Source organism: Nocardia jinanensis, from assembly GCF_014645735.1.
In the GTDB taxonomy this organism is placed as follows: Bacteria; Actinomycetota; Actinomycetes; order Mycobacteriales; family Mycobacteriaceae; genus Nocardia; species Nocardia jinanensis.
Genome location: NZ_BMMH01000006.1, coordinates 1 through 56518 on the forward strand (window position 1 = coordinate 1; position 56518 = coordinate 56518).

57 protein-coding genes and 1 pseudogene (1 of these 58 cut by a window edge) are annotated in these 56518 nt (G+C 66.8%); 23 read left to right on the forward strand and 35 right to left on the reverse strand.

Annotated elements, in window-relative coordinates; all coding sequences use genetic code 11:
- Positions 1 to 100 precede the first annotated feature (100 nt).
- Both IEY68_RS15480 and IEY68_RS15485 read right to left on the reverse strand, forming a co-directional pair.
- Positions 101 to 1399, reverse strand: a complete 1299-nt coding sequence (locus IEY68_RS15480; RefSeq protein ID WP_058856792.1) for a cytochrome P450 — start codon at positions 1397 to 1399, stop codon at positions 101 to 103.
- Positions 1400 to 1404: 5 nt separating this feature from the next.
- The gene (locus IEY68_RS15485; RefSeq protein WP_058856791.1) at positions 1405 to 2223 is read right to left on the reverse strand and encodes an SDR family NAD(P)-dependent oxidoreductase; all 819 of its coding nucleotides are present in this window, start codon (positions 2221 to 2223) and stop codon (positions 1405 to 1407) included.
- A 250-nt stretch (positions 2224 to 2473) separates the two neighbouring features.
- On the opposite strand from IEY68_RS15485, the gene IEY68_RS15490 reads away from it, so the two are divergent.
- Together IEY68_RS15490 and IEY68_RS15495 are read left to right on the forward strand one after the other, a co-directional pair.
- The gene (locus tag IEY68_RS15490; RefSeq protein ID WP_058856790.1) at positions 2474 to 3445 is read left to right on the forward strand and encodes a hypothetical protein; all 972 of its coding nucleotides are present in this window, start codon (positions 2474 to 2476) and stop codon (positions 3443 to 3445) included.
- Complete coding sequence (locus tag IEY68_RS15495; protein ID WP_058856789.1) at positions 3442 to 4092, forward strand: TetR/AcrR family transcriptional regulator; 651 nt, start codon at positions 3442 to 3444, stop codon at positions 4090 to 4092. The genes IEY68_RS15490 and IEY68_RS15495 overlap by 4 nt, the downstream gene beginning before the upstream one ends.
- Positions 4093 to 4172: 80 nt before the next feature.
- Here the strand turns inward: IEY68_RS15495 and IEY68_RS15500 are convergent, their stop codons facing one another.
- Positions 4173 to 5363, reverse strand: a complete 1191-nt coding sequence (locus tag IEY68_RS15500) for an amidohydrolase family protein (protein ID WP_058856788.1) — start codon at positions 5361 to 5363, stop codon at positions 4173 to 4175.
- Between the two features lie 88 nt (positions 5364 to 5451).
- Here IEY68_RS15500 and IEY68_RS15505 point away from each other — a divergent pair, with 88 nt between their 5' ends.
- Together IEY68_RS15505 and IEY68_RS15510 are read left to right on the forward strand one after the other, a co-directional pair.
- Positions 5452 to 5742 carry a hypothetical protein gene (locus IEY68_RS15505; protein WP_082681635.1) on the forward strand — a complete coding sequence of 97 codons (291 nt, stop codon included), beginning with the start codon at positions 5452 to 5454 and terminating at the stop codon, positions 5740 to 5742.
- Positions 5739 to 6536, forward strand: a complete 798-nt coding sequence (locus IEY68_RS15510) for an NAD(P)-dependent oxidoreductase (protein WP_082681634.1) — start codon at positions 5739 to 5741, stop codon at positions 6534 to 6536. Before IEY68_RS15505 ends, IEY68_RS15510 begins: the two co-directional genes overlap by 4 nt.
- Positions 6537 to 6546: 10 nt before the next feature.
- On the opposite strand, the gene IEY68_RS15515 is transcribed toward IEY68_RS15510, so the two are convergent.
- Genes IEY68_RS15515 through IEY68_RS15520 form a run of 3 tightly spaced genes read right to left on the reverse strand, consistent with a single transcriptional unit; the run spans position 6547 to position 8561 of the window.
- Complete coding sequence (locus IEY68_RS15515; RefSeq protein WP_199805003.1) at positions 6547 to 7095, reverse strand: carboxymuconolactone decarboxylase family protein; 549 nt, start codon at positions 7093 to 7095, stop codon at positions 6547 to 6549.
- Between the two features lie 4 nt (positions 7096 to 7099).
- Positions 7100 to 7318, reverse strand: coding sequence for a hypothetical protein (locus tag IEY68_RS36230; protein ID WP_199805002.1), 219 nt, complete (start codon positions 7316 to 7318; stop codon positions 7100 to 7102).
- 7 nt (positions 7319 to 7325) lie between these two features.
- Positions 7326 to 8561 (reverse strand): cytochrome P450, encoded by a 1236-nt coding sequence (locus IEY68_RS15520; protein WP_156426397.1) that lies wholly within the window; start codon positions 8559 to 8561, stop codon positions 7326 to 7328.
- A gap of 377 nt (positions 8562 to 8938) precedes the next feature.
- Here IEY68_RS15520 and IEY68_RS15525 point away from each other — a divergent pair, with 377 nt between their 5' ends.
- The gene (locus tag IEY68_RS15525) at positions 8939 to 9652 is read left to right on the forward strand and encodes an SDR family oxidoreductase (RefSeq protein ID WP_058856785.1); all 714 of its coding nucleotides are present in this window, start codon (positions 8939 to 8941) and stop codon (positions 9650 to 9652) included.
- Positions 9653 to 9659: 7 nt separating this feature from the next.
- Here the strand turns inward: IEY68_RS15525 and IEY68_RS15530 are convergent, their stop codons facing one another.
- From IEY68_RS15530 to IEY68_RS15545, 4 genes are all read right to left on the reverse strand, one after another.
- The gene (locus tag IEY68_RS15530) at positions 9660 to 10364 is read right to left on the reverse strand and encodes an ABC transporter ATP-binding protein (protein WP_058856784.1); all 705 of its coding nucleotides are present in this window, start codon (positions 10362 to 10364) and stop codon (positions 9660 to 9662) included.
- The gene (locus tag IEY68_RS15535) at positions 10357 to 13083 is read right to left on the reverse strand and encodes a branched-chain amino acid ABC transporter permease/ATP-binding protein (protein ID WP_062999535.1); all 2727 of its coding nucleotides are present in this window, start codon (positions 13081 to 13083) and stop codon (positions 10357 to 10359) included. The genes IEY68_RS15530 and IEY68_RS15535 overlap by 8 nt, the downstream gene beginning before the upstream one ends.
- Position 13084: 1 nt before the next feature.
- Positions 13085 to 14293 carry an ABC transporter substrate-binding protein gene (locus IEY68_RS15540; protein ID WP_082681633.1) on the reverse strand — a complete coding sequence of 403 codons (1209 nt, stop codon included), beginning with the start codon at positions 14291 to 14293 and terminating at the stop codon, positions 13085 to 13087.
- 123 nt (positions 14294 to 14416) lie between these two features.
- Entirely contained in the window at positions 14417 to 15649 is a 1233-nt protein-coding gene (locus IEY68_RS15545) for a CaiB/BaiF CoA transferase family protein (protein WP_229718810.1), read from the reverse strand.
- 99 nt (positions 15650 to 15748) lie between these two features.
- On the opposite strand from IEY68_RS15545, the gene IEY68_RS15550 reads away from it, so the two are divergent.
- The 8 genes from IEY68_RS15550 to IEY68_RS15585 all read left to right on the forward strand — a co-directional run bounded on the left by IEY68_RS15550 (position 15749) and on the right by IEY68_RS15585 (position 22978).
- Complete coding sequence (locus tag IEY68_RS15550; RefSeq protein WP_062999298.1) at positions 15749 to 17209, forward strand: aldehyde dehydrogenase family protein; 1461 nt, start codon at positions 15749 to 15751, stop codon at positions 17207 to 17209.
- 18 nt (positions 17210 to 17227) lie between these two features.
- Complete coding sequence (locus IEY68_RS15555; RefSeq protein WP_058856781.1) at positions 17228 to 18001, forward strand: SDR family NAD(P)-dependent oxidoreductase; 774 nt, start codon at positions 17228 to 17230, stop codon at positions 17999 to 18001.
- 61 nt (positions 18002 to 18062) lie between these two features.
- Positions 18063 to 18764 (forward strand): TetR/AcrR family transcriptional regulator, encoded by a 702-nt coding sequence (locus IEY68_RS15560; protein WP_082681632.1) that lies wholly within the window; start codon positions 18063 to 18065, stop codon positions 18762 to 18764.
- Between the two features lie 149 nt (positions 18765 to 18913).
- Positions 18914 to 19966: an acyl-CoA dehydrogenase family protein gene (locus IEY68_RS15565; protein WP_058856779.1), complete on the forward strand. Its 1053-nt coding sequence runs from the start codon at positions 18914 to 18916 to the stop codon at positions 19964 to 19966.
- A 4-nt stretch (positions 19967 to 19970) separates the two neighbouring features.
- A complete protein-coding gene (locus IEY68_RS15570) occupies positions 19971 to 21161 on the forward strand; it encodes an acyl-CoA dehydrogenase family protein (protein WP_058856778.1) in 1191 nt (396 codons plus the stop codon).
- Positions 21162 to 21199: 38 nt separating this feature from the next.
- On the forward strand, positions 21200 to 22030 hold the full coding sequence (locus IEY68_RS15575; RefSeq protein WP_058856777.1) for an enoyl-CoA hydratase/isomerase family protein: 831 nt from the start codon (positions 21200 to 21202) through the stop codon (positions 22028 to 22030).
- A complete protein-coding gene (locus tag IEY68_RS15580; protein WP_229718811.1) occupies positions 22027 to 22554 on the forward strand; it encodes an FAS1-like dehydratase domain-containing protein in 528 nt (175 codons plus the stop codon). The genes IEY68_RS15575 and IEY68_RS15580 overlap by 4 nt, the downstream gene beginning before the upstream one ends.
- A gap of 1 nt (position 22555) precedes the next feature.
- Entirely contained in the window at positions 22556 to 22978 is a 423-nt protein-coding gene (locus IEY68_RS15585) for a MaoC/PaaZ C-terminal domain-containing protein (protein ID WP_058856775.1), read from the forward strand.
- 21 nt (positions 22979 to 22999) lie between these two features.
- On the opposite strand, the gene IEY68_RS15590 is transcribed toward IEY68_RS15585, so the two are convergent.
- Complete coding sequence (locus tag IEY68_RS15590) at positions 23000 to 23794, reverse strand: alpha/beta fold hydrolase (protein WP_058856774.1); 795 nt, start codon at positions 23792 to 23794, stop codon at positions 23000 to 23002.
- A 112-nt stretch (positions 23795 to 23906) separates the two neighbouring features.
- Between IEY68_RS15590 and IEY68_RS15595 the strand changes: the two genes are divergently transcribed.
- Positions 23907 to 24839: an LLM class flavin-dependent oxidoreductase gene (locus IEY68_RS15595; protein ID WP_062999300.1), complete on the forward strand. Its 933-nt coding sequence runs from the start codon at positions 23907 to 23909 to the stop codon at positions 24837 to 24839.
- A gap of 116 nt (positions 24840 to 24955) precedes the next feature.
- Here IEY68_RS15595 and IEY68_RS15600 read toward each other — a convergent pair whose 3' ends face one another.
- The 9 genes and pseudogenes from IEY68_RS15600 to IEY68_RS15635 form a co-directional block, all read right to left on the reverse strand.
- The gene (locus IEY68_RS15600) at positions 24956 to 26269 is read right to left on the reverse strand and encodes an acyl-CoA dehydrogenase family protein (RefSeq protein ID WP_062999302.1); all 1314 of its coding nucleotides are present in this window, start codon (positions 26267 to 26269) and stop codon (positions 24956 to 24958) included.
- Positions 26270 to 26344: 75 nt separating this feature from the next.
- Positions 26345 to 26482, reverse strand: a pseudogene (locus tag IEY68_RS15605) (short-chain dehydrogenase); the annotation flags it as partial.
- Between the two features lies 1 nt (position 26483).
- Positions 26484 to 27509, reverse strand: coding sequence for a phosphotransferase family protein (locus tag IEY68_RS15610; protein ID WP_062999306.1), 1026 nt, complete (start codon positions 27507 to 27509; stop codon positions 26484 to 26486).
- A gap of 70 nt (positions 27510 to 27579) precedes the next feature.
- A complete protein-coding gene (locus IEY68_RS15615; protein ID WP_063916371.1) occupies positions 27580 to 28581 on the reverse strand; it encodes an SDR family NAD(P)-dependent oxidoreductase in 1002 nt (333 codons plus the stop codon).
- 27 nt (positions 28582 to 28608) lie between these two features.
- Positions 28609 to 29829, reverse strand: coding sequence for a cytochrome P450 (locus IEY68_RS15620; RefSeq protein WP_062999308.1), 1221 nt, complete (start codon positions 29827 to 29829; stop codon positions 28609 to 28611).
- A gap of 66 nt (positions 29830 to 29895) precedes the next feature.
- A complete protein-coding gene (locus tag IEY68_RS15625; RefSeq protein ID WP_063916372.1) occupies positions 29896 to 31158 on the reverse strand; it encodes an acyl-CoA dehydrogenase family protein in 1263 nt (420 codons plus the stop codon).
- 45 nt (positions 31159 to 31203) lie between these two features.
- Complete coding sequence (locus tag IEY68_RS15630) at positions 31204 to 32346, reverse strand: thiolase family protein (RefSeq protein ID WP_062999310.1); 1143 nt, start codon at positions 32344 to 32346, stop codon at positions 31204 to 31206.
- A complete protein-coding gene (locus IEY68_RS36235; RefSeq protein WP_062999312.1) occupies positions 32339 to 32761 on the reverse strand; it encodes a Zn-ribbon domain-containing OB-fold protein in 423 nt (140 codons plus the stop codon). Before IEY68_RS36235 ends, IEY68_RS15630 begins: the two co-directional genes overlap by 8 nt.
- A gap of 7 nt (positions 32762 to 32768) precedes the next feature.
- Positions 32769 to 33611: an enoyl-CoA hydratase/isomerase family protein gene (locus tag IEY68_RS15635; protein ID WP_229718812.1), complete on the reverse strand. Its 843-nt coding sequence runs from the start codon at positions 33609 to 33611 to the stop codon at positions 32769 to 32771.
- 47 nt (positions 33612 to 33658) lie between these two features.
- On the opposite strand from IEY68_RS15635, the gene IEY68_RS15640 reads away from it, so the two are divergent.
- Positions 33659 to 34078 carry a Zn-ribbon domain-containing OB-fold protein gene (locus IEY68_RS15640; RefSeq protein WP_062999314.1) on the forward strand — a complete coding sequence of 140 codons (420 nt, stop codon included), beginning with the start codon at positions 33659 to 33661 and terminating at the stop codon, positions 34076 to 34078.
- Between the two features lie 30 nt (positions 34079 to 34108).
- Here the strand turns inward: IEY68_RS15640 and IEY68_RS15645 are convergent, their stop codons facing one another.
- Positions 34109 to 35062 (reverse strand): SDR family NAD(P)-dependent oxidoreductase, encoded by a 954-nt coding sequence (locus tag IEY68_RS15645; RefSeq protein ID WP_063916373.1) that lies wholly within the window; start codon positions 35060 to 35062, stop codon positions 34109 to 34111.
- Between the two features lie 104 nt (positions 35063 to 35166).
- Here IEY68_RS15645 and IEY68_RS15650 point away from each other — a divergent pair, with 104 nt between their 5' ends.
- A complete protein-coding gene (locus IEY68_RS15650) occupies positions 35167 to 36312 on the forward strand; it encodes an acetyl-CoA acetyltransferase (protein WP_062999316.1) in 1146 nt (381 codons plus the stop codon).
- 95 nt (positions 36313 to 36407) lie between these two features.
- On the opposite strand, the gene IEY68_RS15655 is transcribed toward IEY68_RS15650, so the two are convergent.
- Genes IEY68_RS15655 through IEY68_RS15675 form a run of 5 tightly spaced genes read right to left on the reverse strand, consistent with a single transcriptional unit; the run spans position 36408 to position 39475 of the window.
- On the reverse strand, positions 36408 to 37430 hold the full coding sequence (locus IEY68_RS15655) for an LLM class flavin-dependent oxidoreductase (protein WP_062999318.1): 1023 nt from the start codon (positions 37428 to 37430) through the stop codon (positions 36408 to 36410).
- Positions 37430 to 37591, reverse strand: coding sequence for a hypothetical protein (locus tag IEY68_RS15660; protein ID WP_189094323.1), 162 nt, complete (start codon positions 37589 to 37591; stop codon positions 37430 to 37432). The genes IEY68_RS15655 and IEY68_RS15660 overlap by 1 nt, the downstream gene beginning before the upstream one ends.
- 13 nt (positions 37592 to 37604) lie before the next feature.
- On the reverse strand, positions 37605 to 38516 hold the full coding sequence (locus tag IEY68_RS15665; RefSeq protein ID WP_062999320.1) for an LLM class F420-dependent oxidoreductase: 912 nt from the start codon (positions 38514 to 38516) through the stop codon (positions 37605 to 37607).
- Position 38517: 1 nt separating this feature from the next.
- Entirely contained in the window at positions 38518 to 38949 is a 432-nt protein-coding gene (locus IEY68_RS15670) for a hotdog family protein (RefSeq protein ID WP_062999322.1), read from the reverse strand.
- A gap of 16 nt (positions 38950 to 38965) precedes the next feature.
- The gene (locus IEY68_RS15675; RefSeq protein WP_229718813.1) at positions 38966 to 39475 is read right to left on the reverse strand and encodes an FAS1-like dehydratase domain-containing protein; all 510 of its coding nucleotides are present in this window, start codon (positions 39473 to 39475) and stop codon (positions 38966 to 38968) included.
- Between the two features lie 509 nt (positions 39476 to 39984).
- On the opposite strand from IEY68_RS15675, the gene IEY68_RS15680 reads away from it, so the two are divergent.
- Positions 39985 to 40521, forward strand: coding sequence for a nuclear transport factor 2 family protein (locus IEY68_RS15680; RefSeq protein ID WP_062999324.1), 537 nt, complete (start codon positions 39985 to 39987; stop codon positions 40519 to 40521).
- Positions 40522 to 40633: 112 nt separating this feature from the next.
- Here the strand turns inward: IEY68_RS15680 and IEY68_RS15685 are convergent, their stop codons facing one another.
- Positions 40634 to 41596: a TIGR03619 family F420-dependent LLM class oxidoreductase gene (locus tag IEY68_RS15685; protein WP_189094324.1), complete on the reverse strand. Its 963-nt coding sequence runs from the start codon at positions 41594 to 41596 to the stop codon at positions 40634 to 40636.
- A gap of 482 nt (positions 41597 to 42078) precedes the next feature.
- On the opposite strand from IEY68_RS15685, the gene IEY68_RS15690 reads away from it, so the two are divergent.
- The 6 genes from IEY68_RS15690 to IEY68_RS15715 all read left to right on the forward strand — a co-directional run bounded on the left by IEY68_RS15690 (position 42079) and on the right by IEY68_RS15715 (position 48315).
- A complete protein-coding gene (locus IEY68_RS15690; protein WP_062999328.1) occupies positions 42079 to 42270 on the forward strand; it encodes a ferredoxin in 192 nt (63 codons plus the stop codon).
- Positions 42271 to 42373: 103 nt separating this feature from the next.
- Entirely contained in the window at positions 42374 to 43489 is a 1116-nt protein-coding gene (locus IEY68_RS15695) for an acyl-CoA dehydrogenase family protein (protein ID WP_062999330.1), read from the forward strand.
- Between the two features lie 17 nt (positions 43490 to 43506).
- Positions 43507 to 44934, forward strand: a complete 1428-nt coding sequence (locus tag IEY68_RS15700; RefSeq protein WP_062999332.1) for an OB-fold domain-containing protein — start codon at positions 43507 to 43509, stop codon at positions 44932 to 44934.
- 4 nt (positions 44935 to 44938) lie between these two features.
- Positions 44939 to 46138, forward strand: a complete 1200-nt coding sequence (locus tag IEY68_RS15705) for an acetyl-CoA acetyltransferase (protein ID WP_062999334.1) — start codon at positions 44939 to 44941, stop codon at positions 46136 to 46138.
- Positions 46139 to 46140: 2 nt separating this feature from the next.
- Positions 46141 to 46722, forward strand: coding sequence for a carboxymuconolactone decarboxylase family protein (locus tag IEY68_RS15710; RefSeq protein ID WP_062999335.1), 582 nt, complete (start codon positions 46141 to 46143; stop codon positions 46720 to 46722).
- Between the two features lie 3 nt (positions 46723 to 46725).
- On the forward strand, positions 46726 to 48315 hold the full coding sequence (locus IEY68_RS15715) for a class I adenylate-forming enzyme family protein (protein ID WP_062999336.1): 1590 nt from the start codon (positions 46726 to 46728) through the stop codon (positions 48313 to 48315).
- Positions 48316 to 48324: 9 nt separating this feature from the next.
- Here IEY68_RS15715 and IEY68_RS15720 read toward each other — a convergent pair whose 3' ends face one another.
- The 8 genes from IEY68_RS15720 to IEY68_RS15755 form a co-directional block, all read right to left on the reverse strand.
- The gene (locus IEY68_RS15720) at positions 48325 to 49374 is read right to left on the reverse strand and encodes an aldo/keto reductase (RefSeq protein ID WP_229718814.1); all 1050 of its coding nucleotides are present in this window, start codon (positions 49372 to 49374) and stop codon (positions 48325 to 48327) included.
- Positions 49375 to 49413: 39 nt separating this feature from the next.
- Complete coding sequence (locus tag IEY68_RS15725) at positions 49414 to 50313, reverse strand: dioxygenase family protein (RefSeq protein WP_062999340.1); 900 nt, start codon at positions 50311 to 50313, stop codon at positions 49414 to 49416.
- A 141-nt stretch (positions 50314 to 50454) separates the two neighbouring features.
- Positions 50455 to 51603, reverse strand: a complete 1149-nt coding sequence (locus IEY68_RS15730; RefSeq protein ID WP_062999342.1) for an amidohydrolase family protein — start codon at positions 51601 to 51603, stop codon at positions 50455 to 50457.
- Between the two features lie 104 nt (positions 51604 to 51707).
- Entirely contained in the window at positions 51708 to 52553 is an 846-nt protein-coding gene (locus IEY68_RS15735; protein WP_229718844.1) for an SDR family NAD(P)-dependent oxidoreductase, read from the reverse strand.
- Positions 52442 to 53677 (reverse strand): acyl-CoA dehydrogenase family protein, encoded by a 1236-nt coding sequence (locus IEY68_RS15740; RefSeq protein WP_189094325.1) that lies wholly within the window; start codon positions 53675 to 53677, stop codon positions 52442 to 52444. The genes IEY68_RS15735 and IEY68_RS15740 overlap by 112 nt, the downstream gene beginning before the upstream one ends.
- Before the next feature lie 29 nt (positions 53678 to 53706).
- Positions 53707 to 54936, reverse strand: a complete 1230-nt coding sequence (locus tag IEY68_RS15745) for an acyl-CoA dehydrogenase family protein (protein WP_062999346.1) — start codon at positions 54934 to 54936, stop codon at positions 53707 to 53709.
- Positions 54933 to 56132 carry a CaiB/BaiF CoA transferase family protein gene (locus IEY68_RS15750; protein ID WP_062999348.1) on the reverse strand — a complete coding sequence of 400 codons (1200 nt, stop codon included), beginning with the start codon at positions 56130 to 56132 and terminating at the stop codon, positions 54933 to 54935. Before IEY68_RS15750 ends, IEY68_RS15745 begins: the two co-directional genes overlap by 4 nt.
- Positions 56129 to 56518: the final stretch of a hydroxymethylglutaryl-CoA lyase-like TIM-barrel protein gene (locus IEY68_RS15755; RefSeq protein WP_062999350.1), read on the reverse strand. The gene runs 1062 nt beyond the window's last position; only the last 390 of its 1452 coding nucleotides appear in the window; its start codon lies beyond the right edge, outside the window — the gene reads right to left on this strand; the stop codon is at positions 56129 to 56131. Before IEY68_RS15755 ends, IEY68_RS15750 begins: the two co-directional genes overlap by 4 nt.

A 56518-nucleotide genomic window follows, 5' to 3' on the forward strand; every position in this document is an offset into this window, starting at 1 on the left:
GCCGCAGCCTGATCTCATCACCGGGACTCATCTCCCGGGCTTGACATCTTCATTGGGAAGCTCCTCGGGTGATAGGTGAAGCGACGCGGACGGGCCGGGCTCAGTCCCACCGGACATTGATCGACGTCGGCTGGCGGAAGTTGGCGCCCCGGATCGCGAGCGGCTCGGCGTCCTCGTCGGCACGCAGGTTCGGAAGCTCGTCGAGCAGGAGGTTCAGCGCCTTGCTCATCTGCAACTTGGCGAGGTTCATCCCCATGCACGTATGCGGCCCGAAACCGAAGGCGATATTGGGCTTGTTCATCGTGCGGTGGATGTCGAAGGTGTCCGGGTTCGGCCAGGCGTCGGGGTCACGCAGGCCCGAACCTTTGACGATCGTGACACCGGAGCCTTCCGGGATGGTGACGCCGCGGACCTCGACGTCGCGCGTCGTGGTGCGGGCGGCGACCATCGACACCGGCTCGAACCGGGTGCCCTCGGTGATCGCCTTCGGTACCAGATCGCGGTCGGCGCGCACCTGGGCGAGCACCTCGGGGCGATCGAGCAGCAGAACCAGGACATTGCCGAAGGAACGGGTCGTCGTTTCGGCCGCCGCCGGCAGCAGTGAGCGAGTGAACACGACCACCTCGTCGTCGGTGAACGTCTCCCCGTCGACCTCGACCCGCAGCAGGTGCGAGATGAGACTGTTGCCCGGTGCTCCCTCCGCGCGGCGCCGCCGCACGATCGGCAGCAGGTCGTCGTACAGGCCCTTGACCGCTCCGATGGCCCGCTCGCGGTTCGCCGCCGCCTGTTGTTTCTTGGCGGGATCGGTACTTCCGAAGCCGAGCAGGATCATCAGGGCCTTGGTCTGGAAATCGTAGAACTTCTCCTCGTCGTCGGCGGGGAACCCGAGGATCTCGTAGACGATCCGGACCGGGAAGTTGACGACGAACTCGGTGAGGTTCGCGCGACCACCCCGCCCCGCGAGCTCCGCGACCATCCGTCTCAGCACCGGCTCGACGGTGTCGGTGCCCCAGGAGTCGAAGTTCTGTCGGCCCAGACCGGGCATCAGGAGCTTGCGCAGACGCGAATGTTCCTCCCCGTCCACGCCGGTGACCACCTTGCCGAGCAGTGGACGGAACGCGGCGGAAACGGCTTCGCTCGTGAAAGTTTCGGAGTCCTTGAGCAGGGTCAGGCAGTCCTCGAACTTGAAGACCGAGTAGACGTCGCGCTCGCCGTTGAACCCCCCGGCCATCGACGGTGTCCCGAACTCCGCGAGCACGTCACCGTGGTGCACCGGTTCCTTCCGGCGGTACTCCGCGAACACCGGATAGGGATTGTCGACGGATCCGGCGCTGAATGCCTCACTGATCTCGGCCATCAGCTGCGCCGGTGTCGGTGCCTCGTTCACTTCAGCGGTCATTCGGGTCATTCCTTCGTGTTGATCGGGGCGAGCGCCATCGCGCGCGACGGCCCGACGGTCGCGAGTTGCCGGGTGATGCCCCCATCGACCGTGATCACCTGGCCGGTGACATACGACGAGAGGTCGGACCCCAGGTAGAGCACTGCGTTCGAGATGTCACGCGGGCGGCCCAGGCGCTGGATCGAGCAGTTCGGCTCGAACATCTCCTTCACCTGGGCGGGGAACGATGCGAGCCGGTCCTCGCCGACGATCAGGCCCGGTGCGATCGCGTTGCACCGCACGCCCTGGGGGCCGTACTGGACGGCGATGTGCTGGGTGAGCGAGTTCAGCGCGCCCTTGCCCGCGGCGTACGCCGTATTGCGGATATCGCCCCGCAGCGACTGGCCGGACGAGATATTGACGATGGATCCGCCGCCGCCGGCGATCATCGCCGGAACGGCGTGCTTGCACAACAGCATCGGTGCGGTCACATTGATCGAAGTCGAGATCTCCCACAGTTCGCGCGTGGTGCCGAGCAGGTCCCCGTCCTGGGGGGACAGATACGTCGCTCCCGCGTTGTTGTCCAGGATGTCGAGCCGGCCGAACGTGGACATGGTGCGGCCGATGATCGATTCCGCGGTCTCCTCGGCCGTGATGTCCCCGACGACGGATACCGCCTCGTGCCCCGCCTCCGTCAACTCCCCGGCGATCTCGTCCACTCGACTGGTGGCCAGGTCGGTGAGAACGAGCCGGGCCCCCTCCTGCGCCAGGAGGCGCGCGGTGTCCGAGCCGATGACCCCGCCCGCGCCCGTGACGACCGCGACCTTGCCCTCCAGAAGACCCACGACAACTCCTCACCGGGCGCATGCCCGTCCACGACTGGCGTAACTCACCTCACCGCCTGACGAACATATTAGACAGATAATGCACAGTTTGCGCAATACCCATTAACTCAGCACATCCCGCCTGCCGGTCGATCGAGCGACGTCAAAATGTGACAGACATCTCTCGGAAGCCTTGACACACGTAACATTCATGACACAAACTGTTCCACCAATGAGAGACGTCTCTCACATTTTCCGGAGGTTGCTGGGTATGACATTGCGGTCGGTCCAGAGCGCCGAGAGCGGGCTCGTGCCCGCAGTGACACGACCACTCGGAGCTCTTCTACACGACGGCCGCCGGGGTGCCGTCCGCCGTACCCGGCTCCACAACGACGCCCCCTGCTGGGACGCCGCGGAGGGACGGACCGTCGTGGCGGCCGCACGCGCGGCCGCCCTCGCCGGTAGCACGACCGACGCCCGTGTCCTGGTCGCGACCATGGTCGCGACGGTCGCCTACGCGGAACTCGGCGCGCGCTCGGCACCGTCGGTACTGGCCGGGCACCCGGCGACCGCGGCATTCGATACCGCGAGCATCGCCACCTGGCTCCGCGGTATCACCGACACCGTCGCCGATTCCGGTGCCGACCTGTACGCCGAGGCACGGCTGCTCGCGGAAGCGGTACTCGCCCACCCCGATACAACCGAAGGAGTGCTCGCCGAGGCCTGGATCGCGGTGTGCGGCCTCACCCTGCTCGAGGAACTCGCCGAATCGTCGGCGACGCCCGATGCGGAGGCCCGCCTGATTCAACGGACCGTGGCGACCACGGTGGTCGCCCGGCGCCTGGCGCCCGAGGCGCGGATCGCTCGGCTCACCGGGGTCGACCGCCAGACACTGGCCCAGTGGCGACGCTTCGGACCACCGTCCCCGGACATCCGCGGTCACCACATCTCGGCCCCCCTGTGCGCAGCGCTCACCGGTATGACGGGGCCGCAGTGGCGGGCCCTCTACGCGAGCGGGCGCGTGCCCGATGCCCACGACGACACCCACGGCATCCTCAGCTGGGACGAGGGCGAGGTGCTGCGCTGGGCCACCGCCCACTCCGGAGAGGACTGCCGGCGCCGATGTTGCCACCACCAGCCGGTCGCGGCCCGGGTCGCGGTGGCCGCCGGGCCGGCCGCGACCGCGCGCGGAGCGGTAGCGAGCGGAACAGTGCGACCCGTTCGGCTCGTCCTCGTGCGATGACGACCGTCGAGTCGCTGGGCCGCCGCGAGCAGAAACGGTTCGTGCTGCGCCGGACGGTCCGCGACACCGCCTGGCGGCTGGTCGCCGAACACGGGTACGACACCGTCACCGTCGATCAGATCGCCACCGGCGCCGGCATCTCCGTGGCGACCTTCTACCGTCACTTCACCAGCAAAGAGGGAGTGCTGACCCGCCGCTGGCTCTCGCCGGAGCGTCTGGCCCAGCTCGAACCCGAACTGGACCGCGACCACGGGCTGGCACGCGTCGTGGCGTCTCTCTTCGAGGCCTACGTCGGTGCGGTGGCGGGCTACCAGGTCGACCTGATGACCCGGCTGAAAGTGATCCACCTCGACCCCGGGCTCCAGCTCGCCATGGCCCGGGGCCGGAGCGAGGACGCACAGACCCTGGCGGCCCTCTTCGCAGAGGTCACCGGTCAGCCACCGGAGAGCCTCGCCATGCGATTGGCCGCATCCCTCACCAGCAGCGCTCGCATCGCCGCCATGTCCCGATGGGCCGAGCTCGACGGACGCCCGGCGCTCGGCATCCTCCTCCGCGAGGTCGCCGAGACGCTCGCGCCGTCACTCGATCGGTGCGAAACGGCGATCAGCACCTCAGCGCATACCTCTGTCGGCGGCCGCACCACCTGACGCCGCACCGCCGACGACGGGACTCATCGCAGCCGCCGGCTCAGCGATGGTGGCAGACCGAGGGGAATCCGCCCGGTCGGTCAAGCGTCGAACCGCAAGATCTTCCGGGCGTTCAGCTCGGTGATCTTGTGGCAGTCCTCGTCGGAAAGGTCCGCGAGTGTCTCCGCCGCTCGTTTGCGGCTGTTCGGCCAGTTCGAGTCCGAGTGCGGGTAGTCGATCTCGAGCATGACCCGGTCCGCCCGGATACCGCCGGGGCCTCCGAGGTTCTCGATACCGTGCACATCATCGATGAAGCAGCCCCAGAAGTGCTCGTAGAACAGGTCCGACGGGCGCGTGTTCTTGTCGATGTCCTGGTACCAGCGGTGCCGCTCCCAGGTGTAGTCGGCTCGTTCCAGAACATAGGGGAACCAGCCGATGCCGCCCTCGGCGAGGATGAACTGCAGCCCGGGGTGCTTCTGCAGCCGACCGGAGAAGAGCAGCTCGACGGAGGACCACATCAGGTTGCTCGAAAAGAGCGTGATCGCGACCGCGTACGGCACATCGGAGGTCTTGGCCGCCTCCGCGGAACGACCGGCGGCGCCGGTGGCCGTGGTGAACGGGAAGCCGGGCACGAATCCGCCGGATCCGAAGTGCAGGCTGATCGGCATTTCGGTCGCCTCGCACACATCCCACAGCGGAGTCCAGTGCTCGTCACGGAAGCCGGGCAGGCCGAGCGGTATCGGATTGTCGGGGAAGCTGATCGTGCGGCAGCCCTTGGCCGCCAATCGCTCGACCTCTTTCACAGTGGCGTCGATATCCCAGACAGGCAGGATGCCGAGGGGGATCAGCCGGTCCGGGTGCGCGGCGCACCACTCGTCGATATTCCAGTCGTTCCACGCCTTGATGCAGAGTTCGGCGAGTTCCTTGTCCTTCGCCCGGTGGAAGACGCCTCCGCCGAAACCCGGGAAGGAAGGGAAGCACAGTGCCGCATGCACACCGTCCAGATCCATATCGGCGACGCGTGCGTCCGGTTCGTAGCAGCCCGGGATCATGTCCTGGTACCGGACGGGTTCCATGCCGAAGTCCTTGGGCTCGCGGCCGGCCACAGCGTTGACGCCGATATAGGGGAAGAGGGCGCCCTCGTACTTCCAGGTGTGGTTGCCTTCGGCTGTCGTGATGATCTGCGGGGCGGTGCCCTGGTACTTCGCCGGGAGGCGATCCTGCCAGACCCGCGGGTGCTCGATGACGTGGTCGTCGACGGAGACGATCTTCATATAGTCCTGCAGTGGCACGTCAGCCCCTCCTCGAGGTATGAATGAGACACTTATCGTATCTAATGTTCCATTCAGGCGAAACCCGCACGAGAGGTCAGGTGGCCCTATGACGATGCCTCCGAGCAGCGCAGCTCCCCCAGGCTCACCCTCCGAGGAGGAAGACGACCACGACCTGCTGACCTACGGAATCGCGGGCGACCGGCTCCGCGGGGAGATCGCACTCGAGACCGGCCGCCTGGAGGCCGCGCTGACGGCCGGGAAGAACGACGCCGCGGACAGTGCGAGGTCCCGGATCCGGGATCTCGAGGCCGCATTACAGCGGCACGTTGCCGCGCGCGACGGCGAGTTCAACGAGAAGCGTTTCTTCGGCGAGCATTTCGAAAGCGACCCGCGGTGAGCGCCGTCGGCTTCCTCGGTGCCGGCCGGATCGGCGGCCCGATGGTCGAGCGGCTGCTCGCGGCCGGACGGGAGGTCCACCTCTACGCTCGCCGCCCCGAGGTCCGGGAGAAGTACGCCGGCCTCGGCGCGATCGTCAGCGATACGGTCGCCGGGGCCGTAGGCAACACCACCATCGTCCTCACCTGCGTATACGACGACACGCAGTTGCGTGCGGTGACGCTCGGCCCCGATGGCGCCCTCGCACACATACCGGCGGGCGCACTGCTGGCCAGCCACACCACCGGCCTCCCCGCGACGCTCGACCGGATCGCCGCCACCGCGGCCCGCCGCGGCGTCGACGTCGTGGACGCGTCGTTCAGCGGCACGGCGGTCGATGTGCTCGCCGGACGGCTGACGATCATGCTCGGCGGGACCGACGACTCCGCGGCGCGGGTGATCCCGCACCTGGAGTGCTACGCGGACACCATCGTCCGCACCGGCGAGCGCGGCTCGGCGCTGAAGGTCAAATTGCTCAACAACCTGCTCTTCACCGCCCACGCCCAGTTGGCCGCCGACGTGCTACGGCTCGGCGACGAATTCGGCATCGACCGCGCCCGGATACTCGAGGCGCTCGCAACGAGCAGCGGCGCGAGCGCCTTGATCACTCGGCTGCGAGCCTCACCCGACCCCGGTGCCGTATTCGACCGGATCATCCCGTATTTGACCAAGGATTTCGCCGCGGTCCGCACGGCAGCGGAGGATCTCGGCGTGGCGCGGGCGACCGTCGAGGCCGGGCCGCTCCCGCTGACCTGATCCTCATACGTCACGCGGGCGGCTCGTCGCCCAGCACCGGCGGGAGCTCGTCGTCGGCCCAGCCGCGCTGCACGAAGGCGAGGCGACCGCCGGCGAGCATCATGGCGGTGAACATCTGCAATTCCACGATCTCTTCGACGGTGAAATGCTCGGCCAGGCCGGCGTAGGTGGCGTCGTCGACGCCCAGCCAGTCCACACAGAAGAGGTCGGCGTATCGGAGGGCCGCGCGCTCCCGCGGCGTGAACTGCTGGTCATCCGGTGAGAGACAGGCGATCTCGTCCTCGCTCACCGTGTCGCTTTTGCGCGCCGCCCGACAGGTCCGGCACCGGGTGAACGCCGCGATGCGCAGACGCACGAGTTCCCGGAGCCGCTCGTCGAGCAGAGCACCCTCGTTCAACGCGGCGAGGAGGCGAACCCACGCAGTCGCGGCTTCCGGACGGCGGGCCCAGATCTGCACCGGCAGGGTGCTGCTCAGGGTCCGCGCCGCGACCCGGCCGTCGATCTCCTCCCGAAGCGCGGACGGCAGCGCGTCCAACGGGAGCGGGCTGATCGCGGGCACCGGGTCAGCCGACCTCGGAGAGCACAGCGATTCCGCCGCGCCGGACCCTGCGGGAGGTGAGCTCGAGCGCCTCGGCGACCCGGACAGTCGGGTAGTCCCCGCGCATCCCGCCACAGGTCGGCCTCCGGAGTGCCGAACCGCCGTGCGCGGTAGCCGGGTTCGCGTACGAGGTGCCGACAGACAAACCCGAGACCGGCACCACCGCCGCATTCGATCCACTCACCGCGCGGTCAGCTCCGCCTGAGTACGACCGGGACGGTCTTGTAGTCGTGAACCAGCACGGACGGGTTGCGTACCGGCTCGGTGGCAAGATCCCACCCCGCGAACCGTTCGGCCAGCCCCTCGACAGCGATGCGAATCTCGGCGCGCCCCAGGGCCAAACCGATACAGCGGTGCAAACCCCAGCCGAACGAGAGGTGCTTGTGCGCGTCTTTGCGCGTGATATCGAATGTGTCCGCGTCCGGCCACACATCTTCATCACGGTTCGCGGCCCCGTAGAGCATCACGACGAAGTCGCCCGCCGCGATCTCCTGGTCGCGGATCACTACGGGTTCGGTTGCTCGCCTTCCGAAATGGGTGACCGGGCTGACCCACCGCAAGAGCTCCTCGGTCGCACCCGGCGCCAAGGACGGATCCGCGACCAGCCGCTCCCACTGACCAGGATCCTCGGCGAAGGCCACCATGGCACCGGAGAGGGTATTGCGAGTCGTCTCGTTACCCGCGGCCAGCACCGAGAAGCAGACGGCCAACTGGCTGGCTTCCGGCAGCGGTTCGCCGTCCATGACCAGCTTCGTCACGCTCGACATCAGGTCGCTGCGAGGGTTCTGCCGACGCTCCGCCAGGCTCTGCGTCAAATAGCCGTACATCTCCTGCATATCCACGGCCGCCTGCGCGGCTTCGGGGCTGCCTTCGACAAGCCCGCCGCCGATAAAGGCCATGAAGGAGTCGCTCCAACGCCTCAAATCGTCCCAGTCCGCCTCCGGAATTCCCAGGAACTCCCCGATCACCTGAACCGCGAGCGGGGCCGAAACCGCCTCGACGAAGTCGACGGGTTCTCCGTCCGGCAGCCGGTCGAGCAGTTTGTCGACGATCGAGCGCACGCCTGGTTCCAGGTCCACCATCAGCTTCGGCGCGAACGCCGTACCGACGAGGCGGCGAAAGGCCGTGTGGCCCGGCGGATCACTCATGAACCCGCCGCCTGTCTGCTGGGCACCGCCGGGATCGCGCTCGTCGATACGGCCCGACCGGCGCGCCTCGGGGATATGCAGACCCTGGGTGGTGGTGAAGGGCGGGTTGGGCCGCAGTTCGGCCCAGGTGATGTCCTCGTGCTTGGACAGCGCCCAGAACTGACCCGACTCACACCAGAAGACCGGCGCCTCCCGCCGCAGCCTTGCGTACGTCGGATACGGGTCTGCCAGGAAGAACGCCGGGTCGTCCAGCCGTGCTTCCGCAGCGAGGTCGCCCATGATCGGGTGAGTCTCCATTATCTCTTTCCTTTTCTCGTGCAGATCGGCGACGAGCGACAGCCGGCGCGGACATGCCTGCCTTCAGCAGACCCGCCCGGCCAGGAACATCACGGCCGACTCGGCACATCTCGGTCACGATCTCCACGAGAGAGCTAGGTCACATATTGATAAGTTAATTATATACATCAGGACCTCTCGCCGGGTCAACCGAAATCTGCGGGAACCATCGACCCGAAGCGTGAGCCCGCCGCCCAACCGGCCCGGAAGCGATGGCGCCATAGCGGACCCACCGCGCCGAAGCCCTTCCACATCACCCGCCATATGTTAATTTATCGGTGGGTTAATTTTCACGAATCGACAGCGAGGTGTGTGACAGGATGCGCGACCGGAAAGTGCTCGTTGTCGGCGCGTCCCGCGGCATCGGCCGAACCATCGCCCAGCATTTGGCCAGGTCGGGCGCCCACGTCGCCCTCGCCGGCCGCAGCACCGAATTACTCGCCGAGACCGTCCGGGAACACCCCGACCGAACTGTCGCCATCGGTTGCGATGTCGGCGACGCCGACGAGTGCGCCACGGCGGTCGGCCGAGCGGCGGAGGACCTGGGCGGGCTGGACGCCCTGGTCTACGCCGTCGGTGCGTTCCGGTTCGGCGAGATGGCCGATACGTCGGCCGCGGATTGGCACGCTGTCTTCGACACCAATGTGATCGGCGCCGCTCTGGTCACCCAGGCCGCGCTCCCCCATCTGAAAGCCGCTGGGGGCAACGCCATCTATCTGTCGTCCGACTCCGCCCTGCACCAGCCGCCCTGGGTCGGCATCGGCCCCTACATCTGCAGCAAGGTCGCACTGGAGCGGATGGTGCAGTGCTGGCAGTACGAGAATCCCGATATCGCGTTCAGCACCCTCGCGATCGGTCCCACCGCGAGTTCGGTCCGCGAACGGCAGCCCGAGGGCGCCCGATTCGGCGCGATCTGGCAGGAGAAGGGTCAGATGAACGGCCGCCAGCTCGATCCGTCGGAACACGCGGCGATGGTCGCTCACATTCTCGCCAGTCCCGCCCGGATCGGTACGGTCACGATCGTTCCGCGGTGACCGAGGGTCAGCCGAGGTACTTCTCGAACACATCGCCCGATCGCAACTGCGCGGGCGTCCCGGCAAAGGTCAGTTCACCCTGGGCCAGCACGTAGGCGTAGTCGGCCGAGTCGAGCACTCGGCCGATGAACTGGTCGACGACCAACAGCGCGGTACCTCCGGCGGCCAGCCGATCCAGGAAACCGAAGACTGTCTCCACCACCTGGGGCGCCAATCCCAGCGACGGCTCGTCCACGAGCACCACGCGCGGATCGGTCGTATAGGCACGGGCGAGTGCGAGCATCTGTTGCTCACCGCCACTGAGACTGCCGGCTGTCTGTCCCAGTCGTCGGCCCAGGATCGGGAAAGCCTCGGCTGCCTTCTCGACGGCGTGCGCCGCACCGCTGCCCCGGACCTGGAGCACCAGGTTCTCCCGGACCGACAACGACTTGAATACCGCCCTGCCCTCGGGGATCAGGCATACGCCCCGCCTCGCCCGACGGGCCGGGTCCTCCGGCGTGACGTCCGCTCCGAATACGCTGACCCGCCCGCGCGAGACCGGGTTCAGCCCGGCGGCCGCGCGCAGCACTGTCGTCTTCCCCGCGCCGTTCGCGCCCAGGAGCGCGACCACTGATCCGGTGGGCACCCGCAATGAGATATCGCGCAGCACGGTGGTGTTCCCGTAACCGCTGGTGATATCGGCCAGTTCGAGAGCCGCGACTCCGCTATCCATGATCTGCCTCCACAGGCAATGCCCGCGGCAGCGCCGGGGCGGCGTCGGTACCCAGATATGCCGCCTGCACCACGGGGCTGTCCCGCACCTGCTCCGGCGTGCCCTCGAAAATCAGCTCACCGAAGTCGAGAACGTAGATGTAGTCGCACAGTTCCATGACCAGCGACATATCGTGCTCGACGAGCAGAATCGCATCGCCTCGCACCTCGTTGATCTCACGCAGCAGCCGGGCGAACCGAGCCCGTTCCGCCCGGTCCAGCCCCGCGGACGGCTCGTCCAGCAACAAGACGTCGAACCGGCCGGCCAGGCAGCGGGCCAACTCGACCAGTCGGCGATCACCGGTGGACAGCTCCCCGGCGAGCCGGTCGGCCAGATGCTCGAGACCGCACAGCGCCAGCGCCCGGCGCGTCGCCGTCGCGATCTGTACGCGGTCCGCGGGCCGGCTCAGCAGCTGCCACAACGGGTTCGCGCCACCGATCGCCGCCTCCCGGCCCAGGCCGACGTTCTGCTGGACTGTCAGCGAATCGCCCAACTCGATGTGCTGGAAGGTCCGTCCCAGCCCGAGCCGCCCCCGGACGGCCGGCCCGCGGTCGGTGACATCGCGGCCGTGCAACCGAATTCTCCCCGCGGCGGGCCGCACCAGTCCGGTACAGGCGTTGAAGGTGGTGGTCTTACCCGCGCCGTTCGGCCCGATAAGGCCGGTGATCCGCCCCATCGGTGCGCGCAGGGTGAGGTTGTCGACAGCGATCAGGCCACCGTGCCGCACGGTGAGGCCGGAGATCTCCAGCGCCGGATCCCCCGCGGCGGCCGGGTGCACACCGCGCGGTGTCACCGGCTCGGGCTGCTCCCCTGCCGGAGCGGCGGAGGCTGCCGGTCGGCGGAACGCGAAACGTTCGAAGAACCGCTGCACCGCCGGTGGTGTACCGGGCGCACCACCCTGCACAGCCACCAGCACAGCGAATCCCCCGAAGGCCACGTTCAACCAGTTGGTGGCGTCCGCGGAGGTGAAATAGATGGGGACGATCGCGACACCTGCCGCCGCGACGAACGCGTACCAGGGCGCCCCGAACGGCGCCAGCGCCAGCACGGCCAGCAACACCAACGATTGGAATGAGGGATAGGACTCGGCAGTCGCGGTGGTCAACAGCACGCCCAGCAGGGCTCCGGCGACCGAGGCGAAGAACGCCGAGATACAGAACACCAAGACCCTCGTCACCCGCAGATCGAGACCCGATGTAGCGATCGCGACCGGGGAATCGGCCATCCCGCGGCCCAGGCGGCCCAGGCGGGTCTCGGTGAGTACCACGACGATCACGGCGGTGAGGACGACGACGCCGAGAACAACGTAGTAATAGGAGCGGTCGTCCTGGGCGAACGACGGATACGGCATCAGCCGGCCCAGCGGGTCGGTGGTGAACATCCAACCCAGCGGGTAGACCATGTACTCCACAGCGACGCCGAACCCGAAAGTCGCCAGGGCCAAGTACAGCCCGGACAGCCGGCTGGCCGGGACGGCCAGCAACGCGCCCACCGGCACCGCTACCAACCCTGCCGCGAGCAGCGCCAGCAGCCAGGGCCAGCCGTGGTCGACCGTGAGCTGGGAGAAGGAGACAGCGCCGACGGCGGCGAACGCCATATGTGCCAGCGACACCTGGCCCGAGGTCCGGACCAGCAGGCCCAGTGACAGCAGTAGCATGACCTGGATCAGGCCGTTCGTATAACTGGCGATGTCATATCCGACGATCCAGGGCAGCAGCACGAGCAGAGCCGACAGGCCGAGCGCGGCCACAATTCGCACGCCGGGCGGTGCTCGCCACGGCACCCGCAACTGCGCGCGTTCGGCACCCTCCGACACCAGCTTGCGGCGCGGCAGAACCAGTAGGACGGCGAACAATACATAGAACGGCAGGGCCGACGGGAACCCGGCGAGGACCGCGTCGAACGAAGCCCATTTGGTGACCAGTGCGGCGACGATTCCGATGACACAGCCACCGAGGTAGGCGACCGGCAGGCTGGCGAACGCGCCGATGGCGGCCGCCCCGAATGCCTGCACGATCAGGTAGGTCAGCACGACGGCGTCGAGGCTGATGTTCGGCGCGATCAACACGCCGGCCAGCAATGCCAGCACGGTGCCGATCATCCAGGCGATCCGGCGCACGGTCGCGGGGTTGCGGCCGGTCAGGGCCAGCAGTTCGGCATCGTCGACCACACCGCGCATCGCCTTTCCTGTCACCGTTCGCCGCAGGAACAGGTACAGCAGGATCGCGGCGGCCACACCCACCGCGACAGTGATCACCTGCGCCCAGCTCACCGCCGCGCCGAACACCTCGAATGTCCGGGTCGGCAGGAACTGCGGAACGGTGACCGAACCGGCCGGATACTTGATCGTGGCCAGCCCCTGGACGACCAGGATGATGCCGATCGTGCCCACGACCTTGAAGACGGTGCCGGCCGTGGCCAGCCGGCGGGCAAGCAGTTCCATGCCCACGCCGAGAATCGGACCCAGCACGCCGACCACGACCAGGACGGCGAGCCACCACGGCCACCCGTTGGTGACATAGAGCCAGTAGAAGAAGTACGCGCCGGTGGCCGCCAACGCGCCGTGCGCGAAGTTGAACAATCCCGACGTCTTGTTGGTCAGTACCAGGCCCAGTGCGGCCATACCGTAGATCGAACCGCTGGTCAGGCCCAGGATCACGAAGGGGAGATAGCTGTTCATCTCAGGCCGCCACATCCACACAGCGGGGGCTCATACCATTCGGGACGACGTACCGGCCGTTGTCTATGCCCGCCTCGTAGAAACAGTGGAGTGCCGGTTGTGGCCCTTCACCGGCATTGAAGCCCCCCAGATCATTCGGGAGCAGGCCGCCGAGGTTCTCGCCGTGCAACGCCGCCATCGCGGCTAGCGCCCCGGCCGCGGTCGGTTCGGCGTCGGTTTCGGTGATCGCCTTCCGGAAGACCTCGAGGGCAGCGAATGACGCCACCGAGGCGAAACTGCGCCAACTCGCCTCGGGCACGTAGGTGTTCTCCAGCTTCTTGTAATCGGTCAGGGCGGGATGGTCGGCGAACCACGGCAACGTATAGCTGCTGCCGAACACCTGTAGCCCAGGAATGCTGAGCAGGGCGGGGTCCCAGGCGAGGGTGTCGACCCCGTATTTCGGCTGGTAGCCCTGCTGCCGGCAGTCTCGTATGACTCGAGTCGCCACCTGCATCGGCAGACCCAGTTGCACGTAGTCGACACCGTTCTGTTTCAGGGCCAGACACTGCGCGGCATAACTGGGGGCGGCGGCCGTCACCTTGATCGAGCCGAAGTAGTCCAGACCCAGCTTCGGTGACACGGTCGACCAGATACTCGACACATCACAGGCGGGCGATTCCGCACAGATGAGACCGCCCCATTTCTCGGCGCCACTCGCCTCGGCGGTTACCGCTTTGGCGATTACCGAGTTCGGGACCGTCAGGCTCAGCGGAAAATACACCGGGCTCTGTGTCCACTTGGGTGTGTTCGTGATCGCGGCCACGTTCGGGATCTTGCGTTGCGCGAGAATCGGTTCGGCTCCGTCGCTGACCGAGGAAAAACTGCCGACCAGCGCGATCACTCTGTCCTTGTTGACGAGTCGGCGTACGCGGTTGACGCCGGTCGCGGCCGTGGAGCCGTCGTCGGCCACGATCACCTCGACGTGGCGGCCGTTGATCCCGCCCTGGGTTTCGTTGACCCACGCTGCCCACCCCCGGGCGAGATCCGGCAGGCCCTTGCCGGTCACCGCGAGCGCCCCCGTCTCACTCACGACCACTCCGATGACGATGTCGTTCGCGTTCCTGCCCACGCCGCTTCCGCATCCCGCAAGTAGTACGGCGGCTCCGGTCACGCAAGCGACGGCCCCATAGCTCTTGCGAAACCATCGTCCGACTCGAGAGAGAGTCCGCATTCGAATCACCTGCGCCCAACCGTGTCGGCTCGAGAGCCGAGCAGAAAAGATTTTGTATGACTGATTAATTAGTGTGCAGCAACTTCTCCGCACTGTCCGGTCATTGGCGATATTCGGCGGGGCTCAGGTCACGGCACCGTTGATCTTCAACTCGATGAGCTTCGCTTCGTCGTATCCCAGCTCACGCAACAGTTCGTCGGTGTGCTCGGCGAACTGCGGCGCCCGGCGCAGCGCCGGCGGCGTGCGGTCGAAGTGAACGGGGCTGGCGACCAGTTCCCGGGGATGACCGTCGGCATCGTCGACGGTCACGATGCAACCGTTGGCCCGAAGCTGCTCATCCCGGCCTACCTCGACGCTGTTCTGCACGGGCGCCCACTGCCCCTCCAACGTGGCGAACGCCGCGACCCATTCCTCGAAAGTGCGACCCGCCAACTCTTCCCGCAGGATCTCGGCCGCTTGTGACGCGTTGGCCATCAGCCCCTCGGTGGTGTCGAAACGGGGGTCCTCGGCGAGGTCCAACCGGTCGATGTGCCGACAGAAATCCCGCCAGTAGCGTCCCGGCTGGAGAAAACTGATGTTGATCCACCGGCCGTCCGCGGTCCGGTAGTCACCGGCCAGCGGGTTCGTCGGGGCCGTGGCCGGTCCGTCGCTCAACGGCGCGACCGGCCGAGTGGTGCCGGTGAGCAGCGAGATATCCACCGCCAGACCCATCGCCCAGGCGCCGACGCTCAGCAATGACACGTCCAGCTCCGACGGCTCGCCGGTCCGCCCCCGGGCGAACAGCGCCGCCGCGATCCCGCCCGCGATCGTGGTACCGCCGATCGTATCCCCGTAGGCCGGGCCCGGCATCGACAAGGTGCGCGGGCTGTCCGCCGGTGTCACACCGGCACTGCTGCCCATCCGCGCCCAGTACACATTCGAGTCGAACCCACCATGGGGCGCCTCGGGCCCGTTGTCACCGAACGCGCTGGCACGCACATAGATGATCTGCGGATTCACCCGGCGCATCTGTTCGACGTCGATCTTCAATCGCGCGCGGGAGTCCGGTAGGAAGTTCGTGATGAACACATCGCAGGACCGCGCCAGGTCGTCGAGGACCTCTCGCCCACCCGGCGTGCCGATATCCAGGCCGATACTGCGCTTACCGCGGTTGGAGTGTTCCATGATCGGATGGAACGAGCCTTCGGACTGGCCGTTCCAGCCGGTGCGCAGCCCACGTTGCGCGTCACCGGTCTCGGCGTGCTCGACCTTGATGACATCGGCTCCCCAGTCCGCCAGCACCGCGCCGGCCACCGGCGCGAAGGTGAATTGGGAGACCTCGAGTACTCGAACACCCTCCATTGGGCGGTGGGACATGGCCAACTCCTAGGGTCGCGAACATCCGGCGTGTCCCGGATACTATTTAACTGTATAATTGATTATGTCGCGTCGCTCACGAGAACGGAGAAAGAGGCAGTGCACCAGTACAAGGGCCTCTATATCAACGGTGACTGGTCGGTCGCCCAGGGAGCCGTCGCCGAGGTGGTCAATCCGGCGACCGAGGAGATCATCGGCACCGTCCCGATCGGCGGGGCCCGCGAGGCCGAGTCGGCGATCGCGGCAGCGCGCGCAGCATTCGACAGCGGCCCCTGGCCGCATCTGACACCGCAGGAGCGGTGCGATGTACTCGACCGTTTCTACGCTCTACTGGCGGCGCGTCAGGACGAGCTCGAAGAACTCATCGTGGCCGAATGCGGAGCGACGAAGGCGCTGGCCCGGATCGCACACATCGGGATCGCCATGGACCATTTCCGGTTCGCCGTGGACGAGGCGCGCCGACGCGAAGCGATCACCCCGGTCGCGCCCCTGGTCAGCGCCGGGCCCGGTGGCCGCGGCGTGCTCGGCTCGGCGGTCACGATCCGCGAACCGGTCGGGGTGGTCAGCGCCATCACCGCGTTCAACTACCCGTTCCTCATCAATCTGGCCAAGATCGTGCCGGCACTCCTGATGGGCAACACGCTCGTACTGAAGCCCTCGCCGTACACGCCGCTGCAGGCGCTGGTCCTCGGCGACCTCGCCACCGAAGCCGGAATACCACCCGGCGTGCTCAACATCATCACCGGCGGTACCGAAGTCGGCCGGGCTATGACGTCCGACCCCCGGGTGGACATGGTGACCTTCACCGGCTCGGAGTCCGTCGGCGCCACCGTGATGGCGCAGGCGGCGCCGACCATCAAACGCGTGCACTTGGAGCTGGGCGGTAAATCGGCCCTGATCGCTTGCGAGGACGTGGATATCGAGCAGGTCGCCACGCAGGCGGCGACGGGTTTGGTCGTCCAGGCCGGACAAGGCTGCGGTCTGTGTTCCCGGCTGCTCGTCCACCGTTCGATCATGCCCTCGTTCATCGAGGTGGCGAAGGCAGTTCTGGAGAGCGTTGTCGTCGGGGATCCCGCGGACCCGGCGACACAGATGGGTCCGTTGATCGGAAACGAGCAGCGCACCAGGGTCACGGACATGGTGGACGCGGCGGTCCGCGACGGCGCGACGGTGGTCACCGGCGGGGGCCGGCCGCCACATCTGGCCAAGGGATTCTTCTACTCGCCCACACTGCTGACCGATGTGGACAACCGGGACGCCATCGCGCAGGACGAGATCTTCGGTCCGGTGGGAATGGTGATCGGCTTCGATACCGACGACGAAGCGGTCGCGCTGGCCAACGAGTCCCGGTACGGCCTGTCCGGCGCAGTCTGGTCCGCGGATTCCGGACGTGCGTTCGCACTGGCCCAGCGGCTGCGCACCGGCGCGGTGCGAGTCAACGGCGGTAGCGCCGTAGAGGTCCCGTGGGGCGGCTACAAGCGCTCGGGCATCGGCCGCGAGTACGGCGCCGAGGGCTTGGACGAGTACACCGAAATCAAATCGATCACCTACCGGTCCTGACCAGAAGCGAGCGAACAGATGCGATTGGAAGGCAAAGTTGCCATCGTCACCGGGGCGGGTCAGGGCATAGGGAAGACCTACGCACGACGGTTCTTGGACGAGGGCGCCCGGGTGGCGATCGTGGACATCGACGCCGGCCGCGGTGAATCGGCCGCCGCCGAGCTCGCGGACTCGGGCGAGGTGGCCTTCGTGCAGGCCGATATATCCGCCGAGGAGTCCACCGAGAATTGCGTCCGCCAGGTCGTCGAGCGGTTCGGGCAGGTGGACGTCCTGCTCAACAACGCGGGCATCTACTACGACATGGACTACGGCGATCAGAGCTACGAATACCTCAGGCAGGTTTTCGATATCAACTGTTACGGCGCCTGGCTGATGTCCAAGGCCGCCACGCCGCATCTGGTCGAACGCGGTGGCGGCTCGATCATCAATGTCTCCTCGACCGGTGCGTATCTGTACGTGAAGAACTCCCCCACCGAGTTCTCCGGAATCAGCTCCTACGCCTACCCCTGGAGCAAATGGGGCGTGGTCGGCCTGACCAAGATGTCCGCCGGCGAACTCGGCCGGTGGGGTATCCGGGTGAACTGCATCGCACCCGGTGTCACGGTATCGGAAGCGACCAGGAAACAGGTCCCCGAGGACCGCATCGCCGCGATCACCGCGATGAGCGCGCTCAAGCGCACGCTCACTCCCGAGGACCTCACCGGCACCGCAGTGTTCTTCGCCAGCGAGGACTCGGCACTGGTCACCGGACAGATGCTGTGTGTCGACGCCGGTGTCGTTATGCCGGGCTGATGGGCCGGGACGTACAATAGAACTAGTAACTGACCAATTAATACGTCTCGACCGACACGTCATGGGCGATGCGTCGGCCGACACCGGCAGATCAGGAGTACAGACGGTGCCACCAGGTAAAGGCCCAGGCCGGCCGACCGGATCAGTGGGGGATGCCACGCGTCGTCGAATCATCTCCATCGCCATGAAGCACATCGGTGAATACGGTTACGCGAAGGCGACACTGAACAATATCGCCGAGGACGGCGGGTTGACCAGTGGCGCGGTCTACTACTATTTCAAATCGAAGAAGGCGCTGGTGAGCGCCGTTATCGCCGAGGTGACCGGCCAGTTGCTGGAGCGGTTCGAACGAGCCGTCACGAGGGCGGACGACCTCCAGGGCAAACTGATCGCCATTCTCGAGGAGACCATCGCGGTCACCGACGAGATGCCCGATCTCGCCAAGTTTTCCGTCAGCGTTCGGGTCGACGGCCCCCGTTACCCGGAGTTACGACGCGCACTCGGCCACTCGACCAACAGCTATTACGAGTTCTACAAGAGCATCATCGAGCAGGGAGCTGCCGCCGGTGAGCTCAAACCGGGCATAGACCCCCGCGATGTGGCGGATATGTTCGGCATCATCAGCTTCGGCGTGACGATGCTCACTGTCGAGGTGCCCGGTGAGCGACACCGGTCGGCGATCCGCACCATCGAGAAGCTCCTCACCGAGGGCGTCTTCGTCCCGATGTCCGCGGTCATGAAAACGGAACCCGCGGCCGGCTGAGATCGGCGGACTCCCGCCGAACCTTCCGCGCAGACCGTGGGAGCGCGCGGATGCGCGCTCCCACAAACCATCTGACAACCATTGACATCTGTTACCCAAATAATTAAATTGCTGACTAATTGATTTGACGAAGGTGGAGGACGGTGCCGATGGCTCAGGTGATCCGCAACAACGACTTCTCCCTCGACGACGCGCAGGAAGCCCTGCGCGATACCTTCGCGTCCTTCTTCACCAAGGAATGTCCGACCACGCGCGTGCGGGCCGCGGAGCCATTGGGATTCGACACCCAACTGTGGCGCCGCACAGTCGAACTGGGCGCGACGTCGATGGGAATCCCGGAACAACTCGGTGGTGACGGTGCCGGTCTGCTGGACCTGGTCCTGGTGGCGGAGGGGTACGGCAGCGCCCTGGCACCCGTTCCGTTCATCGAGGCAGCGGTCGCCGGCCGGCTCCTGGCCGCCGCCGGTGATCACCGGAGCCGGCCATGGCTGGACGAACTGCTCGCCGGCCGGCGCATCCTCACCGTCGCGCTGCACGAAATGCCCGCCGGGGAACGTCAATTGGTTCCGGCCGGCGCCGTATGCGACGCGGTGATCGCCCTCGACGGCGCGGCGTTGGTGCTACTGGCCGATCCGGACGCACCTCCCCCGGTTCCCAATCAACCGTGCGCGCCACTGGCGTGGTGGACCACCGGGGGCGAACACGCCACCCGTATGGTGCTCGCCGAAGGCGCCGACGCGCGGGCCCATTTCCGTCGCGCACACAGGGAGTGGAAACTTCTCACCGCGGCCGCGCTGATCGGTCTGGCCGATGAAGTACTCGGTCGCGCCGTGGAGCACGCGAAAACCCGCGACGCGTTCGGTGTCCCCATCGGGAGTTTCCAAGCGGTCTCGCACCCGCTGGTCGACGTGCTGACAGGTGTCGAATCGGCCCGCAGATTGATCAGGAAAGCAGCCTGGTTCGCCGACCACGAACCGGCGGAGGCGGCGCGGCTGGTATCGATGGCGTGGGTCTACGCGGCCGAAGTCGCGACCGAAGCGGTGACGGTCGGCCTGCACGTGCACGGCGGCATCGGCTTCACGATGGAATCCGATATCCAACTGTTCTTCCGGCGGGCCAAGGGCTGGGCGACGATCGCCGGCGATCCCCGCCGGGAGCTCCAGTCCCTTGCCGCCATCCTGATCGATCAAGGCGGACGGTGAACCGATGGACTTCGCGACGATAACCCTCGAGCCCGGAACTCGGGCATTCCGGGAAGAAGTAGTGCGATTCCTGGACGAGCACCTCACCGACGAGGTTCTGGAAGCGGAGCGGCGCACCGGCAATGGGCACCACCCGCCGTTCCATGCGGCGCTGGGTGAGCGCGGCTGGATCCTGCCGATGTGGCCGGTCGAGGAAGGCGGCGCCGGGCTCGACCCGCTACGTGCCCGTGTCCTGGCGCTGGAACTCGCCTGGCGAGGGTCGATGTCGGTGTCGATCTCCCGGCTGATCACCACGACGGTCGCGCTCGGACTTCGGGCCTGGGCCAGCGCGGAGTTGAAGCAGGAAGTCCTGCCCGGGGTCGCCCGCGGCACTGTGCTGATGTGCCTGGGCTATACCGAGCCCGGCTCGGGGTCCGATATGGCGGCCGCGAAGACCAGGGCGATCCGCACAGACGACGAGTGGGTGATCCGCGGCCAGAAGATGTTCACCACCGGCGCCCAGAACGCCGACTACGTATGGCTGCTCACCCGCAGCGACCCCGATGCCCCGAAGACCAAGGGGCTGACCATGTTTCTCGTGCCGCTCACCCTGCCCGGCGTCGAGATCACCCCGATCCGCACGCTCGGCGGCGAACGGACCAACACTGTCTACTTCGACGATGTGCGGGTCGCCGACCACTATCGGGTCGGCCCGGCCGGTCAGGGCTGGCAGGTGGTGGCCGGCGCGCTGGACGCCGAGCACCGGATGGGCCGGATCGAGGACCGGGGTATCGGCGACGACGGCAACCTGGGTACCTGGCAGGGACTCGTCCACCGGCTGACCGACGCCGGTCTCCGGTGGGCGGCCACCGCGCGGCATCCGGACGGCACCCCGGTGATCGATGATCCGCTCGTGCGGGAACGGCTGGCCCGGGTCGCGCTCGACGCCGAGGTGTCCTTCCTGCCGGGTGGTCCGATGAGCAAGATCTCGACTGCCCAGGCGTTGATCCGGAGCGCGGCCGATCTGGTCGACCTGTTCGGACCCGCCGGCATTCTGCCCGCCGGCGCGGACGGCGCGGTGTGCGACGGTGAAATCGAGCTGCTGCACCGCTTCGCGCAAGGCACCGCCATCTACGGCGGCTCGATCGAGATATTCCACAACCTGCTGGCCGAACGCTCGCTCGGACTGCCACGAGCCCGTCTCCGGCCGGCCTGATCGCGGCCGGAGGCGAGCTGCTGCTCGAAAGGAGCAAGATGGACGACTACGAGACGCTTCGCTATGCCGAACGTGACGGGATCGCCTGGGTCACGCTCAACCGGCCCGACGTGCTCAACGCCATCGATACGGTGATGCAGCGCGAACTGACCGCGGTGTGGCGGACGCTGCGCGCGAGCGACACGATCGGGTGCGTGGTGCTGACCGGAACCGGCGAACGCGCGTTCACCACCGGGCGGGACCGCTCGGAAACACTCGCGGCCACCGAAGCACTGGCGGCGGACGAACCGGGCCGGCGCAGCGGGTTCGACTCGACCGTGTTCCACCCTGACGCCGACGATCACCGGTTCGGGCCGAAGTCGTCGAACCTGTGGATCCCGGTGGTGACGGCCGTCAACGGAATGGCGTGTGGCAGCGCCTCCTTCTTGCTCGGCGAATCGGACATCATCATCGCTGCCGACCACGCGACGTTCTTCGATCCGCACGTCACCTACGGTCTCACCGCCGCCTATGAGTCCGTGCAATTGGCGCACCGGATGCCCTTCGGCGAGATCAGCCGGATGGCGCTACTCGGCAGTCACGAAAGGCTGTCCGCCCAGCGCGCACACACCATCGGCCTCGTATCCGAAGTCGTACCGGCCGATGAACTCACCGAGCGCGCCGGCTGGATCGCGGCGACCATCGCGTCACAACCGCGTCTCTCGGTACAGGCGACCGTCCGGTCGCTGTGGATGGCCCGTGAACTGACCCGTGCCCAGGCGCTCGATATGGGCTGGTCGATGATCGCCCTGGGAAACCGGCCCGAGCAGCGCGAAGAGGGCCTGCGCACTTTCGCGGCGGGCCGACGAATTCCGTGGAGGTTGCGGTGAGCGAACAGGAAAAGGCATTCGGCGGGTGGAGTTTGCCCGTCGAAGCAGGTCATGTGATGCAATTCGCACGCGCGATCGGCGACCCCAATCCGATCTATTCGGATATCGAGTACGCCCGCGAGACCGACCTCGGCCACACGATAGCGCCGCCTACCTTCACCATGGCCGCAGCGCATTTCGATCCCGACTGGCCGCTGCGTCCCAGGCCGGGCCGGCCGTGGCTCGGCTCGGGCCGGACACCGAGCGGAACGGCCGAGCCCGGCGCCGAGAGCGATGGCGAACCCGTAAGCGGGGAGGTGCGGCTACACGCGGAACAGCATTACGAGTACCACCGTCACGTGGGCCCCGGCGACGTGCTCACCGCGACCGAGCGCCCGGGCCGGAACTGGCAGAAGGACGGGCGGCGGGGTGGCCATATGCACTTCTCCGAAACGATCATCGACTACCACGATCAGAACGGTGACCTCGTGATCACGGCACGTCGCGTCGGGGTCCGCATCGAACGATCGGGAACGGACGGCTGATATGGGCCTACAGGCTGTGAATCTCAGGGTCGGCGACACCGTCGAGCAGGTGGTGGTCGACGAACTGACCCGTACCCAGCTGGTGATGTACGCCGGTGCCTCCGGCGACCTCAACCCGCTGCACAGCGACGAGGTGTACGCGACCCGGGCCGCGGGGTTCCCGTCGGTATTCGGGCACGGCATGCTGACCATGGCCGTATCCGGCAGAGCCGTCACCGACTATGTCGGTGACGGCCGGCTGCGGCGATTCGGTGGGCGGTTCAGCGGTCAGGTGTGGCCGGGCGATACGCTCACCACTCGGCTGGTCGTCGAATCGATCCACGACGAGGGTGGCGAGCCTTTCGTCGCGCTCGCCGTCGTTACGGTCAACCATCACGGTGAGGTGGTGTTCTCCGGCTCCGCCGAAGCCCGGATCGATCCGTAGCGGGTCGCCGATGAACGATCCTCAGTCGACGTAGACATCCAGGAAGCGCCGGAGCATAGGGTTGATCTGCTCCGGCACGGTCAGGTGATCGAAGTGGCCCGCACCGACGGTATGGCCGATCACCACCTGCGACGACAGCTCGACCAGCCGGTCGAGCTCGGCGTAGTTCCCGGTCATATGCGAAAACGTGAACAGCGTCGGCACGGTGACCCGCCGCAACGACGCTTCGCCGTCCCAGTCGGCGAAGCCCTCCATGAGCGAGGCCAATACCCAGGGCGGCACGCTCTGGGCCATCCGCAGGTAGTCCACGCGGAGGCCGGGCGCATCCAACTCCCCCACCTGAGCACCGACCAGCGATTCGAGCGCCGCGTCCGCCTGGTCTCCGCGCAGCGCGGCCCCCAGCGAGGTGATCCGGTCCCGCATCGCCGGGTTGGCCGCGATCGACCGGTTGAACAGCACCAGCCCGCGCACGGCGTCCGGGTGGCCGGCGGCCAGCTCCAGCGCGACGGCTCCGCCCATGCTGCTACCGAGCACGACCGGCCGGTCCAGACCGAGCTGGTCGATCACGGACAGAGCGTCCTCGGCCAGCACTGCCGGGGTGTACGGGCCGGCCGGTTTGCCGCTTCCGCCGTGCCCACGCTGATCGATCGCCACCACGCGGTGGCGTCCGCCGAACTCGGCCACCTGTGGCCCGAAGAAGGTGTGATCGGCCGCGTTCGGGTGCAAGAACAGCAGCGCGGGATCCCCCTCGCCCACCTGAGCGACCACGAGTTCGACGCCGTTGTTGTTCACCTGACCGACCTGAAGTTCGCCCACTGTCCGATTCCTTAATTCGAAAACCAACTATCCAGCTAATATATTATGGCCCGCGAATCTGTTCCGGCAATGCCGGATACCACTCGCCGCAATCGGTGGAAGGGATTAGCCGATGATCCGTTTGGGACTGAATATCGCGGACTATCGGGACGACGGGCCGCGCAACCCGTTCGAGCGACTGGCCCAGCTCGTGCTGGCGGGCGAGGCTGCCGGTTTCGACTCGTTCTTCGCCGGGGACCATCTCATGTCCGATAAAGCCGCACCCGGCGGCCACTGGCTCGAGCTCTACACCACGCTGTCCGCGCTCGCGGCCCGCACCAGCCGCATCCGACTCGGCGCACTGGTCGGCGCCGCACTGTTCCGCAACCCCGCGCTCCTGGCGAAAACGGTCACCAGCCTCGATGTGATCTCCGGCGGTCGCGCCCTCTTCGGTATCGGCTCCGGTAGCCACGCGGCCGAACACCACGCCTATGGATACGACTTCCCGCCGCCCGCCGACCGCGTGGAAATCCTGGAGGAGACGGTCCGGTTGGCGACAGCGATGTTCCGTGGCACACCGACCACCTTCGCCGGCAAATGGGTGCGCGCCCAGGCAGCCGTCAACCTTCCACCACCGATCACCCCGGGCGGGCCGAAAGTACTGATCGGCGGCAACGGGCGGCGCACACTGCGCCTGGTGGCGCAGTACGCCGACGCAGCCAACTTCACCGGCGCCGACGACACCGTTCTCGAACTCGATGCCGTGCTCGACGATCGGTGCGCCGAGGTCGGACGGGACCCGTCCGCGGTGGCCAGGACGGTGTTCCGGCCGGTCATCCTGGCCAGGACCCGGCGGGAGGCCGAAAGGCTGATGTCGCCGTGGCAACGTGACCACCAGCACCAGCTCGGATTCGTCGTCGGTGATGCGGACGAGGTCGGCTACCACCTGCAGCAGTTGTTCGCCCGGGGGATCGACGGCGTGATCGTCCAGCTTCCTCCCGCGCACAACACCCCCGAGCGGATCACCGAACTGGGAGCCCTGCTCTTGCGGGTCCTGGACGAGTAATTCCACGGGGAGGAAGCCACCAGCGCTGAATCGAGCGCGGGCGATCACGGACTACGCAGTGGGCGGCGAGGTCGACAGCCTGCGACGTCGGTGTGTTCCCGTGCACATCGTGAAGATCAGGCCCACGGGCCGTCCGGCACCGAGGGCACAGTGTCGACGAGGTCACCGTATTTGGCGCGCGCGACTTCGAGCCTGCGGCCGAGGAATTCGGTCGGCCACATCGGGTCGTCCGCGTCGTAGCGGGTGAGCAATTGCCGGGCCAGGTTGACTTTGTGCGCCTCGGTGGGCCCGTCGGCCAGACCGAGTGTGAGGCCGTGCATCAGCATATCCACCAGCGGGAGCTGCTCGGTGGCGCCGATACCGCCGTGGACCTGGATAGCGCGCAGCACGATCGACTGGATCACTTTGGGGGTGAGCACCTTCAGCGCGGCGATCTCGGTGCGGGCACCGTTCCAGCCCTGGGTGTCGATCAGCCAGGCGGCGTGCAGCACGGCCAGCCGGAATGGCATCAGCTCGGTGTAGGAGTCGGCGATGAACCCCTGCACGAATTGTTTGTCGGCGAGCGAACTACCTTGCGTGAAGCGGCTTTTGGCGCGCTCGGCCATCATATCGATCGCGCGTTGCGCCACACCGATCGCCCGCATCGCGTGGTGGAGCCGACCACCGGCCAGCCGGGACTGGGCGACTTCGAAGCCGCGGCCCGGCTCCCCCAACATCGCATGCGCGGGCACCCGCACATCCTCGTAGCGCACCAGCGAGTGTCCCGGCTCGTGGCGGTGGGCACCGAAAAGGTGGTGGCTCGCCTCGATCACGACCCCGGGGGTGTCGCGCGGCACGAGGAACGTCGACGCACCTTGGTGGACCCCCACGTTCGGGTCCGTGATCGCCACGACGATGAAGAACGACGCCACGGCCGCGTTCGACGACCAGTACTTGCGCCCATTGATCACCCAGTCCTCGCCGTCGCGCACCGCGCGGGTGGTGAACACGCGCGGATCCGCGCCGCCCTGCGGTTCGGTCATCGAGAAGCAGGAGAAGATCTCCCCGGCCAGTAGCGGGTCGAGGTAGCGTTCTCGCTGCTCTCGGGTGCCGAACCGGGCGAGGATCTCGGCGTTGCCGGTATCGGGTGCCTGGGTGCCGAAAACGATCGGCCCCCAGTCGGTACGGCCGAGAATCTCGTTGAGCAGGGTGAGCGCGACCGCGCCGAAGCCCTGCCCGCCGAGTTCGGGACCCAGGTGCGCCGCCCAGAGTCCCGCGTCGCGGACCCGTTGTTTGAGCGGGTCGACGATCGTGCGCCGCTGCGGGTCGAGCGGCAGATACTCGCATCCGGGGAACAGTACGTCGAGCGGTTCGACCTCCTCCCGGACGAACGCGCGGGCCCAGTCGAGTTTCTTCTCGAATTCGGGATCGGTCGAGAAATCCCAAGCCATGGTTGCTCCCTACGAGATTCCGCCGCCGACCCGCAAGGTCGCGGCGCTGGTGTCACTGGATGCGTCCGAGATCAGGTACAGCGCGGCACCGACGACCACGTCGGCACCGCGACGGGCCGCCGCGAAAGCCCTCTCCCGTCCCGGCCCCCGGCTACCGCCGGTGACCAGCACAACCCGATCGGTCAGGTCGAAAAGATCGGCGGCGTAGCCCATCTCAGCTCCGCCCGGTATGTGATCCGGCCAGTTCGGACGCGGTGCGAAGCAATCGCAGGACCTGCGGCCCGAACCTCTCGGGTTCGGGGTCGACGCGACTGCCGCGCACCAGCGCCGCGTGGGTCTTCTCCAGCACGATGGCAAGCTTCCAATTCGCCAGCACGAGGTAGTACTCGATGTCCTCGGTCGAGCGTCCACTGACCCGCTCGTAGTGCGCGAGTAACTCGCCGCGTCGCGGCATACCCGAGACATCGAGGTAGAAGCCGGTCTTCTTGGGTTCCTCTCCGTCCCAGCCGAGTAGCGCCCAGGCCAGGTCCAGCAGTGGGTCACCGATGGTGGTCATCTCCCAGTCGATGATCGCGGCGAGCTGGGCCGGTGTGTCATGGGAGAACATGACATTGGCGAACTGGTAGTCGCCGTGCATGATCCCCGGCTCATAACGTGCGGGCCGGTGCCGGCGCAGCCAGTCGGCAGCCTCGTCCAAGCCCGGAAGTTCCCGGAAGCGGTAGGCGCCCAGGAACGCGAGCCACCGGTCGACCTGTCGCTCGTGGAAGTTCTCCGGCCGTCCGAAACCTTGCAGCCCGCGGGCTTGCCAATCGACCCGCGACAGTTTCGCGATACCGTCCACCAACTCGAAGGCAAGACCTCGGCGCGCCTGCGGATCGGTGTCGAACGGCGCGGGCCAGTTCTTCGTCGGGCTCCATCCGTCGATCGCCTTCATCAGATAGAACGGCATGCCGAGCGCCTCGCCGGATGCGTCGCCCGCGACCAACTCGGCGTGTGGGACATCGGTGCCCGCGAGCGCGCCGAGCAGCCGAAGTTCCCGCCGCAACCCATCCACCCGCGCCTGATCCGCAGTACTCGGGGGCATCCGCAGAACTGTGCGCACCCCACCACGCGATACCGAGAACAACTCGTTCTGGGAGCCGCCGGTAAGCCTTTCGACCATCGGAAGTTCGCCTGTTCCGGCCACATCCTCGGCATCCAGCCACCTCGCCAGGCGGGCGACATCGAACGGCACGCTCATCGTCCGCCTCCCCGGAATGAAGAGGTGGCGTGATCACGGCTGATCCGGGTCACCGGCAAAGCTCTTCCGCTCACATCGCTCTACCGGCAGACGCGCCGATCCCCGGCCGCGCCGAACCATTACCGTCCAGCGCCGATTGGGCAGCGTCGATCAGTTCGCCGATCTCCCCCATCCGGGACGTGAAACCCGAAGAACCGGTGCCGAACAATTCCGCGCCCCGCGCCACCAGCTCCGCCATCTCCCAGGGCCCCGGCTCGGTGCGCTGGATGATTTCGGCCGGTGTCCAGCCTTCGTAACGCTGGACCACACCGCCGAACACACCGAACACCTGTCCAGTGATGTCCGCGGCCGCGTCACTGCACAGGTACGCCACGAAGGGGCCGACGTTATCGGGATGCTTCAGGTACCACCCCTCCGGTTCCCCCTGACCGTCCGGCGCACCGCCGGCCCCGGTCAACCGGGTCCGAGCGGTCGGGCACACCGCGTTCACGCTGACGCCGTAGCGCGCCATTTCCATGGAGGTCACCTGGGTGATGGCCGCGATACCCGCCTTCGCCGCCGCATAGCTGGTCTGCCCGATCATGCCGAACATTCCCGAGGCGGACGATGTGTTGACGATCCGACCGGCCACCGGCCGGCCCGCCTTGTGTTCCGCGCGCCAATAGGCGCAGGCGTGCCTGGCGGTCCAGAGGTGCCCACGCAAATGCACTCCGATCACCGCGTCGACATCCTCCGGGGACAGGTTGTAGATCATCCGGTCGCGCAGAATGCCGGCGTTGTTCACCAGGATGTCCAGCCGGCCGAACTCGTCGATGGCCTGGCGGATCAGTCCACCGGCCCGATCGAAATCCGTGACACTGTCATAGTTCGCCACCGCGCGCCCACCCGCCGCGACGATCTCGTCGACGACTTGCTGGGCCGGGCGCTGATCGGTGCCGTCACCGTCGCCTGCCGCCCCGAGATCATTGACCACGACCGCGGCGCCGTGACGAGCGAGCGCCAACGCCTCACCACGGCCGATGCCCCGCCCTGCGCCGGTGACGACAGCGACCTTGCCGCTCAGCAGTTCCATGGATTGTCTCCTTGTCGAAAGTCCGGATCAGCTCGGCACAACCACGGGAACGTGGGAGTAGCCGCTGACATTCGCGGCGGTCACCCGCTGACAGCCCGCTTCGTCGACCGTGTAGTGGGGCCAGCGCCGTGCGATCTCCTCGAACGCGATCCGAGTCTCCAATCGGGCCAGTGCCGCGCCGAGGCACGCGTGGATCCCGTGCCCGAACTGCAGGGGGACCGGCTGTTCCCGGGTGACATCGAACCGATCCGCCTCCGGGAACACCCGTTCATCGCGGCAGGCGGACCCGGTCAGCAACAACACCGGAACACCTGCCGGGATGACCGCACCGGCGTATTCCGTTTCCTGAGTCGTGTAGCGACCCACGTACTGCGAGGGAGCCCAGTATCGGATGATCTCTTCGGCGGCCCCGGGAATCACCTCTGGATCATCGATGATCTTCTGCCATTCGCCGGGATTGCGGTGGAACAACACGGCACCGTTGCCGATGGCCTTGGTGACGGTCTCGCTCCCGGCCCCGCCGAGAAGTACTCCGAACGAGGAGATCTCCGCATCGGTGAGCCGGGTGGCGCCACCCTCCGCCTCGTCGCGGTCGATACCGACCTCGACCAGCCGGGTCATCATATCGTCGGCGGGGTGGCGTCGTTTGTCCTGAGCCAGCTCGTGGAAGTACTCGTGCAGGGAGGCGTAGGCCGCGATACCCGCCGGTGGCGGGGTGTGCTCGCCGGGTTCCCGGTGCAGCACCAGATCGAACCAGTGCCGCAGTTGCTCCCGGTCGGCGCGCGGAACGCCGAGCATCCCGGAGATCACCTGGATCGGAAACGGCGCGGAGAATTCGGCGACGATATCGAAGGAACTCCGACCGGCGAGCCGATCCAGCTCTCCGCTGATGATCTCCCGGATCATCGGTTCCAGTCCGGCCACCGCGCGAGGCGTGAAAACCCGGCTGACCAGCTTGCGCTGGCGCGCGTGTTCCGGTTCGTCCATACCGATGATGCTCGACCGGTTGACGAACTCCGGATTGAGCAGATCCCACAGGCGCACACCGTGCGCGCTGCTGAGGGCGGCCGCGTCACGATGCGCGCGCAACACGTCCTCGTAGCGGGACAGCGCGTAGAACCCGTAGCGCTCGTTGAAATACACCGGCGCCTGGTTGCGAAGTTCGCGGTACACCGGATACGGGTCGTCGAAGAACTCTTCCGACAACGGATCGAACTCGATGTTGCCATTGGTCACTGCACTCGACATCCGGCCGACTCCTTACTCGTAACACCTCGTTGCGCCCTCACGACCAGGGCAATACTGCGGCCGGACTCACTGTCCGGCCGTTTCCGGGCCGGCCGTCCGGTCGCGGAAGGGGCCGTGCCGCCCGGGCTCGTGTTCCCGCGGCAGCCCGAGTACCCGGTCGCCGACAATGTTCTTCTGCACCTCGTCGGTGCCGCCGGCGATGGATCGGGCGGGCACGCTCAGGAGCAGATCCGTCCACACCGTGCAGTCCCGGCCGGAGTCGTCCCACGCCGCGATCCGCGCCCCGCCGAGATCGGCGGCGAGCGCGGCGAGCCCCTTGTCCGACCGCGCCGTCGCCAGTTTGCCGATCGACCCTTCCGGTCCCGGCGCGACACCGCGCAGGGCGGCGTCGCGGACGCGCTGCCCGATCAGGCCGACGATCGAATGCTCGATGTAGGTCCGGGCCAGGCGGTCGCGCACGACCGGGTCGTCGTACCGGCCCGCGGCCCTGGCCAGCCGGAATAAGTTCTCGACACCCGCCTGCCGATCGGAGTCGGCGCCCCCACCGAGCGCCACCCGTTCGTTCATCAACGTGGTGATCGCGGTCCGCCATCCGTCGTTGACCTCCCCCACCACGCTGTCCGCCGGGATACGCAGATCGTCGAAGAAGACCTCGTTGAAATGTTCGGCGCCGTTCATCTGCCGCAAGGGTCGAATAGTCAGCCCCGGCCGGCGCATATCGACGACGAACATGGTCAGGCCACGATGTTTCGGTAATTCGGGCGCGGTCCGGGCGAGGAGCAACCCGAAGTCGCTGTAATGCGCCCCCGAACTCCACACCTTCTGCCCGTTGACGACCCAATGGTCGCCGTCGCGCACCGCACTCGTCCGGATGGCGGCGAGATCGGAGCCCGCGCCGGGTTCGGAGAACAACTGGCACCAGATCTGCGCACCGCGCAGCATCGGCTCGATATACCGGCGCTTCTGCTGTTCGGTGCCGTGCGCCAGCACGGTGGGCCCGCACATGCCGAAGGTGATACTGAAGACGAAACCCGTCGGCAGATCGAAAGGCGCGGCCGCCGCCGCGAACGCGATCTCGTGCGCGAGGGTCAGCTCCCGCCCGCCGTAGGCGCGGGGCCAGCGCAGACCGGTCAAACCCGCCTCGAACAGCTCGGCCTGGAATCGTTTCGCCGCGGCGATCGGATCGCGCCCCCGCGCACCGGTGACCTGCTGTTCGGCCACGTCCTGCCGGTCGGTCGACCGTCGCGGCGCATGCGCGTCCAGCCAAGATCCGGCTCGATCACGAAACGCCTCAACACTTTCGACTTCCGGCACGTCCTGCTCCGACATGAAAGAATTATATCATCAATTAATATTCGCGAGGAAGCCGGAAGATCAGCGGGTCAGCAGCAGGCACCCCCCGAGCGGACCGCCACCGGCCGCGGCCACCGCGACCTCGACGCCGGGCACCTGCCGTGCCCCGGCCCGGCGCCTGATCTGCAGACATGCCTCGTGCAACAGCCAGTAGCCGTGCAGCCGGCCGGCCGAAAGCTGGCCGCCGTAGGTATTGAGCGGTAGTCGTCCGCCGAGCCGGATATCGGCACCGCCCTCGACGAACGGTCCGCTTTCGCCGACCGCGCAGAACCCGAGGGCTTCCAGCCAGTCCAGGGTGAGGATGGTGAAGCCGTCGTAGAGTTCGGCGATATCGACGTCGGCCGGCTTCAGATCGGTACGAGACCACATCTGCGCCGCGGCATCCCAGGCCGCGCCGCGCGGATACTCCGCGCCCTGGTCCCAGGAGGGCCGGCCCCGCAGGCCGCAACCGACCGCGGCCAGCCGAACCGGTGGCGCCGCGCAATCGGGCGCGTAATCGGCCGCCGAAACAACGACTGCCACGGACCCGTCGACCGGGACGTCGCAGTCGTACAGGCCGAGCGGTTCGCTGATCGGCCGGGCCCCGAGATAGTCGGCCATCGACATCGGAGTCCGGTAGACGGCCTGCTCGTTGAGGGCGGCATGATGCCTGGCCGTCACGGCGATCCAGCCCAACTGCTCCCGCGTCGTTCCGTAGTCGTGCATATGCCGGCGCGCCATCATGGCCGCCATGTTGACCGCCGAGTATTCGTGGAACGGCAGCATCCACTCGCGCATACCGGTCACCTCGCCGGTCGTTGCCACCGCGCCGCCTTTCATCAGCACGGTCCGGTAGACCAGCACATGCCGGACCAACCCGCTCGCCACCGCCAGTGCGGCATTGACGACCGCGCCCAACTGCGCGCCGGCCGCGTTACCGTCCTCGGCCGCATTACCGGTCACGCCCCAGCCGAGCTCGAGTCCCAGGGCGTCCTGCACCTCCGACCGCGGCGTATCTCCCACGGTGGCGAGCCCATCGATATCGGCCGGCGACAATCCGGCGTCGGCAATCGCCGCTCGCGCTGCCGTGACGGTCATCTCCAGCCCGGACCGGCCGGTGCGGCGGCCGACGGGAGACATCCCGAGTCCGGAGATGATGACCCGCTTCTCGAATCCCTTACTCATGTCCGCCTTCGCGATTGTCCGGCCGGAACACCGGGACGAAAACCTCACCGGCCTGCTCGAACTCGACCTGCACCGGCATGGAGATCTCGATGTCCTCCGGCGCGCAGCCGACCAGATTCGTGGTGAGCCGCAGTCCCCGCTGCTCGACCAATTCGACGAGCGCGACGACATAGGGCACCGCCACGCCGGGCCGCCACGGTTGATGATTGACGGTAAAGGTCAGCACGTGGCCCCGACCGCTCACCGCCACGATCTCGAGCTTCGCCGACCGGCAACGACGGCACACCGGACTCGGCGGATGCAGGTAGTGACCGCAGTCCGCGCAGCGGAGGAACTGCAACACCCCCTTCGCTCCACCGGTCCAGAAATGCCGGTTCAGGTCGGTCAGCAGCGGTGGTATTCGCGTCCCTGTCATTCTCGCCTCACCAGCCCGTGAAATTCGCGGCTCGCCGCTCCCGGAAGCTGGCGATACCTTCGGCCGCGTCCCGGGTGCCTTTGTTTATCTCCACCGCGGCAGCCTCATCGCGCAGCGCGGTCTCCCACGGGGATTCGAACGACCGGTTGAGCAACGATTTGGCGAGACCGATCGCGGTCGTCGGGCCCGCGGCGAGTCGTTGCGCCCAGGCCTGCGCCGTGCTCGCCAGCTCATCCGCCGGCACCACACGGTTGACCAGCCCCAGACGCTCGGCTTCGCGCGCCGAAACCGCGTCGCCGAAGAACACCATCTCCTTGGCCCTTTGCAGACCGACCAGACGGGGCAGCAGCCACAGGCCACCGGAATCCGGGAGGATGCCGCGCCGCACGAACACCTCGATGAAGCGGGCCTCCTCGGCCGCGATCACCAGGTCGCTGGCAAAAGCCAGATGGGCGCCGATGCCCGCGGCCGTGCCGTTGACCGCGGCCAGCACCGGTTTCTCGCAATTGAGCACGGCATCGATCAACCGTTGCGCGCCCCCGCGCAGGCTACGCATGGTCGCGCCGGCCGGCCGGTCCGGCATCCCCTCCGGTGCGTCTCGCACCAGCGGGGGCAGCGGAGTGCGCAAATCGGCGCCCGTACAGAACGCGTCGCCCCCGGCCGTGATGACCACCGCCCGGACCGCGGGTGCGGCATTGGCCTGTGTGAGCAGCTCGATAACACGCGCCCGGTGCCGCGGGCCGATCGCATTGCCCACCGCGGGCCGATTGATCGTGATCCACGAGACCGACCCGGCCATATGATGTCTGATCTCGTCATCGTCCGGTCCCCCGGCCTCGTCTTCCGCCACAACCACTCCTATTGCCCAAAAAACAAATTAGCGAATATCTTAATTATATGACGACGACGCGCTACGACCTCCCGACCCCGGATGAGACGACGGATGCCTACTGGGCGGCCGCACACGAGGGCCGGCTGCTCATCAAGAGCTGCCGCGACTGTGGCCGCACCCACGCCTATCCCCGACCCTTCTGCCCGCACTGCTGGAGCGACGCCGTCGAATGGGTGCCGGCGAGCGGCCGGGCCACTCTCTACACCTTCTCGATCGTCCGGCAGAACGACCTTCCGCCGTTCCGCGACCGGCTGCCCTATATCGCGGCCGTGGTGGATCTCGATGAGGGTCCACGCATGATGACCGATATCGTCGACTGCCCGGTAGCCGATGTGTACATCGGCATGGAGCTGGAATTCACTGTCCGCCAGGCGGAAGACGTCGCGGTCCCGGTGTTCCGGCCGGTATCCGGCCGGGCCGGCTGAGCCGCCGACGCCCACGCCCCGGCCGGACGATCAATCCCGGCCGGCCGCCGCGGCGCTGCCGGCGGCATCACTGCCGGCGGCGCCGGTGACGATGCTGCGCACCTTGTCCCACCGGCCCTCGGCGGCCCGCCGGACCGGAGCGAAGTTACGCCGCAGGGCGTCATCGAGGGAGTCCAGGTCCCAGGGCTCGAAGCGATCGACCTGCCGCACGATCTGCGGATCGGCGTAGAGACTGATCTCGTTGCCGGACACACCGATGACGCGGCCGGTGCACCACGCGGACTCCTGGCCGGCCAGATAGGCGACGACGATCGCCACATCCTCGGCGCGCCGGGGCGTGGCGGCGCGGGACTCGACAACCGCCTTCGGCGTCATCCTGGTGTCGGCCGACGGTGCGATGGCATTCGCTGTGACGCCGTACTTTCCGAGGGTGTTCGCGGCGACGTAGGTCAAACCCACGATGCCCATCTTCGCTGAGGCGTAGTTCGGCTGGCTGGGCATACCGAACAGGCCGGAGGTGGAGGCAAAGTTGATGATCCGGCGGTGGGCGCCCTCCTCGCGCTGAGACCGCCAGTACTCGGCGGCGTGCCGGGTGGTGTTGAAGGTGCCCTTGAGGTGTACGCGGATCACCGCGTCCCATTCGTCCTCGGCCATATTGAACAGCATCCGATCCCGGATGATGCCGGCCGTGTTGACCAGGATGTCGAGCTTGCCGAACCGCTCGACCGCCGTGCCGACCAGTTCCGCCGCCTGCGCGAAGTCCGCGATATCGCTGCCGTCCGCGATCGCCGTGCCGCCCTTGTCGACTATCTCGCGCACCGTCTCCCCCGCCGGGCTGGTATCACCGCCGGATCCGTCGACGGCCACCCCCAGGTCGTTGACCACGACGCTGGCCCCCTCGGCCGCCAGCACCTTCGCGACAGCAGCGCCGATTCCACGGCCCGCACCGGTCACTATCGCGACCCTGCCCTGCAGATCCACCACGTCATCTACCTCTCGTCGAACCGATCTTGCCTGGACATTATTTTAACCAATCAGCTAATTTGTTTCTACAGTGGTACGCGTTGCTCGAGAGACAGAGGTAATAGATGACCAACAGACGAGTGGCCCTCGCCGGCGTCGCGCTGTCCGACTGCGGGCGAGTGCCGGACAAGACTCGGCTGCAGTTGATCCAGCAGGCATCCCGGGACGCGCTGGCCGACGCCGGTCTGCGCCCCGCCGACGTCCAGGGTTTCGGCTCCGTGGGCACCACGCTGCCACCGATCGAGGTCTCCGAGTACCTCGGATTACGTCCCACCTGGTGCGATTCGACCAATGTGGGCGGTGCGGCGTGGGAGGTCATGGCCCAGCATGCCGCGGCCGCCATCGCCCAGGGCGAGATCGACGTCGCGCTACTCGCCTACGGCAGCACCGCTCGCTCGGATGTCCGGCGCAAACGTCGCACCGGCAATATGGCCATCGGCAGCGCCGGGCCGCTGCAGTTCGACGCCCCCTACGGGCACACCCTCATTTCCAAGTACGCGATGGCGGCACGCCGGCATATGCACGAGTTCGGCACCACCATCGAACAGTTGGCCGAGGTCGCCGTATCCGCGCGCCGGTGGGCCGCGCTGAACCCGCTCGCCTTCGCCCGCGATCCGTTGACGATCGACGATGTGCAGTCGGCGCGGATGATGGCCGATCCCTACACCCAGTTGCACTGTTGCCTGCGCACCGACGGCGGCGGTGCGGTGGTGCTGGTCGCCGAGGAACTCGCTCGGGACAGCCACAAGAAGCCGGTCTGGATCCTCGGCTCGTCGCATGCGCTGTCGCATACCACGATGAGCGAGTGGGCGGACTTCACCGAATCCCCGTGCGCCGTCTCGGGGCCGAGTGCCTTCGCGCGTGCGGGGGTGACTCCCGAGGATATCGACGTCTGCCAGATCTACGATTCGTTCACCGGAACAGTGCTGGTCACATTGGAGGGCCTGGGCTTCTGCAAGAAGGGCGAGGGCGGCGAATTCGTCGCCGACGGCCGGCTGCGCCCGGGTGGATCGTTCCCGATCAATACCGACGGCGGTGGACTGTCGTCATGCCATCCGGGGATGCGCGGAATGTTTCTGATGGTCGAGGCCGTGCGCCAGCTCCGTGGTGAATGCGGCCCGCGCCAGGTGCCCGACGCGCGGCTGGCCTGTGTGAACGCGACAGGCGGCTGGTTCAGCTCGGCCGCGACGATGATCCTCGGCACGGACTGACCACCGGGCGTCGCCGGAGCTCATGGTGAGTTCACGACCGAGTATCCCCCGGTTGTGAACTCACCACGTGCTATCCGATGGCGACCGCTCGGGGTTCAGCCCAGCGCGCCGTGCAATACCGACTTCACATCTTCTTCGGGTCCCCGCAGCACCATGAGATCCACGATGGACGAGTCCCAGACCGCCAGGTCTTCCACGATCTTCTCGGTCGGGCCCACCAGCGCGATGGCCTCGACCATCTCGTCGGGGATGAGCGCCGCGGCGGCGTCCGCGCCGTGCTCGGTATAGGTTTTGCTGACCCGTTCGCACAGGTCGGCGTAACCGAGGCGGACGAAGGTGTCGTAATAGTAGTTGCGACCCGGCAGACCCATCTTGGCGATATAGAAAGCCATCGTGGGACGCAGCGGCTCCGCCGCCTCGGTGACCGTCCGCCCGCGGCGGACATCGACGATCGCCGCCACCTCGAAGCCCGGCTTGCCCCCCGTATGGCCGGCACGCCGGAAACCGATCTCCAGCTGTTCGGCGTACCAGGCCGAGGCTTTGGGCGCGAACAGCCCGGTGACCATTCCGTCACCGATCTCGCCACTGAGCGCGATATTCTTCGGGCCTTGGGCGCCGAGCCAGATGGGTACATCCCGGCGCAGCGGATGGAGATAGGACCGCAGGCCGCGGGCGGTCGAGCCGGGCGCGGGCACCTGGTAGTACTCGCCGTCGTAGCCCAGCGGGTCGGACCGGTCGAGGGCCCGGCGCACGATGTCGACATACTCGCGGGTCCGTTTCAGCGGCTTACCGAAGGACTGCCCGTACCAGCCCTCCGCGACCTTCTGCCCGGAGACCCCCACGCCCAGCACAGTGCGCCCAGCGGACAGGTGGTCCAGCGTCATCACGGTCATCGCCGTGGCGGTGGGGGTGCGTGCCGGCATCGCGGTGATCCCGGTGCCCAGCCGGATCCGGCTGGTCTTGGCCGCCATCCAGGCCAGTGGCGTGAAGGCCTCACCGCCGTAGGATTCCGAGGTCCAGGCCGAGTCGATGCCCAGCTCTTCACCCACGTCCGCGACCCAATGCACGATATCCGGGACGCCCGTGCGCCATCGCGAGATCTGGACTCCGTACTTCATCACAGTGCCTTTCCGAAACCGAGCTTTCCTTGTGCGTTGCCGACCTTCCGATTTCCCGGTTCGAAACCGGGCCCCTCGCGGAAGGAGCCGAAGACGGCGTGTACTCGCCGGGCACGCGCGCCGGCGAAGATTTCGTGGTCCGCGTAATGGGTGGTCGGCATGCCCGATACCTGTTCACCGCAGCGCCGAGATGACGTCGTCCGCGAAACGACGCGCGTTGCCCAGATATGAGCCGCGATCCCGGCCTGCCGGCCGGACCCCGATCCAGGTGACCCCGAGATCGGCGAGCGTCCGCAGATAGGACCGGCAGCGCCCGGGATCGTAGTCGGCAGAGCCGGGCGCAATCGGGAGCAGCCCGAGGCAGATGTCCAGCGGATCCCGCCGGCCGGACGCCTCTATTTCCTTGTGCGCGAACGTTATCCGCTCGGCGAGATCGGCTACCGTGGACATGACAGCGGTGCGGGGCGCTCGCTCCGGCGTCGTCGGGAACGGCGACCACCCCTGGGCAGAACGCACCGCGCGCCGGATCGCCGCCCGGCTGTTACCGCCCACCCAGATCGGCGGGTGGGGCCGGGTCGCCGGCCGCGGCAGCATGGTGTTGCCCCCGGCACGGAAACGCCGGCCCTCGAACACGACCCCCTCCTGTGTCCACGCCAGCTTCATTGCCTCGATGCCCTCGTCGAACAGCTCGTTGCGCTCGCCGAAATCCACCCCGAGCGCGGCGAACTCCGACTTCAGATAGCCGGCGCCGACACCGAGGATGACCCGCCCGCCGGCCAGCACGTCCAGGCTCAGCACCGATTTCGCGGCCAGGAAAGGATTGCGGTAGGGCAGCACGTAGATGTTGGTGTGCAGCAGCAACTCGGTGGTGGCAGCGGCCGCGAAGGACAGCTGCACCAGCGGGTCGAGCGCGTGATGACCGCCCGCCCGCAGCCACCGATCATCGGCGAAGGGGTGGTCGGTGACGAAACAGGCGTCGAAGCCGGCCGCCTCGACGGTTGTCGCGATATCCGCGACCGCGGCGGCGGTCAGGAACTCTGCTGCCTGCTCGATCCGGTCGTTCGGTAACGCTATGGAGTAGCGCATATCAGTCGTGTGCCCCGTCGACGGGGTCGTCCAGGGCGACCGTCGCGGCCCCGGCGGCCAGTATCCGATCGGCCACCACATCCTGGGTCCAGATATCGAGATCGACCAGGGTCTGGGCACCGACGACCCGGATGCCGGTGATCCGGCCGCCCGCGGTGACGGTCTGTCCCTTGGTGTTCATCGAACGCAGCCGACATGATGCCGAGACGATGCGCCCCCGCCCGTCCAGCCAATCCCGCAGCATATTGTGCAGGTACGCCCACTGCATATTGCCCATTCCGAACGCACCGGTCCCACCCGCCGCCCGGCCCGATTCGTCATCCATATGAATGCCGACGAACTCGTCGTTGACGGCCGCATACCGGTTCCAGTTGGCCGCATCGGTGGTGCGGACGAACGGCGGGATCTCCGCACCGACGCGCAGGTCTGCCATGGTCGGATCCTCTCGGTCAAAAACGGATGAAGGTGAACTGGAAGTTCTTGACGAACTCACCCCGCTGGTTGGTCCAGATATCGGCAATCGTGGTGAACAGCATCGGCCCGCGCCGACCGTCCCGTTCGTCGTAACCGCCGAGCGAACGAACCGAGGAGATGACGTCTCCCGAATGGATGGGCGCCCCGTACTCGACCGTCATTCCGCCGCGCAGCCGCGTATCGACCTGCGGCCCCTGGATACCCAGCACTTCCTCCGGATCCCGCAGCACGAGCGGGCGGCCCGGCGGCTGCGCGACCAGCCAGGCGAACGGGTTGAAATCCTCCGGCGCCACCAGAATGGCGTCCGGTGCGTCCCAGAAGGGCCGCGGCGGGAGCTCGGGATAGTAGACCGCGACCGCCCACCGGCGGATATCGGAGGCCGCGACCGGATAGGACACCCGCCGGTCGAGTTCCCGGCCGACACACTCCCGCATCTGCGCTGTCACGAGTCCGGTCGGCGTCGATTGCGACGCGACCCCGGTCATCGGCGCACCTCCAAGACCAGCCGCTCACTTTCCACCAAACCCACGGGACCTCTCCTCGCCGAGCCGACCGGCACGATGGCCGGCACTCACGTTCCGGTTCCAGCACTGTAGCAAACTATTGTATGAGCTAATTAAATATCGCAGGCGGCATAGACGAGACCGCAAGGGTACCGAGTGCACAGCAGTCGGCTCGGGCAACTCAGGCGATCAACGGCACTGTCAGGAGCGGGAGTCGACCATCCCCCACCTCGCCGTACAGGCCACGAACGACAAACCCGGTCGACGAGAAGCGAGTCCTCGACCGGCCGGCCGCAACATCGTTCGCGGCCGGACGTCTCGTGCACTCGGACCGGACACCGAGGCCAGGACCGAGACCTTGCAACCCCGGTTTCCGAGCACGTCGAGCACATCCGCGGCGCGAACTTCCCTGAGCCGCGTCGGCCTATCAATTAATTGATGCACTACTATGTAACCCTCGAAGGTTGACGGGGATGGAAAGCAGGTCACGTATGCACGAGCCCCAACCGACTGCGACGGAAGCGAACAAACGGCTGGCCAGGTCGTTTTTCCAGCTCCTCCACGGCGGAGACGTCGAGGGAGCGGTAGCGCTTCTCGATCCCGGCGGGACGATCCAGCAGATGATGCACCGCAAGTTCTGGCCGGTCGTCGGCTGGCCGGCAGCCCCCGATCCCGGTCCCTACCCGGTCGTGTCGATGGAGTTCTTCACGACCGAACTGCGCGCGATCGGCGAAGCCTACAACTGCGAAACCTTCCGCTTCGTCGTCGACGAGGTGATCGCGGAGGGCGACCGTGTCGTGTTGAGGGTTCACAACGAAGGCCGATACCCGGATGGCGACCCGTACGAGATGGGCTACTGCTTCCTCTTCACCATCCGCGACGGCAAGATCGTCCGGGTGATCGAATACGCCGATACCCATTACGGCTTCGCCAATCGTGAAGCCGGAACGCAGAACATGGCGATGGTGGCCGAGCATCCGGAGCTGGCGGGCAAGATTCGGGCGGCCATCGCCGGCGAAAGACCGTAGCGACCCGGTCTGCGCCGGGGGTCATCGGGCGCGGCGGCGCGATCGTCCGCCGCGCCGTGATGGTCTGCTCGACGGCACAGGCGGCCCCGACAGCTGCCGAGTACGCGGGCGGCTATCCGCTCGGACGGGTGATCTTGCGGGCCTCCGGCATGACTTCCTCGGCAAACCAGGCGGCATCGTCGAGCACCTCCTCGATCGAGGTCTTGTGCAGTTGGCCGGTGTTCACCGAAAGATAGGTCGCGCCGGCGGCCGCCCACTCACTGATCGTTTCGAGCAAATCTTCGGCGTTCGCGGACCGGGCCGAGCCGCCGTAGTCGATCCCGGCACCGACCGCGTCCCGCGCTGCGCCTCGCTCGACGAACAACCGGCCGTATATGTCGACCTGCTCCGCGCCGCGTCCAGCCGCTTCGAGAGCCGCGCGGAGCGCGGGTCCGGCCGCGGCCACATCCTGCACCGAAGCGATCGGGGCCCAGCCCTGACCGAAGCGGGCCACCCGGCGGAAAGCCGCCGGCCCCATCCCGCCGATCCAGATCGGCAGCGGCCGCTGAACCGGCTTCGGGTTGAAGTGCACCTCCGGGATAGAGATAGCCGACCCCTCGAACGGCCCCTCTCCCTCGAAAAGGCAGCGCAACACCGCCAGCGCCTCGTCGGTGTTCCGGCCGCGCCGGTGCCAGTCGACGCCGAGCACCTCGAACTCGTCCCGGAGCCAGCCGACGCCGACGCCCAGCGTGAGACGACCGTCCGACAGGAAGTCGACATTGGCGGCCAGCTTCGCCGTGACCACCGGCGACCGATAGGGCAGCACCACGACATGGGTCAGCAACTCGAGTCGCCGGGTATGCGCCGCGACATAGGCGAGGGTAGTGAAGATTTCCAGGTGGTCGGCCGTCCGATCGACGGAGACCACCCCATCGCTGCGATAGGGGTAGCGGGCGCGGATCTGTTTCGGGTAGAAGAGATGCTCCCCGATGGCCACGCCGTCGTAGCCGAGGGCTTCGACGGTGGTAGCCGCCCGGGCCACCAGCGCGGGTGTAGCGAGCGGGCCCATCCAGGGCAGGGGGCCGGCAAACTTCATGGTCGTTGCCCACGCCGCGGCGCGATATATGTCATGAGACCCGACCTCTCCGTCGGCCACCGATGAGCCCGGCGACACCATTCTTCCGACTGGACGAAAGTACTATATTAGTTATCTGACCAATAGATAATGCAGGGAACTTCACCTCCCGAACCGGCCACACGGAGACAACCGCCCGATGGAGTCACCCACATCGCCGAACGGCCCCGACCCGAGAGGTACGGACCCATCGGCATATCCGCGCCGGCACGCCGGAAGGCGCCGGCACACGGATACGCCACGCTCGCCGACGCGTGGGGGTCGAACTCGGCCGCAGCCACCCGTGTCCGGCTACGGACACATGGGCCAGAGCCCACTGAGATCCTCTGGCGGGCCAACGATGCCGGATGGCTCATCACCTACACAGCCCAGGCTCGAGGTACTATAATTAACCAGCCAGCTAATAAACATGGCGGGATACGAGTGTCGGAGGTGGCGACCGGATGCGCATCGCAGTCGACTGGGACAGGTGCGAGAGCAATGCCCTGCGCGCGGGTATAGCGCCGCATATTTTCGAAGTGGACGACGACGACATGCTCCAGGTACTCGCGGAGGTCCCGGACCCCGCGGACCGCCCGATAGTCGAGCAGGCGGTGGCGGCCTGCCCGAAGCAGGCGTTACGGATCGTCGACTGAACCGCAGCTCAGCGGCACACATGCGGCCGCGAACGATCATCGGGATGTTATTTATTAATGGAACGTTATATTTTAGAATCCGGCCGCAGGAGGTAGTCGTCACATGAGTTTCACCCTCACCGAGGAACGGGCGGAGCTACGCCGGACGGTGCGCGGCTTCTTCGAGAAGACGTCACCGGAGGAGACGGTCCGTCGGTTGATGGACACCGACAGCGGCTTCGACGCGGACGCCTGGAAGCAGATGGCCGGTCAATTGGGGCTGCATCAACTGGCGGTGCCCGAGGAGTTCGGCGGCGCGGGCTATACGTTCGTCGAACTCGGCCTCGCCCTGGAGGAGGCCGGACGTGCCCTGGTGTGCATGCCCTTCTTCTCCACCATCGTGCTCGCCGCGAACGTGGTGCTGTCGTCGAACGACGAACAGGCGAAGAAAGAGATCCTTCCGGCCCTGGCCGGTGGCGAAACGACCGCCACGCTGGCGTTCACCGAGCCCTCCGGTCGCTGGGACGAAGCGGGTATCACCATGCGCGCGACCGGCACCGGCACCGGCTGGACACTGACCGGCGAGAAGACTTTCGTGCTGGACGGGCATACCGCGGACCTCGTGCTGGTGGCCGCCCGGACCGAATCCGGTATCTCGCTCTTCGCGGTCGACGGAGACGCACCGGGATTGACCCGTTCCCCGATGCACACGCTGGACCCGACCCGCAAACAGGCGCGCCTGGTTTTCGCCGACGTACCCGCCCGACTCATCGGCCAGGAAGGCAGCGGCGGTCCGATACTGGCCCATGTGCTCGACCTGGCGGCGGTCGCGCTTGCGACCGAGGCTGTCGGCGGCGCACAGCGCTGCCTGGACATGGCCGTCGAATACGCGAAAACACGGGTGCAGTTCGGCCGGCCCATCGGCTCCTTCCAGGCGATCAAACACAAATGCGCCGACCTGGTACTAGAAGTGGAGTCGGCCCGCTCGGCCGCATATCACGCCCTGTGGGCCGCGGCCGAGGACGACACACAACTCCCGGTCGCCGCCGCGATGGCCAAGTCGTACTGCACCGAGGCCTTCACCCAGGCCGCCGCCGACAATATCCAGATCCATGGCGGTATCGGCTTCACCTGGGAACACCCGGCCCACCTGTACTTCCGCCGCGCCAAGTCGACCGAACTCCTCCTCGGCGACCCCGCCTACCACCGGGAACTGCTCGTCCAGCGTCTCGGCCTGTGACCGGAGATCGGAGACATATGACTCACCTGCTCGGCTACGGCGCATACCTGCCGTACAACCGGCTGCGACGCGACGCCATCGGCGCGGCTCTCGGCGGGGGCGGCGGGCGCGGGCGCCGAACGGTCGCCTCCTATGACGAAGACACCACCTCGATGGGTGTGGCGGCCGCGCGTATCGCGTTGCGGACCACCTCGAGGCTCGCTCCCCCGGCAAGGCTCTACTTCGCCACCGCGGCACCGGCCTACCTGGAAAAGACCAACGCGACGGTCATCCATGCCGCGCTCGGTCTGGACATCTCGACGCTCGCCGTCGATATGACCGGGTCGGTGCGTTCCGGCGTCGGCGCCGTGATCGCCGCCATGGACGCCGCCGAACCGACGCTGGTCGTCACCGCCGATGTGCGCACCGGACTGCCGGGCAGCGCCGACGAGCGGGACGGCGGCGACGGCGCGGCCGCGCTGTTGTTCGGCGACCCGCACGACGGCCCCGCGATAGCCGACGTCCTCGCGGTCGGGTCCGCGACGGGCGAGTTCCTCGACCGGTGGCGCGACACCGGCGCACCCGGCTCGCGGGTCTGGGAGGAACGCTTCGGCGAACACGCCTACCAACCGCTCGCGCGGGCCGCGTTCGACGACGCGCTGAAGCGGGCCGAGCTCACGGCGGACGATATCGACCGATTGGTCATCGCCGGACTCCCCGCCCGAGCAGCCCGGAGGTTCGCCGCCGAGTCCGGCGTCCGCAAGGACGCCGTCACCGACAACCTCGCCGACAGCGTCGGGAACACCGGCACGGCCCATCCCGGCATCATGCTCGCCGACCTGCTCGACCGGGCCGAACCCGATACCACCATCGCGCTGGTCGTCCTCGCCGACGGCGCCACCACGTTCATCCTGCGCACCACGGCCGAACTCCCCGAACACCGCTCGCCGCGGCCGGTACGAGCCCAGATCGCCGCCGGCGACGACACGCTGCGGTACACGAATTTCCTGACCTGGCGCGACATGCTTCATCGGGAGCCACCCCGCCGACCGGATCCCGATCCACCGGCCGCACCGCCGTCGCACCGGCGCGCCGGTTACAAGTTCGGGTTCGTCGCCAGCCGGTGTGCCGACTGTGACACCGTCCACGTGCCGCCCGGCCGAGTCTGCGCGAAATGCCGCGCGACGGACCGGATGACGCCCTACCCGATGGCCGACGCGACCGGGCGGATCACCGCCCTCACCGTGGACCATCTGGTATTCACCCCGCAACCGCCCGCCGTGCTGGCAATCGTGGACTTCGCCGGAGGTGGCCGGTTCCGCTGTCAGCTCGCCGACGTCGACCCGGCCACAGTCGCCGTCGGCGACACGGTGGAGATGACCTTCCGCAAGATCCTCACCGCGAACGGCGTGCACAACTATTTCTGGAAAGCGCGGCCGGTGCCCCACACAGAGAGCACGAGGTGATCTCATGGTTTCCCGAGGAATCCGCGACAAGGTGGCCATTGTCGGGATGGGCTGTACACCCTTCGGCGAGCACTGGGATCGCTCCACCGAGGATCTGCTGATCGATGCCACGGCCGAGGCGGTGGCATCGACACAGCTCACCGTCGATGCCATCGATGCGTTCTGGCTGGGTACGGCCGGTTCCGGTACCTCCGGCCTGACACTCAGCCGCGCGTTGCGCACCGACAAACCGGTGACCCGGGTGGAGAACATGTGCGCCACCGGGTCGGAGGCGTTGCGCAACGCGTGCTACGCGGTGGCCAGCGGCGCCTACGACACGGCGATGGCGATCGGCGTGGAGAAGCTCAAGGACTCCGGCTTCTCCGGACTCGTCGGGTATCCCCCGCCGTCCGACGGAACGCTGCCGGAAACGACCGCGCCGGCCAATTTCAGCCTGCTGCCGCCCGCGTACGCCCGCAAGTACGGTGTCGACCCGGACGAACTGGCCGAGGTGCTGGCCCGCATCGCCGTGAAGAATCATTACAACGGGGCCCGCAACCCGCGTGCTCAGTTCCGAAAAGAAGTCAGTGTCGAGACGGTGCGCGCGGCCCCGCGGGTAGCCGGATCGCTGGGCGTCTTCGACTGTTCCGGAGTGGCCGACGGCGCGGCCGCGGCCATCGTCGTTCCCACAGAACACGCCTACCGCTATACCGACAAACCGCTGTTCGTGAAGGCGTTGTCCCTCGTGGCCGGTCCCGCGGCCGGATATCTCGACAGCGAGTACGATTTCACCTCGTTTCCCGAAACCGTCAGCAGCGCCCGGGACGCCTACGCCCAAGCCGGAATCAGTGATCCGGCTGCGGAACTCGCCCTCGCCGAGGTGCACGACTGCTTCACCCCCACGGAGTTGATCCTGATGGAGGATTTCGGTTTCGCCGAACGCGGGCAGGCGTGGAAGGATGTGCTGGCAGGTACTTTCGACCTGCACGGTGATCTCCCGGTCAATCCGGACGGTGGGCTGAAAGCGTTCGGCCATCCGATCGGCGCATCCGGTCTGCGCATGATGTTCGAATGCTGGCTGCAACTGCGCGGCGCCGCACCGGCGGACCGGACGATCCGGACCGTCGCGGCGGGCAGGTCCCTCGGGCTGACCCACAATCTCGGTGGCGGTCCCGGCGAAGCGGTTTCCTTCGTCGGCATTGTCGGCACCGAGCTCAGCGCCTGACCATGAGCAGGATCCACCGATTCCGCCCGGACGAGTTGGACGAACCACAGCGCCGGGTCTACCGGGCCGTTCTCGGCGGTCCACGGACCGCCACGGGTGGTGTTCGGCTGGCCGACGCCGAAGGACGGCTGGAAGGACCGTTCAACGCGATGCTGCTCAGTCCCGCGCTGGGCGACCCGCTCCAGGAGCTCGGCAGCGCCATTCGCTACCGAGGCGCCCTCAGTCCCCGCTGCCGAGAACTGGCGGTGCTCGCCGTCGCCGCGCACTGGCAGTGCGAATTCGAACGGCGCGCACACGAAATCATCGGCGCTACCGCGGGACTCACGCCTGCCGAACTCCACGCCCTGCGCACCGGCAGCCCCCCGGAACTCTCCGATCCGGAGGAAGCCGCAGCGCTCTCGGTAGTGCTGACACTGCTGCGCACCACCGACCTGAACCAGTCCGAATACCACACCGCGGTGTCGATACTGGGACCGGCGAAGATCTTCGAACTCACCACGCTGGTCGGCTACTACTCGCTGCTCGCGCTGCAGATGCGCGTTTTCGGCGTGGCAGCCCCGACCGATTCGGCAGAAGGATCGTGACCCATGAGTGACGACCGGAACGGCACCGAGCACACCGTGCATTCGTTGCTGCTCGCTCGCGCGGCCGCCCACCCGGATACCGACCTATTGGTCACTCCGACCGAGCGATTGACCTATCAGCAGGCCGAACAGCGGTCCCGCGAGATGGCCCGGCGAATGCTGTCCGCCTCGGTCGGCAAGAACACCCGCGTCGGCATCCTCTTCGCCAATACGCCGGATTGGATCGTCGGCTGGCTGGCCGCGACCCGAATAGGTGCGCTCGCAATTCCGGTGAACACCTACCAGCAGGCCCCGGAACTGCACCGAACCCTCCGGCACGCCGATATCCACCTGCTGCTGACCACGCTGCGCCACCTCAACCACGACTACGCCGACCGGCTGGACAGGATCGCCCCGGCCCTGGCCCACTCGACAGCCGGACGACTGTTCCTGCCGACGTTGCCACATCTGCGCCAGATCTGGACCACCCGGCGCGGCGGACCCGCATGGGCCACGGTGGTGGACGATATCGTCGTCGACGCCGGCGTCGACGACGCCTTGCTGCGCGCCGTCGAATCGGAGGTGACGCCGGCCGATCCGGCCACCGTCATCTATACATCGGGTTCGACCACGCAGCCCAAGGGCGTGATCCATTCCCATGGCACCCTGGTCCGCCATTCCGGCCGAGTCGGGGCGCAATTACACGACTTCCGCCGGGGGGACCGGATCTACACGCCGAATCCGTTCTTCTGGATCGGTGGCCTGTCCAGTGTGCTGCTCGCGGCGATGCACGCCGGAGCCACGGTGCTCTGTGAACCGAAGCTGGACCCGCCGCAGACATTGCGTTTCCTGGAACGTGAACGGGTGACGCTGTACCGCGGCCAGGCCCACGCCCGAAACGCATTGCACAACCACCCGGCCTTCGCCGACCACGACCTGACATCCATGCGTGGCTGGGTGCACAACACCTCCCTGGGCATGACCGAAACGTGCGGCGGTCATACCGCGGCCGGTCCGCGCACAGATCGGACGTGGTCCGAAGGGTCGTTCGGCACACCGCTACCCGGGATCGAGCACCGCATCGTCGAGGTCGGCGGGAAGAAGACGCTGCCGGACGGCGAGCCGGGTGAGATCTGTGTCCGGGGCGAGGACCTGTTCGTCGGCATGGTGAAGCGGGAACAGTCCGAGGTCGTCGATACCGACGGCTGGTACCACACCGGGGATTACGGCTGTTTCCGTGACGGCGAACTGTTCTTCTCCGGTAGGATAGTCGACACCATCAAGGCCAGCGGCATGAATGTGACTCCGCGCGAAGTGGAAATCGCCCTGGAATCCTGTGCCGGCGTGTTACAGGCTGTCGTCGTCGGTGTCGACCACCCTGACCGGGGCCAGGATGTAGCGGCCGCCATCGTGCCCGATCCGGGCACCGATATCGATCCGGACGATATTCTGCGCCGGCTCCGGCAACAGCTGTCCTCGTACAAACTGCCCCGGCATCTGTCGGTGTTGAGCCGTGACGAGCTGCCGGTCTTCCCGAACGGGAAGATCGACCGCACGACACTCACCCGGTTGCTCGAGAGCTCGATCACCGGAGACGCGCAACATGTGGCGTGAGCGCAGTGGTCAGAAGTACGTGGGTCGACGCGGGGCGTAGTGCTCTTGGAGGGCGTCGATCTCGTCGTCGGTGAGCCGGATGTCCAACGCGGCCGCGGCATCGGTCAGGTGGTGCGGTTTCGTGGCACCCACGATCGGCGCGCTGACGACCGGGTTCTGCAACACCCAGGCCATGGCGATCCGGGCCATCGGCACGCCACGGTTTTCGGCCACCCGCGCGACGGCCGCCAGGATCGCCTCGTCGCTGTCGAGAAACAGCGGACGGCCCTGCAGGTCGGTAGTCGGGTTGCTCGTGGCCCGGCCTGTGCGCCGCTCGCCCCACGGCCGGGTGAGCAGCCCCGCGGCCAGCAGACTCCACGGCACACTGCCCACGCCCTGATCAGCGAGCAGGCCGAACATCTCGCGCTCTTCCTCACGATGCAGCAAGCTGTACTGGTTCTGCATGGAGACGAACTTCGTCCACCCGTGTAACTGGGCGGTGTACTGCATTTTGGAGAATTGCCACGCCCACATCGATGAAGCGCCGAGATAACGGACCTTGCCCGCTTTCACGATATCGTGCAGCGCCTCCATCGTCTCCTCCACCGGCGATGTGGGGTCGAACCGGTGAATTTGGTAGAGATCGACATAATCGACATCGAGACGTCTCAGGGATGCATCGATCTGCTCCAGCACGGCTTTCCGCGACAACCCCGCACCACCTGGACCGTCGTGCATCCGGTACCACACCTTGGTCGCCAGCACCACGTCCGCGCGCCGCGTGTATTTCTTCAGCGCCCGCCCGACAATCTCTTCCGACGTACTCAGGCCGTAGATGTTGGCGGTATCCCAGAAGGTGATGCCGAGCTCGACCGCCTGCCGGAAGATCGGCTCGGCGTTCACATCGTCGAGCGTCCATGGCTGCTTTTCCGAGGGGTCTCCGAAACTCATGCAGCCCAAGGCGATCCGGCTGACCTGCAGTCCAGAATTACCCAGACGGGTGTATTCCATATCCCGCTTCCCTATCTTTGCCGAGGGTCTCGCAAACGGTCGACGCGGTGGCAGGAATACCCCTGCCACCGCGTCGAATGTCTGCCGCCGCCGAGTGGGTCGCCCGGTTCAGGGAGCTGTCGCGACGACGATATCGAAAGTCACTGTGAGGAACGACGAGTAACCCTCCAGCCCACGTGCCGTCAACTCCGCGGGGTCCGTATGCTTCTCAGGACTGACCTCGAGGCTGCTCAGCGAGTTCTCCCCGGGATCGTTGTCTCCCAGGTAGGGGTCGCCCGCGAAGTACATCTGGGTCATGTACTCGCCACTGGGCAGATCGTCGTGCCGCACTTTCATATGCACGTGAGCGGGTCGGAAGTGGGCCTTCCCCAGACCGTTCCAGATGTCCACGAGAATCTGGGGTATTCCCGGTGTCATGTACGGAACGGGTTTGATCGTGCGGAGTTCGTAGCGCCCGTCGGAATCGCAGCGGAACTTTCCGCGCAGGTTGAACTCCGGCTGGTCGTCCATCCCGAAGTTCGAATAGATACCGGTGTCGGCGCATTGCCAGACATCGAACTCGGCATTCGCCAGCGGCGTCCCGTCCAGCGAGCGCACCTGACCACTGATGATCAGCGGAGTCCCCGGTTCGCCCTCGCGCTGGGGAAGCGCATAGGAGTAATCCGGGCCGACCGGCGTCAGGGACGGTGCCCCCGGGAAGTAGAGCGGACCTTCCGGCTGGGAGCTCGTGCCCACCCACTCGTCCTCATAGGTCTCGTCGACCATCTTCGCCAGCCAGATGTCGAACCATCCGTGGACGCCCTTGATCTCCTGCAGTGTCTGCAGAACTTGCCGGAATTTCTCGTACTCGGCGTAGGTGATCTTCTTCTCTTCGAAGACCGCGGATACCGCGTCGACCAGGGCCTGCTTGATTTCGATCAGCCGCGGGCTCAGCAACGCAGGATCCGGGACGAACGGCGCGTCCGGGTCGTCGGGACGGAATTTGAACGCCGGTTCAACGGTGGACATTCAGCGTCGGCCTTTCCAGTAAATCTATTGAAACTACATTTGCAAACCCCACAACAAAGGTGAGCTGCCGGGTGTCATTTCCCTCGGCCCGGAGAGCCGCCGGAACGGAGGATCATCGGCACTACACACGCCGCCCCGTCGCTAGTCCTCGATACGGAACACTTCACGAGCGTTGAGTTCGGCCATCCGCAGCGCGTCCTCGTCCGGGACATCGACGAGCATCGCCGCCAGTTCCTGACGACTGTTGGGCCAACTGGTGTCGGAGTGCGGATAATCCGACTCCCACATGATCTGCGATACCCCCACGCGCTCACGCAGCTCGATACCGACATAGTCGTCGATGAAGCAACCGTAGAGATGCCCGGCCACCATCTCCGACGGCCGCACCCCGAAATCGATTTCCGGCTGATATCCCTTGTGCCGCTCCCACATACGATCGGCTCGCTCCATCGTGTACGGCATCCAACCGACGCCGCCCTCCGACAACACGACCTTCAGATCCGGGAACCGCACAAAGGTTCCGGAATACATCAGATCCAGCATCGCGCCCATCGAGTTCGACGCCACCATCGCCATCGTCACCGCGGGAGGCATATCGGGGCCGGTCACCGGGGTCGCACCCGAAGTCCCGACATGCGGGCACAACGGCATGCGGGCCTCCTGCGCGGCAGCCAGCACCGGATCCCAGTGCCGGCTGTGCCACGACGGAAGACCCAAGGCCGGCGACGACGGATTCTCCGGGAACCCGATCGCCCGCGCCCCCTTCGCCGCGGTCCTGGCGATCTCGGCGACACACAATTCGATATCCCACAGGGGCAGCACCACCAGCGGCACCAAACGGCCGGGGGCGAACGCGCACCACTCGTCGATGATGAAGTCGTTGTAGGCCTTCACACACAGCAGCGACAGCTCTTTGTCTTCGCCGAAGAGGAATCGAGTACCCGCATACCGCGAGAACGTCGAAAAGCACACCTGAGCATGCACACCGTCGGCATCCATATCCTTGATCCGAGCCGCGGGGTCGTAACAACCCGGATTCATGTTCTCGAATCGAACCGGATCCAGATTCAGATGCTGCTCTTCCCTGCCCGCGGTCGCGGACACACCGTTCGTGATGAACGAATTCCCCTCGTACAGCCACACCTCGTGACCAGCGAACTGCCCCTCGGTCTGCTCGATCACCCGCGGACCGGCTTCCTTGAACCTGTCGGGCAGACGATCCTGCCACACATTCGGATGCTCGATGACATGGTCATCGACCGAAATCAATTTGGCGCTATCAGGAAGCATGGACACACCTTCCGGGTCGGGCAATCGTAGTATTAGGCGGCTAGTTAATTATGTGGCGAAGCTCATCTCGCGTCAAGCAGTCCCGTGGCGACCGCGGCACCGGCTCAGTGCCGATCGGGGCCGCCGTGTGGTGGCGACGCGAGCAATTGCAGGTCGCCGACGACGGTCTCGGACCTGCTGCGCTCGTGGTACATGGTCCAGTACTCGTCGGCGATCAGATCGGGATCGCCCGAAGTGTTCTTCTGTATTCGCGTCGCGACCATCAGGGCACCGGCGTACACGCCGGTGCCCTGTAGCGCGGTATGCAGGACGGCGGCGTAGTTGCGCAGCGCGCTCATACCGAGTCCGACACTCGCGTGCGCCGGAAGTGGCACGGTCGCCGACGCCCCGACGGTGAACAGCAACGCACCGCTGTCCCGTTCGAGCATGCCGGGCAATACTGCCCGGACCGCGGTAACGGCGCCGAGCAGCGTACGAGCGATATGCAGTTGCGCGTTGGCCGGCGTGATGGCCAGCGCATCCACCACACTGTCGCCCTCGGGTGCCGGGCTGTACTCGAGCACGTCCACGGTGCCGAACTCGGTCTCGGCCGCGGCAAGAGCGGCCCGCAGCGATTCCTGGTCGGCTACGTCGGCGGGAAACCCCGCGGCGCGGATACCGCGGCGAGCGAGCCGGCCGACCAGGGCGTCCAGATTCTCGGTACTGCGACTGATCAGCGCGATACCGAAACCCTCCCGGCCGAAACGCTGCGCGACCGAGTACCCGAGTCCCGGGCCGGCTCCGACGACGACGAGGGTCTTCGCCGTCGACGCGATGGATCCGTCGAACGGTCGTGTGGTCAGAATGCGAGATCCCCCTTCCGGAGACTGTTGGCGATATTGCGCCGCATGACCTCGCCGGTGCCGTCGGCGATCCGGACCATTCGGGCGAAGTGCCAGCCACTGACGAATCGCATCTCGTTGGTCAGGCCCATTCCTCCGCAGACCTGCATACAGCGGTCGAACACCCGGAAACACGCCTCGGTGGTGTAGGCCTTGACCATGTTCAACTCTTTCCGGGCCTGCTCGCCGCGGTCGAGACGGCGCGCGCAGTCCACCGACATCGTCTTGGACGCGTAGATCTCCATCGCGCTGTCGGCCAGCTGGAAGGACACTCCCTGGTAGTCGGCGATGGTCTTACCGAAGGCGGTCCGCACCCCGGTGTACCGGTTCGCTTCCTCGAGCGCCCATCTGGCCATCCCCACGCAGTGCCCCGCGTTGTACATGCGTCCGTTCGACACACCCTGCAAGGCCAACGCGAAACCCTGATGGAGGGTGCCTACTACGTGGGTGTCGGGGATGTACACATCAGTGAGCGACGAGATCGTCTCGTTTCCTCCGACATGCTCGAACAGCCGCAGTACGCTGTCGACAGCGAATCCGGGCGTATCCGTCGGCACCAGGAACAGGGTGATTCCGCCGGTGCGTTCACGTCTCATCTCTTCGTCGGTGACTGCCCAGATGAAGGCATATTTCGCGTGCGCGGCATTCGAAGTCCATTGTTTGGTGCCGTTGAGCACCCAACCGTCACCGACGTGGACCGCACGGGTCGACATGGACCACGCGTCCGATCCGGCATCCGGCTCGGACATCCCGAAGCAGACCGTCGCGGCTCCGCTCATCACTTCCTGGACCACACTGTCGTGCAGGCTCGGATCCACCTCCCCCAGCAGAAAACTCGGGCCGCTGGTCCAATGCCCGATCACTTGGTCGGGCAATGGCCGGCCCGGCCCGACCAGGTGGCTGAGCCCCTCCCAGACGCTGAACAGCGCCAGCGCGCCCAGCCCCGCACCGCCGAGCTCTTCGGGGGCGAACATCGCGTAATAGCCCGCCTCGGCCGATGCCTCACGGACCTGCCGGAACAGGTCGAGTACCGGCGCGCTGTAGCCGCCTTTCTCGTCGTAGGCGAGTCGTGGGTTCTCCAGCAGCTCGCGGTTCGCATCCTCGAGTGGGACGACCTTGCGCTTGACAAACGCCGCGATCCCCTCGACGAGGTCTGAGTAGTCGGCTGCCGCGGAATTCAGCATTGCCGTCATTTCCGGTGTCCTTTCGTCGGTACAGGCGGTTACCGCGGAAGCCCCAGGCCCCGTTCGGCGATGAGGTTCCGCATGATCTGGTCGGTTCCGCCGCCGATATGAAATGCCGGCGTCTGCAAGAGGAACGGCAGCCAGTCGAACGAATCGATCTCGCCGGTATCGGCGAGAATGCGTGGGCCGAGTGCTTGTGCGACCAGATCCGAGGCCGCCGACATGGCATCCGACAGCGCCAGCTTGCCCATGGCACGGGCCGCCGCGGCCGCGTTCGGCTCCGGCCACTCGACGGCGAGCCTGGCGCTGGTCAGCTCGTTCAGTTTGTAGCGGGTGAATACCCGTGCCCAGTCCTGCCGCAATGTCGGGACGTCGTGTTTGCCGAGCCGCCGCAGCACATCGGCGATCCGCTCGGCCGAGGCGACCGATGCCAACCCGCCGCGGCCGCCACGCCGACGGCTGCGCGCCAGCGCTTCCCGGCTGGCGGCCATGATCGCCAGGTAGATCGTCCAGCCGTCGCCGATATCACCGAGGCGCCGGTTATCGGGTATCCGGACGCCGTCGAAGAACACTTCGTTGAAGCCGGCGTCGCCGGTCATCTCCACCAGCGGTCGTACTTCCAACCCCGGCGAAGCGATATCGACGAGGAAGGCGGTGATCCCCCGCCGCCGCTCGTCCTCGGTGCCGGTGCGCGCGAGCAATAACCCGATATCGGCGTAGTGGGTACGGGACGACCACACCTTTTGCCCGGTGACGACCCAGTCGTCACCGTCGCGGACAGCCCTGGTCCGCACCGAGGCCAGGTCGGAGCCCGCGCCCGGCTCGCTGAACAGCAGGCAGGTGATCAGATCACCGCGGAAAATTCCTTCCAGCAGGAGCTCTTTGAGATGCTCGGATCCGCGTAGCAGGATCGTCTGCCCGAGTCCTTCGAGCCCGGTGGCGAAACAATCTTCCGGCGGGATGTCGTAGTCGAGTTCCACCTCGACGTAGTGGCGCTCGTACTCCTCCGGCAGACCGGCCCCGCCGTAGGCGGGCGGCCCGGTGAGCCAGCCGAAGCCGGCGTCGAACTTGGCCGCCCGCCATTGCCGGGCGGCCGGTAATACGGCCAGTTCGGCGGCTCGCTCGGTGAACAGGGATATCGGGACGCGGGCATCGGTGTCGGGAGCCGGATCGGGCTTCGGCGGCAGTGTCGGAAGGGTGTTCTCGATGAACGCGCGCGCGGCGGCTCGGAAGTCCTCTGGATCGCGGGGATGGTGCGCAGTGTTCACGCGACCACCCCGGCTCCGCGCAGCTCGGCGACCTGGGCCGGGTCATAGCCTAGTCCGTCGAGGATCTGGGCAGTGTGCTCGCCGAGGTCGGGCGGATCGGCCGTGACGGTGGTGGCTGTACTGGACAGGTGCAGCGGGCTGGCGACCACCGGGACCTCACGGCCGGCGACCTGCACCTTCACGATCGAACCCAAGGTCTGCACCTGTTCGTCCCGGGCCACTTGGTCCAGGTTCAGGACCGGGGCGCAGACCACGCCCGCGGCGTCACATCGCGCCACACAGTCCGCGACCGTGAGCGACTTCATCCGCAACGAGATCTCCTCCACCAGCTCATCCCGATGGGTGTAACGGCTGGCCAGTACCGCGAACCGCGGGTCCTCGGCAAGCTCTTCGGCCTCTATCGCCCGGCAGAACCGGGCCCACATACGGTCGTTCGCGGCCGCCACCGCGACCAGCCCGTCGTGTGCGCGGAACACTTGATTGGGCTGACCCATCCCGTTCTGGGTGCCCATCGGCTGCGGGGCGACACCGGTCAGCATGGTCTGGGTGAGGTTCACGCTGATGAGGCTGAGCAGGGCTTCCAGCAGCGAGGTTTCGATCTTCTGGCCGTGGCCGCCGCGTTCGCGCCACAGCAGCGCCGAGAGGATCCCCAGCGCCGCGTACACCCCCGCGGTGAGATCACTGATCGACACCGGGACGCGCACCGGGTCGCGGCCCGCTTCACCGGTGAAGCTGAGCAGCCCGCTATAGGCCTGCGCGATGAGGTCCACCGCGGCCTTACTGCGCAGCGGGCCGTGGCTGCCGAATCCGGTGATCTCGCAGTAGATCAACCGCGGGTAGTTCACCTCCAGGTCCTCGTAGCCGAGCCCGAGCTTCTCCGCGACACCGATGCGATAGTTGTGCACCAGCACATCGGCCGATCCCACCAGCCGCTGGGCGATCTCGCGACCCTGCTCGCTCTTCAGGTCGACGACCACGCTTTTCTTGTTCCGGTTGTACGAGGCGAACACCGGCCGCACTCCGCCCCCGGCCCCGCCGTAGGCCCGGCTGTCGTCGCCACCGGGGGCCTCGACCTTGATGACCTCCGCACCCAGATCGCCGAGGATCTGCGTGGCGAACGGGCCCGCCAGGATCCGGCTGAAGTCGATGACTCTGATCCCGCTGAGAACACCGGCCGGCGGGTTGTCGTGGTTCATGAGCCGAGTCCCGCACGTGTCGCATCGAGCACCCGCAACGCGGTCGCCCGGATCTCCGAATCCGTGAGCCCCCGACCCAATTCGGTCATATCCCGCTTGCACGCATCCAGTACCGGCCGGATGTCCTCGCGGCCGGCGTCGATACCGAGTTCGTCCAGCTTGTCCCACATCGTCCAGGGCCCCGACGTCAGCCCGATGCGCAGCTGCCGCTCGTTACCGACGGCCTCGGGCGCCACACCCATGTGGATCAGCGGATCGACCTTGATCTCCTGCGCATACTCGTCGCCGTCATTGCCGTAGTCGAAGATGTTCGCGCCGGTCAGTCCCCAGTCACCGGGCCTGCGCTGATCGATCAGCTTCTCGGTCAACCGCGACAGCGGAGTCAG

Bases quoted from the DNA above. Each gene is read 5' to 3' on its own strand.
- IEY68_RS15480 (WP_058856792.1), bottom strand. From the start codon at position 1,399: ATGACCGCTGAAGTGAACGAGGCACCGACACCGGCGCAGCTGATGGCC.
- IEY68_RS15490 (WP_058856790.1), top strand. From the start codon at position 2,474: ATGACATTGCGGTCGGTCCAGAGCGCCGAGAGCGGGCTCGTGCCCGCA.
- IEY68_RS15495 (WP_058856789.1), top strand. From the start codon at position 3,442: ATGACGACCGTCGAGTCGCTGGGCCGCCGCGAGCAGAAACGGTTCGTG.
- IEY68_RS15505 (WP_082681635.1), top strand. From the start codon at position 5,452: ATGACGATGCCTCCGAGCAGCGCAGCTCCCCCAGGCTCACCCTCCGAG.
- IEY68_RS15520 (WP_156426397.1), bottom strand. From the start codon at position 8,561: ATGGGCGACCTCGCTGCGGAAGCACGGCTGGACGACCCGGCGTTCTTC.
- IEY68_RS15525 (WP_058856785.1), top strand. From the start codon at position 8,939: ATGCGCGACCGGAAAGTGCTCGTTGTCGGCGCGTCCCGCGGCATCGGC.
- IEY68_RS15530 (WP_058856784.1), bottom strand. From the start codon at position 10,364: ATGGATAGCGGAGTCGCGGCTCTCGAACTGGCCGATATCACCAGCGGT.
- IEY68_RS15535 (WP_062999535.1), bottom strand. From the start codon at position 13,083: ATGAACAGCTATCTCCCCTTCGTGATCCTGGGCCTGACCAGCGGTTCG.
- IEY68_RS15540 (WP_082681633.1), bottom strand. From the start codon at position 14,293: ATGCGGACTCTCTCTCGAGTCGGACGATGGTTTCGCAAGAGCTATGGG.
- IEY68_RS15545 (WP_229718810.1), bottom strand. From the start codon at position 15,649: ATGTCCCACCGCCCAATGGAGGGTGTTCGAGTACTCGAGGTCTCCCAA.
- IEY68_RS15555 (WP_058856781.1), top strand. From the start codon at position 17,228: ATGCGATTGGAAGGCAAAGTTGCCATCGTCACCGGGGCGGGTCAGGGC.
- IEY68_RS15560 (WP_082681632.1), top strand. From the start codon at position 18,063: ATGGGCGATGCGTCGGCCGACACCGGCAGATCAGGAGTACAGACGGTG.
- IEY68_RS15565 (WP_058856779.1), top strand. From the start codon at position 18,914: ATGGCTCAGGTGATCCGCAACAACGACTTCTCCCTCGACGACGCGCAG.
- IEY68_RS15570 (WP_058856778.1), top strand. From the start codon at position 19,971: ATGGACTTCGCGACGATAACCCTCGAGCCCGGAACTCGGGCATTCCGG.
- IEY68_RS15575 (WP_058856777.1), top strand. From the start codon at position 21,200: ATGGACGACTACGAGACGCTTCGCTATGCCGAACGTGACGGGATCGCC.
- IEY68_RS15585 (WP_058856775.1), top strand. From the start codon at position 22,556: ATGGGCCTACAGGCTGTGAATCTCAGGGTCGGCGACACCGTCGAGCAG.
- IEY68_RS15595 (WP_062999300.1), top strand. From the start codon at position 23,907: ATGATCCGTTTGGGACTGAATATCGCGGACTATCGGGACGACGGGCCG.
- IEY68_RS15600 (WP_062999302.1), bottom strand. From the start codon at position 26,269: ATGGCTTGGGATTTCTCGACCGATCCCGAATTCGAGAAGAAACTCGAC.
- IEY68_RS15610 (WP_062999306.1), bottom strand. From the start codon at position 27,509: ATGAGCGTGCCGTTCGATGTCGCCCGCCTGGCGAGGTGGCTGGATGCC.
- IEY68_RS15615 (WP_063916371.1), bottom strand. From the start codon at position 28,581: ATGGAACTGCTGAGCGGCAAGGTCGCTGTCGTCACCGGCGCAGGGCGG.
- IEY68_RS15620 (WP_062999308.1), bottom strand. From the start codon at position 29,829: ATGTCGAGTGCAGTGACCAATGGCAACATCGAGTTCGATCCGTTGTCG.
- IEY68_RS15625 (WP_063916372.1), bottom strand. From the start codon at position 31,158: ATGTCGGAGCAGGACGTGCCGGAAGTCGAAAGTGTTGAGGCGTTTCGT.
- IEY68_RS15630 (WP_062999310.1), bottom strand. From the start codon at position 32,346: ATGAGTAAGGGATTCGAGAAGCGGGTCATCATCTCCGGACTCGGGATG.
- IEY68_RS36235 (WP_062999312.1), bottom strand. From the start codon at position 32,761: ATGACAGGGACGCGAATACCACCGCTGCTGACCGACCTGAACCGGCAT.
- IEY68_RS15640 (WP_062999314.1), top strand. From the start codon at position 33,659: ATGACGACGACGCGCTACGACCTCCCGACCCCGGATGAGACGACGGAT.
- IEY68_RS15650 (WP_062999316.1), top strand. From the start codon at position 35,167: ATGACCAACAGACGAGTGGCCCTCGCCGGCGTCGCGCTGTCCGACTGC.
- IEY68_RS15655 (WP_062999318.1), bottom strand. From the start codon at position 37,430: ATGAAGTACGGAGTCCAGATCTCGCGATGGCGCACGGGCGTCCCGGAT.
- IEY68_RS15660 (WP_189094323.1), bottom strand. From the start codon at position 37,591: ATGCCGACCACCCATTACGCGGACCACGAAATCTTCGCCGGCGCGCGT.
- IEY68_RS15665 (WP_062999320.1), bottom strand. From the start codon at position 38,516: ATGCGCTACTCCATAGCGTTACCGAACGACCGGATCGAGCAGGCAGCA.
- IEY68_RS15670 (WP_062999322.1), bottom strand. From the start codon at position 38,949: ATGGCAGACCTGCGCGTCGGTGCGGAGATCCCGCCGTTCGTCCGCACC.
- IEY68_RS15675 (WP_229718813.1), bottom strand. From the start codon at position 39,475: ATGACCGGGGTCGCGTCGCAATCGACGCCGACCGGACTCGTGACAGCG.
- IEY68_RS15680 (WP_062999324.1), top strand. From the start codon at position 39,985: ATGCACGAGCCCCAACCGACTGCGACGGAAGCGAACAAACGGCTGGCC.
- IEY68_RS15685 (WP_189094324.1), bottom strand. From the start codon at position 41,596: ATGAAGTTTGCCGGCCCCCTGCCCTGGATGGGCCCGCTCGCTACACCC.
- IEY68_RS15690 (WP_062999328.1), top strand. From the start codon at position 42,079: ATGCGCATCGCAGTCGACTGGGACAGGTGCGAGAGCAATGCCCTGCGC.
- IEY68_RS15695 (WP_062999330.1), top strand. From the start codon at position 42,374: ATGAGTTTCACCCTCACCGAGGAACGGGCGGAGCTACGCCGGACGGTG.
- IEY68_RS15700 (WP_062999332.1), top strand. From the start codon at position 43,507: ATGACTCACCTGCTCGGCTACGGCGCATACCTGCCGTACAACCGGCTG.
- IEY68_RS15705 (WP_062999334.1), top strand. From the start codon at position 44,939: ATGGTTTCCCGAGGAATCCGCGACAAGGTGGCCATTGTCGGGATGGGC.
- IEY68_RS15710 (WP_062999335.1), top strand. From the start codon at position 46,141: ATGAGCAGGATCCACCGATTCCGCCCGGACGAGTTGGACGAACCACAG.
- IEY68_RS15715 (WP_062999336.1), top strand. From the start codon at position 46,726: ATGAGTGACGACCGGAACGGCACCGAGCACACCGTGCATTCGTTGCTG.
- IEY68_RS15725 (WP_062999340.1), bottom strand. From the start codon at position 50,313: ATGTCCACCGTTGAACCGGCGTTCAAATTCCGTCCCGACGACCCGGAC.
- IEY68_RS15730 (WP_062999342.1), bottom strand. From the start codon at position 51,603: ATGCTTCCTGATAGCGCCAAATTGATTTCGGTCGATGACCATGTCATC.
- IEY68_RS15740 (WP_189094325.1), bottom strand. From the start codon at position 53,677: ATGACGGCAATGCTGAATTCCGCGGCAGCCGACTACTCAGACCTCGTC.
- IEY68_RS15750 (WP_062999348.1), bottom strand. From the start codon at position 56,132: ATGAACCACGACAACCCGCCGGCCGGTGTTCTCAGCGGGATCAGAGTC.